Origin of the sequence: Lutimonas vermicola, from assembly GCF_038433205.1 — a bacterium.
GTDB lineage: Bacteria > Bacteroidota > Bacteroidia > Flavobacteriales > Flavobacteriaceae > Lutimonas > Lutimonas vermicola.
The window spans coordinates 1,378,711-1,436,381 of sequence record NZ_JBCDNA010000001.1; the positions used below are offsets into that span (position 1 = coordinate 1,378,711).

The 57,671-nt window shown below is 35.0% G+C and carries 58 protein-coding genes (1 of these 58 running past the window's edge); all 58 read right to left on the reverse strand.

Translation table 11 applies throughout. The features are described from left to right. Positions 1 to 1,392: leucine-rich repeat domain-containing protein (locus AABB81_RS06160; protein ID WP_483099685.1), on the reverse strand; the 1,392-nt coding region annotated here is incomplete at its 3' end. Between the two features lie 272 nt (positions 1,393 to 1,664). After that, complete coding sequence (locus AABB81_RS06165) at positions 1,665 to 4,046, reverse strand: GumC family protein (RefSeq protein WP_342159307.1); 2,382 nt, start codon at positions 4,044 to 4,046, stop codon at positions 1,665 to 1,667. Positions 4,047 to 4,287: 241 nt separating this feature from the next. After that, the gene (locus AABB81_RS06170; RefSeq protein ID WP_342159308.1) at positions 4,288 to 5,784 is read right to left on the reverse strand and encodes a sugar transferase; all 1,497 of its coding nucleotides are present in this window, start codon (positions 5,782 to 5,784) and stop codon (positions 4,288 to 4,290) included. Between the two features lie 306 nt (positions 5,785 to 6,090). Beyond that, positions 6,091 to 6,846, reverse strand: a complete 756-nt coding sequence (locus AABB81_RS06175) for a hypothetical protein (RefSeq protein ID WP_342159309.1) — start codon at positions 6,844 to 6,846, stop codon at positions 6,091 to 6,093. 20 nt (positions 6,847 to 6,866) lie between these two features. Further along, positions 6,867 to 10,118 carry a sialate O-acetylesterase gene (locus AABB81_RS06180; protein WP_342159310.1) on the reverse strand — a complete coding sequence of 1,084 codons (3,252 nt, stop codon included), beginning with the start codon at positions 10,116 to 10,118 and terminating at the stop codon, positions 6,867 to 6,869. Between the two features lie 195 nt (positions 10,119 to 10,313). Next, the gene (locus AABB81_RS06185; RefSeq protein ID WP_342159311.1) at positions 10,314 to 11,489 is read right to left on the reverse strand and encodes a phenylacetate--CoA ligase family protein; all 1,176 of its coding nucleotides are present in this window, start codon (positions 11,487 to 11,489) and stop codon (positions 10,314 to 10,316) included. 194 nt (positions 11,490 to 11,683) lie between these two features. Next, complete coding sequence (locus AABB81_RS06190; protein WP_342159312.1) at positions 11,684 to 12,610, reverse strand: hypothetical protein; 927 nt, start codon at positions 12,608 to 12,610, stop codon at positions 11,684 to 11,686. Between the two features lie 50 nt (positions 12,611 to 12,660). Further along, positions 12,661 to 14,109 carry an MBOAT family O-acyltransferase gene (locus AABB81_RS06195; RefSeq protein ID WP_342159313.1) on the reverse strand — a complete coding sequence of 483 codons (1,449 nt, stop codon included), beginning with the start codon at positions 14,107 to 14,109 and terminating at the stop codon, positions 12,661 to 12,663. Positions 14,110 to 14,116: 7 nt separating this feature from the next. Then, positions 14,117 to 15,304 carry a phenylacetate--CoA ligase family protein gene (locus AABB81_RS06200; RefSeq protein ID WP_342159314.1) on the reverse strand — a complete coding sequence of 396 codons (1,188 nt, stop codon included), beginning with the start codon at positions 15,302 to 15,304 and terminating at the stop codon, positions 14,117 to 14,119. A gap of 188 nt (positions 15,305 to 15,492) precedes the next feature. Then, positions 15,493 to 16,599: a DUF354 domain-containing protein gene (locus tag AABB81_RS06205; protein WP_342159316.1), complete on the reverse strand. Its 1,107-nt coding sequence runs from the start codon at positions 16,597 to 16,599 to the stop codon at positions 15,493 to 15,495. A gap of 19 nt (positions 16,600 to 16,618) precedes the next feature. Then, on the reverse strand, positions 16,619 to 17,788 hold the full coding sequence (locus AABB81_RS06210) for a glycosyltransferase (RefSeq protein ID WP_342159317.1): 1,170 nt from the start codon (positions 17,786 to 17,788) through the stop codon (positions 16,619 to 16,621). Between the two features lie 3 nt (positions 17,789 to 17,791). Further along, entirely contained in the window at positions 17,792 to 18,382 is a 591-nt protein-coding gene (locus AABB81_RS06215) for a sulfotransferase (protein ID WP_342159318.1), read from the reverse strand. A 10-nt stretch (positions 18,383 to 18,392) separates the two neighbouring features. After that, complete coding sequence (locus AABB81_RS06220; RefSeq protein ID WP_342159319.1) at positions 18,393 to 19,262, reverse strand: glycosyltransferase family 2 protein; 870 nt, start codon at positions 19,260 to 19,262, stop codon at positions 18,393 to 18,395. 69 nt (positions 19,263 to 19,331) lie between these two features. Further along, on the reverse strand, positions 19,332 to 20,291 hold the full coding sequence (locus AABB81_RS06225; protein WP_342159320.1) for a glycosyltransferase family 2 protein: 960 nt from the start codon (positions 20,289 to 20,291) through the stop codon (positions 19,332 to 19,334). An 8-nt stretch (positions 20,292 to 20,299) separates the two neighbouring features. After that, a complete protein-coding gene (locus tag AABB81_RS06230) occupies positions 20,300 to 21,655 on the reverse strand; it encodes a hypothetical protein (RefSeq protein WP_342159322.1) in 1,356 nt (451 codons plus the stop codon). After that, the gene (locus AABB81_RS06235; protein WP_342159323.1) at positions 21,656 to 23,137 is read right to left on the reverse strand and encodes an oligosaccharide flippase family protein; all 1,482 of its coding nucleotides are present in this window, start codon (positions 23,135 to 23,137) and stop codon (positions 21,656 to 21,658) included. It abuts the gene before it with no gap. 30 nt (positions 23,138 to 23,167) lie between these two features. Next, a complete protein-coding gene (locus tag AABB81_RS06240) occupies positions 23,168 to 24,463 on the reverse strand; it encodes an NAD(P)H-dependent oxidoreductase (RefSeq protein ID WP_342159324.1) in 1,296 nt (431 codons plus the stop codon). Further along, on the reverse strand, positions 24,460 to 25,002 hold the full coding sequence (rfbC, locus tag AABB81_RS06245; RefSeq protein WP_342159325.1) for a dTDP-4-dehydrorhamnose 3,5-epimerase: 543 nt from the start codon (positions 25,000 to 25,002) through the stop codon (positions 24,460 to 24,462). The genes AABB81_RS06240 and rfbC overlap by 4 nt, the downstream gene beginning before the upstream one ends. Before the next feature lie 2 nt (positions 25,003 to 25,004). Then, positions 25,005 to 26,105 (reverse strand): CDP-glucose 4,6-dehydratase, encoded by a 1,101-nt coding sequence (rfbG, locus tag AABB81_RS06250; RefSeq protein ID WP_342159326.1) that lies wholly within the window; start codon positions 26,103 to 26,105, stop codon positions 25,005 to 25,007. 9 nt (positions 26,106 to 26,114) lie between these two features. Continuing rightward, positions 26,115 to 26,900: a glucose-1-phosphate cytidylyltransferase gene (gene rfbF / locus AABB81_RS06255; protein ID WP_342159328.1), complete on the reverse strand. Its 786-nt coding sequence runs from the start codon at positions 26,898 to 26,900 to the stop codon at positions 26,115 to 26,117. Between the two features lie 34 nt (positions 26,901 to 26,934). Next, positions 26,935 to 27,915, reverse strand: a complete 981-nt coding sequence (locus AABB81_RS06260; protein ID WP_342159329.1) for a Gfo/Idh/MocA family protein — start codon at positions 27,913 to 27,915, stop codon at positions 26,935 to 26,937. A gap of 521 nt (positions 27,916 to 28,436) precedes the next feature. After that, positions 28,437 to 31,016: a T9SS type A sorting domain-containing protein gene (locus AABB81_RS06265; protein ID WP_342159331.1), complete on the reverse strand. Its 2,580-nt coding sequence runs from the start codon at positions 31,014 to 31,016 to the stop codon at positions 28,437 to 28,439. Between the two features lie 229 nt (positions 31,017 to 31,245). Continuing rightward, complete coding sequence (locus tag AABB81_RS06270) at positions 31,246 to 35,745, reverse strand: T9SS type A sorting domain-containing protein (protein WP_342159332.1); 4,500 nt, start codon at positions 35,743 to 35,745, stop codon at positions 31,246 to 31,248. A gap of 360 nt (positions 35,746 to 36,105) precedes the next feature. Then, positions 36,106 to 37,050 carry a citrulline utilization hydrolase CtlX gene (ctlX, locus tag AABB81_RS06275; RefSeq protein WP_342159333.1) on the reverse strand — a complete coding sequence of 315 codons (945 nt, stop codon included), beginning with the start codon at positions 37,048 to 37,050 and terminating at the stop codon, positions 36,106 to 36,108. A gap of 10 nt (positions 37,051 to 37,060) precedes the next feature. After that, complete coding sequence (locus AABB81_RS06280) at positions 37,061 to 37,972, reverse strand: dimethylarginine dimethylaminohydrolase family protein (RefSeq protein ID WP_342159335.1); 912 nt, start codon at positions 37,970 to 37,972, stop codon at positions 37,061 to 37,063. Between the two features lie 122 nt (positions 37,973 to 38,094). After that, positions 38,095 to 39,381 (reverse strand): citrate synthase, encoded by a 1,287-nt coding sequence (locus AABB81_RS06285; protein WP_342159336.1) that lies wholly within the window; start codon positions 39,379 to 39,381, stop codon positions 38,095 to 38,097. A gap of 142 nt (positions 39,382 to 39,523) precedes the next feature. After that, positions 39,524 to 40,813, reverse strand: coding sequence for a phosphopyruvate hydratase (gene eno, locus AABB81_RS06290; RefSeq protein WP_342159338.1), 1,290 nt, complete (start codon positions 40,811 to 40,813; stop codon positions 39,524 to 39,526). Between the two features lie 114 nt (positions 40,814 to 40,927). Further along, on the reverse strand, positions 40,928 to 42,034 hold the full coding sequence (gene carA / locus AABB81_RS06295; RefSeq protein ID WP_342159340.1) for a glutamine-hydrolyzing carbamoyl-phosphate synthase small subunit: 1,107 nt from the start codon (positions 42,032 to 42,034) through the stop codon (positions 40,928 to 40,930). A 124-nt stretch (positions 42,035 to 42,158) separates the two neighbouring features. Continuing rightward, positions 42,159 to 42,668, reverse strand: coding sequence for a 50S ribosomal protein L17 (gene rplQ / locus AABB81_RS06300; RefSeq protein WP_342159341.1), 510 nt, complete (start codon positions 42,666 to 42,668; stop codon positions 42,159 to 42,161). Positions 42,669 to 42,710: 42 nt separating this feature from the next. Beyond that, positions 42,711 to 43,703 (reverse strand): DNA-directed RNA polymerase subunit alpha, encoded by a 993-nt coding sequence (locus AABB81_RS06305; protein ID WP_342159343.1) that lies wholly within the window; start codon positions 43,701 to 43,703, stop codon positions 42,711 to 42,713. 23 nt (positions 43,704 to 43,726) lie between these two features. Continuing rightward, positions 43,727 to 44,332 carry a 30S ribosomal protein S4 gene (gene rpsD, locus AABB81_RS06310; RefSeq protein WP_342159344.1) on the reverse strand — a complete coding sequence of 202 codons (606 nt, stop codon included), beginning with the start codon at positions 44,330 to 44,332 and terminating at the stop codon, positions 43,727 to 43,729. 77 nt (positions 44,333 to 44,409) lie between these two features. Beyond that, positions 44,410 to 44,802 (reverse strand): 30S ribosomal protein S11, encoded by a 393-nt coding sequence (gene rpsK, locus AABB81_RS06315; protein ID WP_290289405.1) that lies wholly within the window; start codon positions 44,800 to 44,802, stop codon positions 44,410 to 44,412. A gap of 11 nt (positions 44,803 to 44,813) precedes the next feature. Continuing rightward, the gene (rpsM, locus tag AABB81_RS06320) at positions 44,814 to 45,188 is read right to left on the reverse strand and encodes a 30S ribosomal protein S13 (protein ID WP_342159346.1); all 375 of its coding nucleotides are present in this window, start codon (positions 45,186 to 45,188) and stop codon (positions 44,814 to 44,816) included. Between the two features lie 2 nt (positions 45,189 to 45,190). Continuing rightward, positions 45,191 to 45,307, reverse strand: coding sequence for a type B 50S ribosomal protein L36 (gene ykgO, locus AABB81_RS06325; RefSeq protein ID WP_114676954.1), 117 nt, complete (start codon positions 45,305 to 45,307; stop codon positions 45,191 to 45,193). Positions 45,308 to 45,320: 13 nt separating this feature from the next. Continuing rightward, on the reverse strand, positions 45,321 to 45,536 hold the full coding sequence (gene infA, locus AABB81_RS06330; protein ID WP_342159349.1) for a translation initiation factor IF-1: 216 nt from the start codon (positions 45,534 to 45,536) through the stop codon (positions 45,321 to 45,323). A gap of 2 nt (positions 45,537 to 45,538) precedes the next feature. Continuing rightward, entirely contained in the window at positions 45,539 to 46,873 is a 1,335-nt protein-coding gene (gene secY / locus AABB81_RS06335) for a preprotein translocase subunit SecY (RefSeq protein WP_342159350.1), read from the reverse strand. Between the two features lie 13 nt (positions 46,874 to 46,886). Then, positions 46,887 to 47,336, reverse strand: a complete 450-nt coding sequence (rplO, locus tag AABB81_RS06340; protein WP_342159351.1) for a 50S ribosomal protein L15 — start codon at positions 47,334 to 47,336, stop codon at positions 46,887 to 46,889. Between the two features lie 12 nt (positions 47,337 to 47,348). Further along, on the reverse strand, positions 47,349 to 47,531 hold the full coding sequence (gene rpmD / locus AABB81_RS06345; protein WP_342159352.1) for a 50S ribosomal protein L30: 183 nt from the start codon (positions 47,529 to 47,531) through the stop codon (positions 47,349 to 47,351). A 9-nt stretch (positions 47,532 to 47,540) separates the two neighbouring features. Next, a complete protein-coding gene (rpsE, locus tag AABB81_RS06350; RefSeq protein ID WP_342159353.1) occupies positions 47,541 to 48,065 on the reverse strand; it encodes a 30S ribosomal protein S5 in 525 nt (174 codons plus the stop codon). A gap of 9 nt (positions 48,066 to 48,074) precedes the next feature. Next, the gene (rplR, locus tag AABB81_RS06355; RefSeq protein ID WP_342159354.1) at positions 48,075 to 48,425 is read right to left on the reverse strand and encodes a 50S ribosomal protein L18; all 351 of its coding nucleotides are present in this window, start codon (positions 48,423 to 48,425) and stop codon (positions 48,075 to 48,077) included. Positions 48,426 to 48,437: 12 nt separating this feature from the next. Next, on the reverse strand, positions 48,438 to 48,980 hold the full coding sequence (rplF, locus tag AABB81_RS06360) for a 50S ribosomal protein L6 (RefSeq protein WP_342159355.1): 543 nt from the start codon (positions 48,978 to 48,980) through the stop codon (positions 48,438 to 48,440). Between the two features lie 12 nt (positions 48,981 to 48,992). Then, on the reverse strand, positions 48,993 to 49,391 hold the full coding sequence (gene rpsH, locus AABB81_RS06365) for a 30S ribosomal protein S8 (RefSeq protein WP_342159356.1): 399 nt from the start codon (positions 49,389 to 49,391) through the stop codon (positions 48,993 to 48,995). A gap of 69 nt (positions 49,392 to 49,460) precedes the next feature. Next, positions 49,461 to 49,730 (reverse strand): 30S ribosomal protein S14, encoded by a 270-nt coding sequence (gene rpsN / locus AABB81_RS06370; RefSeq protein WP_302045033.1) that lies wholly within the window; start codon positions 49,728 to 49,730, stop codon positions 49,461 to 49,463. A gap of 4 nt (positions 49,731 to 49,734) precedes the next feature. Beyond that, positions 49,735 to 50,286: a 50S ribosomal protein L5 gene (gene rplE / locus AABB81_RS06375; RefSeq protein WP_342159359.1), complete on the reverse strand. Its 552-nt coding sequence runs from the start codon at positions 50,284 to 50,286 to the stop codon at positions 49,735 to 49,737. A 2-nt stretch (positions 50,287 to 50,288) separates the two neighbouring features. Beyond that, positions 50,289 to 50,597 (reverse strand): 50S ribosomal protein L24, encoded by a 309-nt coding sequence (gene rplX / locus AABB81_RS06380; protein ID WP_342159360.1) that lies wholly within the window; start codon positions 50,595 to 50,597, stop codon positions 50,289 to 50,291. An 11-nt stretch (positions 50,598 to 50,608) separates the two neighbouring features. Next, the gene (rplN, locus tag AABB81_RS06385) at positions 50,609 to 50,980 is read right to left on the reverse strand and encodes a 50S ribosomal protein L14 (RefSeq protein WP_342159361.1); all 372 of its coding nucleotides are present in this window, start codon (positions 50,978 to 50,980) and stop codon (positions 50,609 to 50,611) included. A gap of 2 nt (positions 50,981 to 50,982) precedes the next feature. After that, positions 50,983 to 51,240 (reverse strand): 30S ribosomal protein S17, encoded by a 258-nt coding sequence (gene rpsQ, locus AABB81_RS06390; protein WP_342159362.1) that lies wholly within the window; start codon positions 51,238 to 51,240, stop codon positions 50,983 to 50,985. A 19-nt stretch (positions 51,241 to 51,259) separates the two neighbouring features. Further along, positions 51,260 to 51,451: a 50S ribosomal protein L29 gene (rpmC, locus tag AABB81_RS06395; RefSeq protein WP_342159364.1), complete on the reverse strand. Its 192-nt coding sequence runs from the start codon at positions 51,449 to 51,451 to the stop codon at positions 51,260 to 51,262. Between the two features lie 64 nt (positions 51,452 to 51,515). Continuing rightward, positions 51,516 to 51,944 carry a 50S ribosomal protein L16 gene (rplP, locus tag AABB81_RS06400; protein WP_342159365.1) on the reverse strand — a complete coding sequence of 143 codons (429 nt, stop codon included), beginning with the start codon at positions 51,942 to 51,944 and terminating at the stop codon, positions 51,516 to 51,518. Between the two features lie 19 nt (positions 51,945 to 51,963). Continuing rightward, positions 51,964 to 52,680, reverse strand: a complete 717-nt coding sequence (rpsC, locus tag AABB81_RS06405; protein ID WP_342159366.1) for a 30S ribosomal protein S3 — start codon at positions 52,678 to 52,680, stop codon at positions 51,964 to 51,966. 7 nt (positions 52,681 to 52,687) lie between these two features. Further along, on the reverse strand, positions 52,688 to 53,092 hold the full coding sequence (rplV, locus tag AABB81_RS06410) for a 50S ribosomal protein L22 (RefSeq protein WP_342159367.1): 405 nt from the start codon (positions 53,090 to 53,092) through the stop codon (positions 52,688 to 52,690). Positions 53,093 to 53,098: 6 nt separating this feature from the next. Beyond that, positions 53,099 to 53,377, reverse strand: coding sequence for a 30S ribosomal protein S19 (gene rpsS / locus AABB81_RS06415; RefSeq protein ID WP_342159368.1), 279 nt, complete (start codon positions 53,375 to 53,377; stop codon positions 53,099 to 53,101). A 13-nt stretch (positions 53,378 to 53,390) separates the two neighbouring features. Next, positions 53,391 to 54,215, reverse strand: a complete 825-nt coding sequence (gene rplB, locus AABB81_RS06420) for a 50S ribosomal protein L2 (protein ID WP_342159369.1) — start codon at positions 54,213 to 54,215, stop codon at positions 53,391 to 53,393. 9 nt (positions 54,216 to 54,224) lie between these two features. Then, positions 54,225 to 54,515, reverse strand: a complete 291-nt coding sequence (gene rplW / locus AABB81_RS06425; protein WP_342159370.1) for a 50S ribosomal protein L23 — start codon at positions 54,513 to 54,515, stop codon at positions 54,225 to 54,227. Between the two features lie 5 nt (positions 54,516 to 54,520). Beyond that, positions 54,521 to 55,150, reverse strand: coding sequence for a 50S ribosomal protein L4 (gene rplD / locus AABB81_RS06430; protein ID WP_342159371.1), 630 nt, complete (start codon positions 55,148 to 55,150; stop codon positions 54,521 to 54,523). Then, entirely contained in the window at positions 55,150 to 55,764 is a 615-nt protein-coding gene (gene rplC / locus AABB81_RS06435; protein ID WP_342159372.1) for a 50S ribosomal protein L3, read from the reverse strand. The genes rplD and rplC overlap by 1 nt, the downstream gene beginning before the upstream one ends. A 155-nt stretch (positions 55,765 to 55,919) precedes the next feature. Then, on the reverse strand, positions 55,920 to 56,225 hold the full coding sequence (rpsJ, locus tag AABB81_RS06440; RefSeq protein WP_342159373.1) for a 30S ribosomal protein S10: 306 nt from the start codon (positions 56,223 to 56,225) through the stop codon (positions 55,920 to 55,922). A 19-nt stretch (positions 56,226 to 56,244) separates the two neighbouring features. After that, positions 56,245 to 57,671 carry the 3' portion of an elongation factor G gene (gene fusA, locus AABB81_RS06445; RefSeq protein ID WP_342159374.1) on the reverse strand. The gene runs 697 nt beyond the window's last position, so the window shows 1,427 of its 2,124 coding nt (coding positions 698-2,124); its start codon lies beyond the right edge, outside the window; it ends in the stop codon at positions 56,245 to 56,247.

A 57,671-nucleotide genomic window follows, 5' to 3' on the forward strand; every position in this document is an offset into this window, starting at 1 on the left:
GGCTGTTTGAGTCAGTGTACCAATAACTGCATTAGTAGCTTCCCAAACAAAGGCATTACCAGTATTTGTAACACTTCTTGGTGACCAGGCATTACTGGTGGAAGTTGTAGTAATTGACATAGTCGCAATAACAGGAGGTCCTGGAGCAGGAACATCAATACTCCATCCGTCATTAATTAGGTTGTCATAACCAGGCTGTGCATTTTCGGTGATTCCCTGATTTCCAGAAACTGTAAGAATCCCTCCGGTTTGACCAAAGGCATCTAGTTGATTAACAATTCCGTCCAAGGTATTCGACGTCAAAAGGTTGGCCGCAATTTCGACTCTTGTTAATAATGGATTATTCGTAATATCCAAATCTGTAAATAAATTAGTTCCAATTCTAAATAAATTCAAATTTGGGAGTGTTGAAATGTCTAAAGATGATAGTTGGTTGTTACCAACATGAATATTTTCTAATAGAGTGGCTTGGGTCAAATCAAGTGAAGTAAGATTAAGAGTATATGCCTGAAATCTGGTAAGTCCTGTAAATCCGTCATTACTTGTAACCGTTATATTGATAGGGCTGCCATCATTTGCACTAAAATCAAATGTTGGAATATTCGCAATTTGAACCTGAGTTCCAATCAATGCATTTGTTGCTTCCCATGTGAATGCATTTCCTGTATTTGTTATACTTCTTGGCGACCAGGCGTTACTTGAACTAGTAGTGGTCATTGTAATTGTCGCAGTAATCGGCGGCCCTGGAACAGGTACGTCAATCGCCCACCCTTTATCAATTAAACTATTGTAATTTGACTCTACAGCCAGGGTCAGACCTTGATTTCCTGAAAGGGTTAGAATACCATCAGTTTCATCAAAGGCATCAACTTGAATAAGTAAAGCATCAAGAACCGGAGAAGTCAATAAATTACTAGCCAACTCTAATCTGGTAAGTAACGGGTTGTTGATTATATTCAGAGACGATAAATTATTGGTTCCAGCTCTTAACAATTGCAAATTAGTCAGAGTACTGATATCTAACGTAGAAATCTGATTGTTGCCTATGTGAATATTTTCAAGTTGTGTTGCATCAGTCAGATCAATTGCAGTCACTTCTAAAGTATACACCTGAAACCTAGTTAATCCTGAAAAACCATCAGCGCTAGTAATTGATATGGAAATCGGGCTTCCATCGTTCGCACTGAAATCAAATACAGGAACATTTGCAGTTTGAGTTAATGTTCCAATAAGGGCATTACTGGCTTCCCATACAAGGTCCGCTCCAGAATTAGCAATACTTCTTGGAGACCAGGTGGCACTTGAAGAAGCTGTGGTCATCGTGATTTCCTGACCAAAAGTAATAGAAGAGGAGAAGACAATTAATAGAATTATGAGTAACTTTTTCATCATATAGAATTAAAATTTAATAATTTCAGAATATTAGACAAATATAAATAAATTAATAACCATTTAAATCAATTTAAATGAATTTAAATGAATTTATTAACACTAATCTAAAGCAATTATTCTAGTTTAAAATATCATAGCAAATATCTTACTGGAAAAATACAAAAAATCTTTTAAACTGCCATTTTTATTGGTTAAGAATAGCAAAAGGAAGCCAGCATTTACCATTTCGCTTCCTTTTTTAGATTCTAATGATTTTTACATATCAATACAAATCAAAATCCCATTTTCGTGGCATATTTTTTAAAGATATTTTTGTTTTTGTTTTTTCCATATCCGTAGCCATATCCATACGCGCCTCTCCTGTGATCGGTACCATTGATCAGCATCGCCATGTTCTCTAGTTTTTTCTCATGAAATAATTTCTCTGGAATGTGTAACATTCTTTTGTCTAAGAAATTAGATTTAACAACATAAATGGTTAAATCGGCATACTTGCTTATTTGCATGGTATCCGTGACCAACCCTACAGGTGCCGTATCAACTATAATATAATCATATTTTTCCTTCGCTTCTTTAAAAAGATGGCTAATTCTTTTACTCATAAGGAGCTCTACTGGATTTGGAGGCACGTCACCAGAATTAATCAAATTTAAGTTGTGTATTGTAGTATACTTTTCCGTGATTTCGTTCAGAGATAAATTTTCATTCTTGATATAATTTGTTACACCCAGTAAATCTTCTAGATCCAAATATTTATTAATTTTTGGAGCTCTCAAATCCATTCCAATTAATAAGGTCTTTTTTCCTGAGATGGCTAAAGAAGAAGCTAAATTAATAGCAGTAAAAGTCTTCCCTTCTTCGCTTTGAGTTGAAGTTACAAAAACAGTTTTACAAGACTCTTTATTATCAAGCATAAAGTTGATATTTGTACGAATATATCGAAAGGCCTCCGCAATATTTGAATTATCAATATCTTTAATAAAATATTCTTTTTTAGCGGATGTTAACGGTATGTCTCCCAAATATGGAATCCCCAATTTAGTTATGTCTTTTTCATCATGGACCTTTGTGTCCAATAGATCTTTAATATAGATAACTCCAACCGGTAAGAATAATCCGAATAATACAGACGCTAGATATAGTATGACTTTCTTAGGATAAACCGGAAGTCCATTGCTATAGGCTCTATCAATAACTTTGGCTTTTTCAACCCGAACGGCATTAGAGAGAATAGATTCCTCTCTTTTCTGCAATAAAAATAGATAAAGTGTATTTTTAGTCTCCTGTTGGCGAACAATGTCCTTATATTCTCTTTCTGTTTTTGGAACAGATGCAATTCTGGAGCTAATTTTTCCACCTTGGGTATTCAGCGCATTAATCCGAATGTCTGATGAAGATTTTAAGGATCTTAAACTGCTATTGAGATTCTTTTTTAAGACTTCAAGCTGAGAATCTATACCAACAATGATAGGATTGCGAACACTGGAACTTTTCAGCACTCTATTGCGTTGCAAAACGAGCTCGTTATATTCTGAAATTAAATTAATAATGCCAACATCCGATAAGCCTATATTTCCAGGCAAAAGTTCACTTCTATCTCGTTTCTCCAACTCTTCAAGCATATACCCGATCAATTGTAGCTGTGTATTCGCAGCCACCAATTCTCTTTCATTCAAGGAAGACGATTCAAGGTAATAGTTAGCCCCTTTCTCAGAATCAAGCATTTGATTCTTAGACTTAAACTGTTCAGCTGTTCCTTCAATAGCGACTAATTCATTTGAAATCAATTCCAATCTCAAATCCAAAAAGTCTGTTGTGGCCTGAGCTACCATATTCTTATCATTCATTCCATCAGCATTATATTGTTCAATTAGATTGTTAATAATGGCGATGCCTTTTTCCTTTATTGATTCTTCTAGGGAAATATTTAATACACGGGATAATTTTTCATTAATTGGCTTAATAGAAATATTAGTCATAAAATAATCTACTGCTCTGTCTACAGGAAACATTTTTACAATTATTGTTTCACCAATAAGTTCACCTTCAAAATTTGGATTTAGATCAATACTTATCCTGCTTTCATTTATAAAATCATCATTGCCTAAATTTGCCTGGAATTTTTCACCAAACAGTTTTCCACTAACAGAATTTCCGTCAAAATCAGTAAACTTCAATTTAGTTGCTGATAAAACCTTGATTTTAAATTCAGTTTTTATCTCATCCTCAGGAAAATTACTTGAACCAATATTTACAAGTATAGGGAAGTTAGGATATTGTTCCTTATCATATGGTGAATCTTCAATGAAATAAAGAACGTTCAACTTTAATTCACGTACTACATTCTGCATTAAATTTCTTGACTTTAAAATTTGAATTTCATTTTCCAAAGTCCTGTCTTCACTGCCAAAGAGGCCTAAATCTTCAAACGAAGATAAATCTGAAATAGATTTTCCCTCCTCAATCTCCTTTATCAAAATTGATGCACTAATATAAAATTTTGGTGTCAAGGTTCGCACCGTAATAAAAGTCACAATACCAAAAAACAAAACACTAAAGATAAACCACTTATAGTGAGACGCATACTTCTCAAGAACTTGTTTAAAGTTTTTGGTATTATCAAAACTTTTATCTGAAAAACGTCCGAAATTCATATATCTAATTTAATTACCCTCCTAACTATGTGTAAATAACGTATAAAATTAATAAAATTGTGATAAGGAGTGCTATTTATGACAATTATTGACGCATTTTTAATAAGATCTTTTTTTTATCATCATTTCAGCATCCAAAAAAAGAATTTCACATAACCATTCTGAAATAAACAAATGACATCCACTGAATAACAAAAAAAAAGAACCCCTTAAGGATTCCTTAATTTTTATATTAATTTCACTAAGCACTTCTTTTATGCTTAAAGACAATGTTAAAGATTGCACTAAAAAAATACCTCATATCAGTTGTATACGGATTTCTGATTTTTTCTTCCAAATACTCTTTTTCAGATTGGAGAACACTCATGACGTTACCATCTCTATTCAGTGCCACATAAGGAGGTATGCAACCAGGAATTTGCGTCAACCTCAATTTCTGCATTTCCCTGGGAATATCTTGAAAATACCTTTCAGAAACGGGTCTTACCCCTACCAGTTTTAATTCACCTTTCAAAACATTATATAACTGTGGAACCTCGTCTAGCCAAAACTTTCTCATAAATTTACCCCATTTAGGGATTCTAAAATCATTAGCCGGTTTACCAGTTTTTGCATAACCGTATGCATTTACCATATAATCCTGCAAATATTCACTATAAGGATGCATGGTTCGGAACTTATAAACTCCGATAATTTTTCCATTTTTACCCAATCGTGGCATTTTGTATACAGGTCCATAACTCGGATTCTCATCAAAATAAGGTTCTCTAACTTTCTTTACGACGAAATATAATAAACCGTCTATAGTTTTATAATCCATGATCCTGAATCCACAACTTACCAAGCGTCCTAAACCTTCTGCTTTAGAAAGCAATCTATCATTCCCTTTGGTAATATCAAAGTAATATTTCTTAGTCAATGACACTTTAGGGAAAATTCGCTTTATCAAAAATTCTGTTGCAAAATAAATACTTCCAAGAACAGGAATTTTGTTTAGAGCTATCCTCTCTCTTCTCGCAGTAAACGTTTCAAAGCAACCAACCATTACTCCTCCATTTTCAATCTTGGAATTAACCTTTTCCAAATATTTATTGATAAATCTTACGTCATTTAATTTTTGCAGACTTACCAAATTGTTGAGCTCATGTACTCTTTCCAAACGTCTACTGTTATGCTTTAAAATAACTAAAGAATCAGCGGAGCAAATATCTACGTAATTCTCGCAATATTTAACCACCTCTAGGCTAGAAACATTAGATATTAATTCTCTGTTTTTTTGATAAACAGGATTATTCAATTTGTGAATAATCGAATTTCTATTTCTTAACAATAAGAAATCTTCACACCAATTTAAAAATGTTTCTTGAGTAATATTTTCTCGCCTGCATATTTCTGCGACACTGGTTTCACCTGACTTTCCTTCAATCACTACGCGAAACTTATGATTCTCCGTTATGCCTTCTGTTTCCTTCTGTTGCTTAACAGCAGGAGCAGACAAAAACTCTTTAGTCCACAAATTAAATGTGCTAACTGCAATTCCTTCATTCCTACACAATTCCTCGATTGGAATAACATTACTCTGCCCATCCATAATGATTCGAATTTTCTCATCTTTAGTGAAAAATTTCTTGGTCTGAGGGCCTCTCATTGATTTTTTAACCGGTCCGAAGAAGTTACTGCGATAGCTTCGGCCATTTAAATCATCAAAAAAAATAGGTTTTTGTAATTTTGTTATCATAGCAATTATTTTAGGGGATTGACATGAAATATTCCTCCTTAAGGACAAATCTTTCCTGTATTAAATTCAAAACTATAACCCCTAAAATAAATTTGGTGAATTGCAATATGAATCGAGAGCCAATTTTCATCATGAGGGGTTGATAAAATTGAATAGATTATTTAATCTCTTTTTCTAGTTGGTAAATATACATTTTTTTTTTAAAAAAAAGAAAATATTTTATTCTTTTCTGCTGATTAATCCCCTATTTTTAACGAATAATTGGATTGATCAATATTAATCGAGGGCTGAAAAAAAATTGCTCTTCTATCTTGAAACAAAGAAGATTCTTTTAACCATATTTTTTGCATTTTGAATAACATATTCCTCTGCCCAATGCCAATTGTTATTATGCCATCGTTGGGGATGGAAATTAAACATGATTTGGTCAGGCAAACCGGACCTGTTTAATGCGGAAATAATATCATCAGTTGAATGAAAACTATGGTCATATTTTGATTTTACTTTATCTCTCACGCTTACTTTATGTCCATCCCACCTTCGTCCTGTATCAGTCAAGTACAAAACTTTGTCAAAATCAATATCATAATAAGGTTCTCCAATAAGATCCAAAGCCTTATAACCATATTTCATCCATAACTCCTTATTATCAAACTTGGATCTTGGGCTACCATGCATGCAGATTGTTGATACGGGAACCAATTTTCTTAGGGCCTCAAGATGTTGTTTAAATTGATCCCAGGCTTTAACCAAATTTCCATCTGCAGTATCCATTGTTTCATAATGATAGCCAACTTCATGACCGAGTGATGCTATTTTTTTAATAATCTTCTCGTTCCAACTTTGAGGAACAGCCCTGAAATAATAAACGCCTTGGATACCCAGGTTATGCTGAATCTTTGCAAATCTTAAAGAATGACTTGGTAAATCATCAACATCATGACGAAGCATAACAACCCTGTCATTTGGGTCTTTCAAGTAGTCGTCAAAAGTTTGAAACGAATATTTTTGCTCTAAAAGAGCTTCAAGTAGCTCCTTGTATTTTTTTACTGTAAAATCCATTGTCGGCCTCTTACTAATTATTAATTAATCACAATTTTTTTAGAAACTCTTTTTCCACCTATTATGTTCATGTTTATGATAAGGATTGATCCTTTTTTCACCTTGCTAATATTGATATTAATTTCTTTTAAATTAGCTTTTCTTTTGATTAAAATATTACCCATAATATCATACACTCGCAGGTCAACAATTGTATTAGTGGCTTTAACTATTAACTGCTCATCCTCCTGCTTAATAGTGATCTTATCTTCAACATGTGAATTATTTTCGAATTCCTTTTTAACTCCAAAATATAACCTAAACCTATCCTTAAATTCCCCTTGTTGATTCTCTTTAAAGTAATAATCCGATTCCTTTAGATCATGAAAAACTTTGAGTTTCCTATCTAAAAGCAATATTTTTTCATCACGAAGCTGACCTTCTAACCTCGAGATTCCAATATGGTATTGACCAACTTGTTTGGCATCAAATCCTATCTTAATATTTTTAGATCCACGCAATTGTCCAAGACTTTGTACAGCATATTTTTCATCACCAATCAAGGAATAGAACGTCAAAGGAATTTCTCGGTTAATCAATTTTCCATCATATCCGGTATCAAGCTCATCTGTTGCCGCTTTTTCAAATCCAATAAGAATTTGTTTCTTAATATTCTTGTCATTGGCTATCTCAAGCCAGATCCTGTCTCTTTCTTTTTCTTTGTCATTTTTAGTCTTTGAATTGGATTTAAAAAAGGTGTCGTTTTGACCACCTTGCATAATATTGTTTTCAAATCTAAAAGTAGAACTACCTTCGTTTGCAAGAATCATAAAACCTTGACCTGAGGCAATATAATAGGGATTTGGAATTTCACTACTATTAGATCCTGCTTTGGTATAGGTTATATAATCGTCTTCATATTCTCCAGAAACATAATTTGAAGCATGGGTCCAAAAATAAAGTGTCCCATCAAATTTTGAAATATTCAAATCGATCAAAGCATCTGCGTCAATCGCAGATGGAAAAGGGTTTCCCAAAAGGTTTGTGAGATCCGAATCGTCAATATATGGGAAAGTGGATATAGATACATCTATGTCTTCAAAGTTTGGTAAACCGGAAAAGTAATATTCAACTGTCTTTGGGTAACCCGCATCATCCGGTCCATCAACTGAGTAGCCCTTACCAGGATTCATTAAACCTGTGGCTTTAAACCAATGTCTATATTTTATTAAATTTGGACCTATATAAATAGGATTCAATTCATCTGGAACATAGTGAAATATTCTATTTGGATCAACACCTTCATTTGCAAAAGCTTCATTAAGTTGTAATCCATTAACCGGAGAAGACCAGTATGTAACGCTAAAATTACTATTGAGCAATGAGGTCTTTTCCTTTTTAGTAAAACTTCCAGTAACAACAACATTAGCATTCGGATCATCAATGATCAAAGATTCGGTATCACCAACTATCATACTACCTTCTACATTTAAATCTCCTTTTAGATTTATGGTCCTTGTTGTATTATTATCAAAATTAAATACAGCACCAGTATTGATTTTTAAATTTTTCGCATTAAAATTAGAATTCACCAAATTAAAATCCCCTGCAATAATAGCATTCATGTTTGAATTTGGATTCCCGTTAGTCCAACTTGGCTCCCATATTGTAATCCCTGAAAAATCAATTGGATATTGATAAAAGGAAAGTAATTCGGGTCCTGCTGAAGAGGTGTTTTTAATTAAATTTGAATTAACACCAGGTAAGGCACCTAAATTTGATATGGTCGCAGATTCCCCTGGGTAATTAGATAAGGTGAGAAAAATACTCTTGTTTGAAATTTTTAAATCCAAAATAGTTGCACCATTCGCATTCTCTAGTTCAAATGTTTTTAAGGCTTCATCTGCATCTGCTACAAATAAATTTTGATCAGTTTCAATGACAAGCGTTACATCATCTTCTAGATAAATTTTTACAATATCTGGAGACTTGAACAAATCAGGTAATAAACTATTATCACCCATATAAAAGTCATATTTGACAAAAGGAAATATTCTGTCGGCAAAATCTTTATATCCATTTATATAGGAAAAATGGCAAAAATTGCCATTATCGTTATATTGAGATAAGCCATCAACATTAATAACTTTAATATTCGTGAAATCATTTGACAACAATCTTTGAGCCTCCTTTGAATACATTATTTTAGGCATATTATCGGGATAATTACACCCATTGATCGTTTGAAAGATATAAATAAATTCAATATTTGGGAAATCACCAGACCCATTACCTATCCAACTATCAACTAAGGATAAAAACTGATTATAATAATTGGATAAGCTACTACTTGTATTTTCGCCCTGTGACCAGAAAATCGCTTTCACATCATTAGACAAACCTGTCTTTTCAAGACGGTATTTTAACCTAAAATAATTATTTGTTACTGGAGTAAGTTCACCTGAACCGCTATTGTTTTCCAAAAAGTATTGTATCGGCTTACCTCCTCTAGCACCATTAAAAACCGCTATTGGAACACCTTGATCTAATCTTATTCTATTTGCTAATCTAGCGCCCCATTGTCCAATATTCCCATTATCCTCTCGACCTCCATCAGCATCTGCCACATACCATTTGTTGTTTGATACTAAGTCATTATCATTATTTGATGTAGTCGCACTCTCTTCATAAAATTGAGTTCCACTGGCATATACTCTAATAAAATTATTTTCTTCTGTTGAGGCTGAACCATCATACAGTCTAGCTTCCGCATTAGATTGTCCCTGGATAATAAAAACATCTCCGGCCACTATATCATTTCCATAACCAACAGGCAGATCAATTGTAGTACTATTGCCTCCTTTAATTAATTCGATTTCAAAATAATGATTCGAAAATTCAGCATCAATTTCCGTCTCAATTGAAAAGGAAGCTGATCCTACAGTATATATCAATGCATCACTATACTCCTTACTATACGATCCATCTTCTAATTTCCTGACAGTGATTTTGATGGTTTGGTACTCTGGACTATTATCAACATATCCTGAGAAGACTACCTTTCCTTTGTTCTTAAGATCTCTGGCAACAAGCTGTTTATCTAAAGGGATTGTATAAAAAGTTATTGGTCCTGATGTAACCTGCGAGAAAGAGATACTTTGAATTAAAAACATTATACCAAAAAGAGCTATCCTAAAAAAATTAGGCACAGCACTACTCTTTATAATAAGATCAATCTTACTAAAAACAGGTTGTATCTGGGTCATTCCTTTTTCTATTATAGCTAGCATCATCTAATTGCTAAGAATTTCCCACCAATAAATTTAAAACAATATAATAGCTTTATATCATTTTATTTTGAGGGGAAAAGTAACTTATGTTTTATTATTTATTCATAAAATCTTGCATGTGAAAATAGAAAATATTTAAACATGGGTAAAACATATTAAGGAGTTGTAACAAGTTAACTTCATTCTTATGTTTATATTCTAATCTGCTTTTTTTACAAAAAATTTTCTTTTACCACTAGGCTCTCGCTCAATATAAGAGACAATATTTATCTTAAAAGAAATATCATCACCAATTTCTTTATGAAAGTATAATTTTATTAATGAGGACATGACTTCACTATACTTGGGTCCTTTTACCAAATCAAGTTCAAATTGATCATCCGCCTTTTGAACAAATCTAAACTGGTATATAGCTCCATCAAACGATTCGTTTAGTGCATCCCGAATAATGAACGGAAATATCGTGGCACTTTTTACGGTACCATCCTGACATTTTATAACATCAGAATTTCTTCCTTTAATTTCCTTAATAATTCTGGAAGTTCTACCACAAGAACAGAAGTCTTGTGAAATTACTAACTGATCTTCATTTCTATAATTAATTAAGGGCATTCTATCGTTATACAACTCAGTAACATAAGCATTGTTGTCCTCATCCACATGAATATACACTATTTCTTCATTGATATGCATTGATCCCTTTTCGCATTCTGCTGCGTAAAACCCGCTTTCAGCGGATCCGTATTCATTGGCCACTTTACAATTGAAAATTTTTTGAATAAACTCCCTTTCTTCTTCCAATAACATCTCAGATGTTACAATGGCAACTTTAAGCGAGTCTGATTCGATTCTTAGATTATTTCTATCTATTAAAGTGGCAAGTTCAAAAAGGCCTGACTTATACCCTCTAATAAATTTTGCATTAAAACCATTGATTTTTTTCACATAATTATGAATGGTCTTATCATTCAGGTTAAAAACATCTATATCAAGCCTGTTTTTAAACATCATTATCAATTTGTTGATAAAAGAGAGGGAGTTATCATCTTTTCCTTTTATCCTCCAGACCAATATATTCTTTTCAAAAAAATGAACACCCCACCATTTATGAAATCTCATTTTTGCCGCAAATCGGAAAGATTCCGCTAATCCCGAAATAACAATTTTCAACGGTGTTCCTGTGGAACCGCTAGTACAATGAATATAATTACTACCATTTTTCTCATTGGTCAAAAAATCACTATTATTAACAATTTGGCATTTTGTCAAAACATGAGAAGAATTATTGAAATCATCTAAACTTTTATAAGTCACGTGATTTCCATTTATCTTATTCTTGTAAAACAAGGTTTGATTCTGTGCTTTTTTTGTCAAAATATTTAGCCTTTCTAATTGATTAGCCTCAATTATTGTCCGATCAAAATATTGACTCCTCTCTAATTTCTTCAAAATAGAAAACGGGTTTACAGGAAGTTTTCTTTTTAAAAATCGAAAAGATAAAAAGATCCTATACAAATGTTGAACAAATATGTCTGAAAGTTTAACCATCTCAATAAATACAAAAACTTCTATTGTGAGAATATTTTATTTTGATTAAGATCTTCAATAAGTAAGTTCGTTCTTCTATCAACTCCTTTTTTAGACAGATGATATATTTGATCAAACATCATGTCGCTTTCCATAGCATATCGGTCTGGATCTCCAAGTATCTGAAGACCAGATGCCTCCAATTCTTTCTTCACCTGACCCACTTGTGCCTTTATTGTTTCAAGAGAATGCATATCACAACCCGGATAGGTTACAAACAAAGAACCTCCAAGCGCCTCAATTACTTTATCAAATGCTTTTATCTCGTTAATAAGCTCGTAATTAAATTGACCGCGGATTGGATGAACTTCCGGAAATCCCCTTGTCTCTAAATTCCAATGAAAATTTGAGTCTCCATATTCATTAAATATATGACGTCCGTAAACGTCCTTTTCTTTTTCGTAAAAATATTGACTGTAAATAAACTTCGATTGAAAATAAATTGGAATTCCTTTGATAAGGTTAGGAATATGCTCCTTTCTCAAAACAGAGAATCCTGAAGGTTGTACATCCATCAATAACCTTAACAAATCATTTCCTCCATACGCTTGTTTCCCAAAATAATGTTGGTATTCGGGCGCAAGAACCACAATATCTCCTTCTTTTAACCTCGGTATGACATCATCCATCATATAAACCAGACCGAAATTTATAGCAAGTGCTGCATTAATAGGGTTTAGCCCTAATTCACTTTTCACTTTTTCACTATCCAATCCAAAAACTAGATTTGAGCCTCCGACAAACACAATTCTCGGAGTAGCAACATGCATCAATAAAGAATCTTTTTCCGTCTTATAAGCGATCATGTTATTCTTTGAAGCAGGCGTCGCAGGCAACATAATTCCAACAAAAAAAAGCAGCCCAAATACAACAAAAAAGATGACTGTTTTAACTATAAATTTTCTCAAATCAGTACTCTATTAATTCTAAATTAAATTCGCTTGTTCGTTTCAAATCACTAAAACTGAAAGTAAATAAACTCTTGCTGGGCACCTCTCATATAAAACATCAAAAGAAGTATTCCATAATAAATTGCCCATCTAATAGGTCGTTTTAAATTTTGACCTAATCGAGCTATTGCGTGTTCCTGATCTCTTCCTAGCCATTCAATGACTATAAAAAAGATCAGTACATAAGTCATATTCATCAGATTCTCCTGACCTTCAAAATTCACACTCATAAAAAAGGAGGAAGAGAACATTTCAGCTAAATAATCAAAGGCATGTCCAATATCTCTAGCTCTAAAAAAGACCCAGGCTATAAGTGTTAAACCAAATGTTGTCAGCATTTTAAAGACATCGTTCAAACCTGGCAGCAATTTGCCCTCGGCTACCACTTCAATATTTTGTCTGTTTTTCTTGGCTAGTAGTAAGGGAAGAAAATAAATAGCATTCAAAACTCCCCATACAACAAAAGTCCAATTCGCTCCATGCCAAAATCCGCTGACAACAAAAATGATAAAAGTGTTACGAACCTTTTTCCAGGTTCCCCCTTTACTTCCGCCCAAGGGGATATATAAATAATCCCTAAACCAAGTTGATAAAGAAATATGCCATCTACGCCAAAACTCGGCAATATCTCTTGAAAAATATGGAAAGGCAAAGTTCTTCATCAAATCGAATCCAAATAGTCTAGATGTACCAATGGCTATATCAGAGTATCCTGAAAAATCGCCATAAATCTGGAACGCAAAGAACAGCGCTCCAATGAAGAGGGTACTTCCTGAATAATCTCCTGAATTATTAAATATTTCATTTGCAATTTGCGCCGAATTATCTGCAATAACCACCTTTTTAAACATACCCCATAAGATTTGTTTTAAGCCATCAACAGCTTTATTATAATTGAAGGTCCTTTTTTTATAAAACTGAGGTAGTAAATTGGTTGCTCTTTCAATAGGACCCGCTACCAATTGTGGAAAGAAACTTACAAAAGCTGCAAAAGCAACAAAATCCTTTGTAGGTTCAAGTTTCTTTTTATAAACATCAATAGTGTAACTCAAGGTTTGAAATGTATAAAAACTTATTCCTACCGGAAGTATTATATTCAAACTACTCATGTTAAACTCGCTTCCGAAAAATCTAAATGCTGTAACAAAATTATCAAGAAAAAAATTGTAATACTTAAAAACACCTAAGAAACCTAAATTTACACAAATACTAATCCAAAGTAAAATAGTTCGTCTCGAACTTCGCGTCTCATCTTTCAATTTCATGCCCACTGTGTAATCCACTAATGTGCTGAAAAGAATTAAAGATAAAAAACGCCAGTCCCACCATCCGTAGAAGACATAACTTGCTACAACGATCAGCAAATTTTGAAGCTTGACATTCTGATTTATCACAAACCAGTATAGTATAAATACTATAGGTAAAAATATGGCAAAATCCAAGGAGTTAAATAACATACTTTATCTATTTTCGAATTCTATTTGATGTTTTTTTAACAAAATACCTGAGTTTCCCATTTGATTCTCGGTCAATCTTATTGACATACTTAAAAAGTACTTTTAATTCACCACAAACTTTAGTATTTACATTTTTTCTTAAAAAACCTTCAATACTCGGTTCATAATTTATGTCCTTGATAATTTCGAAGATTAGTGAATTCCCATTTTGAATAACTTTGAATTGTTTAATAGACTTATTGAATTTAATTTGCAATTCATTGAACATACCAATAAAGATTAGGCTATGCTTTTTTGTCCCGTCATTACAGTCAATATAATCGGCCGTTCTTCCTACTATGTGATCAATAACTTTTAGGGTTCTTCCACATGAACAGCCTTTTTCAGAGAAAATTACTTTATCCTGGTTTTCATAGTTAATCAAAGGCATTTTGTCATTGTACAATTCCGTAAAACATAAATTATTCATGTTATCAGTTGTCATTAAGACTGATTCCTCGTTAACATGCAGGGAACCTTCCGGGCATTCAAAAGCAAATTGCCCGCCATCTGCTGCTCCGTATTCGTTAGCTACTTTAACACCAAATACATCCTGAATAAATCGTCTTTCTTCGATTAAAAGCACCTCAGAAGTAACTATAATTAATTGAATTTTTGAATCCTTTATTTTTAACTTATTATCATACATCAATCTGGCAAATTCTAGAACACCAGATTTATATCCTCTAAGATATTTCGGGCGAAATTTTTCAATTGCTTTCACATACCCATAAATCGTATCAGCATTCAGGTCAAACACATCAATATTCAGTCTGCCATTTAAAAAATATTGAAATTGCTTCAAAAAATTTTTTAAAAATGAAGCCTCCTTCTCTAATGACCTCCATATTAAAACATGTTTATCATAAAAATCAAGACCCCACCAATTGTAGAATCTCATTCTGTTCGCAATTCTATACGATTCTGCCCGGTTCGAAACTTTTACTTGTAAGGGCGTTCCCGTTGAGCCACTTGTTGCATGAACAACAAAACTTTTCATGAAAGGGTTTTCTAAATTTTTAGATTCGTTTACAATTTTTTCCTTGGAAATTTTTGGGAATTGTTGGTTGAAATAATCAAGATCCTGAAAGGGCAACCTTACTTTATCTTTAATACCATAATAGTATGGCACATTTGAGCATGACGTATTTATCAAATCATTTAATTTTGATAATTGAAATTCACGCATTACAGATCTTGTCCAATATTGAGAATCGTTAAGTTCCTTCAATAATTTCCATGGATGTTGATTAACACCTTTAATTGTATTTTTGCAATTAAGATAAAATCTATAAAAAAGTTTTCTCATTTGAAAAACGGATATAGCTTAATCATTAGGAAACGCTAATCTTTTAATTCTTGTGTTTTTGCTTGGATAATGAACTTATTTTGATAATCATCATTATCCTGAAGTTGTTTGATACTTTGTGGGAAATTTTTTACCATCCATTCTAAATAGTCTGTAAACGAAATTTTTTCAGATAGTAGTTTTTTTTGGTTAATGGTATAATCGTGATGACCACGTAATATTTCCACAGCTTTATCAATCGATTTTAATACATCTGATTCTGATTCCTTAAAATTATAGACGATTCCATATCGAGACTCTTCCTCATCTGTATAACTTCTGCCATCATCATCAATATATATTGCGGGAACACCTAAAACAGCACTTTCAGAAGCCATTGTTGCGCTTTCACCATATAACAAACTTGCCGAAGCCATAACGTCATGCATTTGTTCAGGTGGTATACTGATTCTATAAGCATCCAGTTCGTCTGGAAGTTCCTTTTCAGAAGTTATATAGACTTTTCCAAATTTGCTGAACTCTTTTACAGCCTTAACTTTATTGGTTTCACTAATCCCATTGTGACCATAATCATGATTTGCTTGCCAATTAACAAATCGCACGATAGTATACTTTTCTGAAGGGTCAATGTTAAGGATTTCATGCCCATTGTTCTTGTTTTCAAAATATTTTGGATGCAAATAGGCCAGTTCCATATAGCCCTTAAATTTCAAATGTTTTTTACCTAAATCATATTTAAAAACATCTGGTGTAAATATATTTGTTGCAAATGGTTGGTAAAATTTTCTATTTAAAACTTCACTATCGGTATCATCTATAACAATTGATGGAACATTCAGTAATTTTCCTACATGAGTAGTATAAGCACCTGTAAAAGAGATAAAAATATCTGGTCTGAACTTGACAGATTTAAAAAACAAAGCTAAATCTATATAAAACATATAGGAAAGTTTACCTATCACAGAATTTTTTCCCTTTCCTCTATTATAAAATGGAATATCATAAAAATCAAGAAGCTCCTTCACTGGATATCTATCCCTGGCAGAAACAAAAATTTCGTGCCCTTCTTTTTTCATTATTGAAATAAAATTTCTAAAATAATGAACATGAGCCGGATGACCAATGTCAATAAATATTTTCATGTTAAACGTATTTAAAAATTTAGACCCAACCAATCATTCCAAGTTTCTTTTTCGAATTAATCTCAATATCATATTCTTCACTCATAGCCTTGGAATTCTTTCCAAAAGTCCTTGTCAACTCATTGTTGTTACATAAAAATTCAATGCTATCAGCAAGACTAACGGCATCCCTCTCAGGAATGAGCTTACCATTGTAATTGTTTTTACAAATTTCAGGTATACCAGATACTTCTGTGCTAATTATTGGTAAGGAATAATCCAAAGCTTCCATGATAACAACAGGTATTCCATCCTGATCGTTTTTCAATGCTACTGAAGGCATAACAAAGGCATTCAGTTTAGTGAAAAACTCTTCCTTTTGCTCGCTATTAATGGTGCCTACAAACTCAATATAGTCACCAATATTATGAGTATCAATATATGTGTCAAAAGTATTCTTTAAAGGCCCGTCTCCTGCCAGCAACAATTTCATTTTAACAGATTCTCTCTCCGAAATAATTTTAACTGCCTCTAATAAGTATATGATTCCTTTTTTTTCTAAAAACCAACTTAGAAGTCCGATAATAAAACAATCACTATTGGATTCTTTTTTCTCCAACTCTTTTCCTCTTCTGAATACACCAAGTCTCGATAATGCTATTTTATTGCTAACGCCATAATTATCTTTTATATAGCGAATATTGTAGTCAGAAATACTAAATGCCACTTCACTTTCTGAGGTTAGCTTTTTGAACCACTTGTTCTTAAAATAAATGTCGTAGGCATGAAAAGTAAATGACACCTTTGGCTTATTTCCATAAAATTTCTTAATCAAAAGGCCTACCAAAGGGGCCTGCGTGGCAAACTGAGCATGTATATTAGAAGATTCTGAAAATAAAGACATATCCATTTTCAGAAACCACAGGATACTCTTCGTCCCTACTACAAAATTATAATCCCATCCAAATCTGTGTAAATTTCCGAAGAAAAAAAACAGCGTAATCCATATTTTTTTAATTAGGAATTTATTTGAACCAGGCTGTATATAAATGTTTACACCATTATTTTTAAGGGTATTCAAATGTTCATCATAGAAATTCTTTTGACTTCTTAAAAGAATGAGATCATATGTAATAACCCTGGAAAATGCTATTAATTCATCCATCATCCAAGGTGCTAAATTTTTTATGATATATTTCCGCTGCTCCATAGCTCAGGTCTTGTTGAAATGTGGAAATTTATCCGAGATAGATTCTTTACCAAGAAAATCTGCTAATTTTTTAAAACCCATTTTATCTCTAATATTCAATATTATAAAATCTTCGTTGGGTCTATTCCTGAAATAATCAAATACAAAATCTCGATGTGCTTTGAATTCTTTAATCTTATCATCAATATTCGGATAAACACCTGTTTTTTTATACGTCCAATGATACATTGAATTTTTCCAAGATTCTTCATCTCTTTCCAAATAAATAAATTTGCTGCTTGGAAATGTTTTGTCTAAAAGAGGAATCATATCTTCTTTTAGCCATGGAAGATCGTCAAAAGAATCAAATTTAGATGCAATTTTTAAAATATCTTCAATTCTATTATTGGCATATTTCCTCCTCCAAATGACTCTATTAAATGAAAAGTTTCGATATCCTAATTGAACTAATGATTTGCCCAGGCTTGTTGTGCCTGTTTTATTAAAACCAATGCAAAATACTTTTGCTCCATAATCTGATTTTCTAAGTTTTGCTTTAGCAATAACTGATTCGTGTTTAATCTCTAAATAAGTATCTATTATCCTTTTATTCATTGCGATTCTCCTATAAACTCCTGACAAGTGATATTAATATTTTACCGTCCTTCCTTGGCACAAAAGTTTTATACTTTGCTGCCTTATTCCAATATAAAATTGCCTTTTTATAGGCTTTCATTTTAACCAAATAATTTGCTTGTCTTCGGTAATGATTTGAAAAAAATAAATTTTGTTCTTTCTCTGAAATCAGATTCAAATAGGGTTGAATCTTATGTACATAAAATTCTCGTGTTTCGAATGTCTTTTCAGGGCTTGGGTCATTGTGTCCATATACTTTTAGACCTACAATCGAATTAGAGCATGCCATAAAATTCGAAAGGACTCTAACAAGAAATTCCAAATCCTGTTGGCGTTTCATCTCTTCATCCCATAGTCCTGTTGTTTTGATAACAGAACTTTTTATAAAAATATTAGAGCCACTCCCTATCCTGAATCGATCAGTTATTAGCGGTGCCAATATATTACCCTGATAAGACTGATGTTTTTTCTTCCATAATTGATTTTCTTCAAAATAATAATCAGCATGAACCAAACCATAACTATTATTTGACTTCTGAAGAATATCCCTTTGACTTTGAAGATAATCGGGTAACCATTCATCGTCATCATCCAAAAAAGCTAGAAATTTCCCTTTTGAATTAAGAATGCCAAAGTTCCTTGCCCCATTGGCCCCCTTTTTTCTTTCATTCTTGAACAATCTTATCCGGTCATCCTCCAGGCCTTTCAATAATTCTTCAAGATGATTCTCCAAAGGATCATCATCAATAACCAGAATTTCAAATTCTTGACAAGTCTGGCTAAACACACTTTTTAATGCTCTGAGTAATCTGTCTGGTCTCTTAAAAGTTGGAACAATGACACTAATCAAATTATTCATTGACTTTGATTAAAATTTGAAAATACAAGGATTTTTTTAGCGATAATTAGTAGAAAATTAAATTCCAAATTATTTAGGACAAAATCCTGTATTGTGATTTTTCTTTACCATCCATCTGTTAAAGTAAAATACTGCCCTCAATTTGTTATTGGCATAGGCAGTAATATCAACACCTTTAAATAATTTAAGGTATTTAGATTTTATATAAGTTCTCATGACATCGCTGAAAAATATTCTAAGGTAACTTTCAACGAATCTTGCTCTGTTTAGGTGCAAATATCGAATCATTAATTTACTTTGTATGTTCCAAAAAGCAATTTTGGGATTCTTGTTACGCCCCCCTATGGACACACTACCCTTATGCCATAAGATTGCTTTAGGTGTATATATAAGCTTAAATCCCTTCTCCATTGCCCGTAAAGCCCTATCAATATTGACTCCATTAATCCAGAAATACGGTGAATAACCTCCTATTTCTTTATAAATATCGACCGAATGAAGCACAAAAATATCATCAATCATATCACTTTCAACCACCTTATCATATTGACCTTCATCCTTCTCATCCACACCCATCCTTATAAAAGAAAGAGACCTTTTATTTATACATTTAAATCCTACAAATTGTAGGACTTCCGGTTTATCATAGTGATATACTTTTCCTGTAACAAGAGCTTTATCATTAAATTCCTTGCTAGTCTTCACCATTTCTGAAATCGCATACTTATCAATAATTGTATCATTATTCATGATCAAATAGTACTTTGGGTCCAGCTCCAACCCTTTATTTAAACCAAAATTTGACCCTTTTCCGTACCCAATATTGTCGACAATTCGATGATAAAGCAACTTATTATCAACAGGTAGATTTTTCTCCAATTGATCAGCATTTTCTGGCGTAGAACCATTATCGATAAGCATAATCTTAAAATTTTCATATTCAGATTCAAGTAATGATTCAATACATTTTAAAGTATAATCGTTTTGATTGTAATTTAATAACAATACAACAACAAGATCTTTCATCATTTAAATTTTTATTTTATTAAGACATTATTTATTTCTTTAGTATAGAATACTTTTCTTGCACCCAAATACATAGCAAGAAAAACATACCATGATTTATGTCCAGAATGGCTAAACAAAGACAAAGGCAGAAACCAATTCATATATTGAAGTAAATCATATAAATAATATACCAAAAACAATATCAGCATAAAAGTTTCTAATGAATTTGCATCAAATTGATGATTTCTCAAATATTTGACATCCAAAATCATAGTTTTTATCAAAATATAATATATGGGAATAAAGAAAACAAGTCCAAATATACCAGACATTGCTATGGCTGCCAAAAATGGATAATCAGAAGCCTCAAAGCCGGCTTTATCACCTTCACTTGTTCTCCATCTATTGTCGAACCCAGTACCAAACATTGTGTTTTCAATAATTAATTCTTGCATAAAGTCTTTTCCTAATCCCATTCTTGCATCTTTCTTTCCGGCACTTGTCTCGCCATGTTGAATAACATAAAGTGTTTCTTGACCTGCAACAATTCCTGCTTCTAAATATTTAGGAAAAGTCAATTGAATGATCCCAACAATTAGAAGAGCATAGACCATAAGTCCAATAACTCTGGATAAAGAAATAATAGACTTGTGCCGGAGATAATTATAAAACATTAGTGATAAAGCAATTATAATAAATGTCCCAAATATATTTCGTCTGATTATTGACAATAACCAGCAAATAAACATAAGAATAAATCCAATATAGATCAGTTTTTGATATTTGATTCTAAATTTAAATGTCATGCCAACGGCACCCATTGTAATCAATAAAGGCATTAATCCATAATTTACCATTAAGAGTCTTTGAGTATCCACAAAAGACCGGTCCATCACTTTTACGGGTAATATATCCAAACCCATCATATTCGTAACCAGAAAGAGTATTATGACAAAGATTGATAAAGAAATAAAATACTTTAGGAATAATTTATAACTTCTTAAATAAAATTCATAAACCATTATAAAAAGAACAATGTTAATTACACCATGTCTCATCTTAACGAATGATTTAACCAAAGAATAATTAAGATTGTTTTTCAGCGTAGGGACAAAGAAACCAAAGACTACCAGATAATAAATACAAAATATTATAAGCGCATTTCTCAAACCAATAAAGGATTGATCATTGTTCTCTTCTGAATTCTTCTTTATAGCTACATAGCATGCCATAAGAACGATCATGATCAAGTCAGTTACATTGATTCCTCCATCACCGCTATCTTCACCCAAAGCGAAAAGGATCCCTCCTGGATTAGTAAATACTAAAAACGAAATCCAGAATAAATGATCTACTATTTTACTATAATTACCTAATTTCTTCAATTATAATTCATTCTTTCTTTTAAATATTCCCCTTGCCTTTTGCATTATAAAATCCCTTTCTCCCTTTTTTAAGAAAAAATACAAATTTACAATTAAAACAAAACCAACTAATTGCAAATAAATCGGAGTATCTTTTAAAAACAATAAACTAACGGAACAAAAAAAGGCATACAGCATTATTTTCAAATTCTCCAACTGGATTTTCAATTTGATTTCATATCTCCAAAATAAAAAATAGGTAGCTAAAGTCAACAGTGGTATAATTGTGAATTTTGCCATGTAGCCATAAAGACCAATTATTGGAACCAAATAATAAACTAAAAAGAGGCTAATGGAATTAATTACCAGGCCGAAAATCAAATAACTTTTTAACCTTCCAGTAGCGTAAAACAACTGAGATAAAATGGAACTCCAGATAAAAAATATTAAAGAACCAAAATGAAAGGGCAGATATTTTGTGGCATCAATAAATTCCATGCTGTAAAAAAAAGGAATTATCCAGTCTCTTATCGAGATTCCAACAATAATAAAAGGCAGCGCAACAAAAGTGATCAATCTGATCACTCCATTAATAACACCAATTATTTCCTTATCTGTCTTAGATTCGCTGAGCCTGGGATACAAATAAGTATAAACAGATGGCAAAATAAAACCTACAAAAAGGCCCGCCCAACTTGTAATTGGTGTATAAACACCTAATTGATTAATTCCCAATTCGTTTACTACGATTGATCTTGTGGTAATTTCTATAAAAATAAAATAGGTGCCTCCAATTACTCCAACACCCATATATGCCAATAATTGTTTAAAATAGGGTTTGTCGAATATGGCTTTTCTTATGTCTTTAAAAGTGATGCTATATTTTTTCATGACATTTTTTCTCATTAAAGAATACGTCACAAAAAAAGCTGTTACAAATGATAAAGTAACATAAACAACGGCGCCTGGTATTTTAAAAAAATAGATCAAAGGCAAGAAAATTATCAGATTTATGATAATTACAAGTATTTCTGAAATTGCAAAAGATTTAATCTCTTTAAAAGCCTTTAATGGCGCTCTAGCCGTTGTTGTTAAAATAGTTACTGGAAAGGCGATAAAACCAATCTGGAAATATGTTTTATATTGAATATCCCCAAAGACATAAAGTGTTATTTCATCTGAAAAATAATATCCTAAGACCGTCATGACTATGGTTAAAGGAATAACCATAAGAATATAGGTCTTAATTATTTTCGAAATTTTAACTAAATCAAATTCTTTCCCATTCTGCTCCGCAATCAGTTTGACCATTCCATCTGGTAAACTTGATAACGAAATATTTCTTAATTGAGAAATTATGTAATGAAGCTGATCAATAATCCCTGCGCCAACCGTACCCAAAAATACCGCGATAAATTTTGCGCGCAGCACACCAACAGTAAATTTCAATACTTTTGGGCCAGCGAGCATTAAGGTGTTTTTCGCAAGAATTTTTAGTTCCATAAAATCAATGAAATAGCTTACTCATGAATACTATCCTTGCCATTGGAACATTTCCTCTTGCTTTTTCCATAATCTGTAAATCAGGGTGTCTTCATTACATTCTACGTCGTCAAAAGTCAATATCTGGTCTTTCAAGATGTCTCTTTTCACTCTAGCACCATTTGCCAACCCTAATGGAAGCAAATTTTCTTTACGACAAATATCCGAGTTATCACAAACACCAAATGTTTTATACCCTCCAATCTCATCAATATAATCTCCCTTTTTAAGGTTTATTTTTGCCTTTGTAATTACCTCAACCACCGGTCCTGACTTTGCAGAACAGATATCATCCTTCAAATCAATCATCCTGACGATAGATGTTGGGATTTCGAAAAACAAAAGATGGTAAGGAATATAAAAATTATACAACGGACCTTTTCCTAACTTTCCATAGTTCAAGTATTTTATCTTATGAGGATCATCTGTTGTGGCATATACAAATACACCTGGTCCAGGTTTGGCACCAACAATAAAATCAACAACACCCCCAAGTCTTCTCAATTCGTCAATATCATACAAATGAGTTAGATTATCCACATGCTCATTTGACTCAAATCCATACATACCTCTTTTACCTACTTTCATACCGGTTGCATTGGCAATACAGGCTTGTTCAAAAGCGACCTTGGTACCATCCGCAAAGTTTGTGGCCATATAAGGTGACATCCCCCATTGTTGTGCAAAATTTGCCTGTGTGTCTGGATTTCTATAGTGATCAAGCATTCCCTTTATATTACCGCAAACCAAAGGCTCAAAACCCATGTTTTTAACAAACCTGAACAGATTTAAGGTACATCCAGGTTGGTCTCCTTCAGCAATTGAATATTGAACACCTGCTCCAACGGCCATTTTTTTTAGAATAGGGCCAATTGTTGCATCAAGTTCCGCATTGAAGGATAGGATATTCCGCTTATTCATAATGGCATCATAGGTTAATTGGGTTGAAAACTCCATGGAACCGGTCATATCCACCAAAAGATCCAGAGCTTCACAATGAATCAAAAGATCAATATTTTGAGTAATACATGAAATTCCTAAATTCAAGGACTCATTTAATTCGTACAGTGTCTCAACTATTTTAAAATTCTCTATACCGGCTACTCGATAACATTCAAGTACCTTTTCCAAGTTTCGGCTGTAAGTAACAGCAACTTCCATGCCGGGTGTGTGCTTATAAATCTGATTGATCAATCCCTTGCCCATTTCACCTGCACCTACAACTCCAACTTTTATGTGATTATTGGTTTCTTCTCTTTTTCTTAAAAACGTATCTACTAACATCATTTAATATTTTTTAAACTAAATTTTGGATGGTTATTATCCTTATCAGAAATTTCATTTATTTCAATAGGCCATTTTATATTGATATCCGAATCGTTATAATGAATTCCTCCCTCATGCTCAGAACTGTAAAACTGAGTTACCAAATAATAAACCTCTGAATCATCCTCCAATGTTAGAAATCCATGAGCGAAATTTTCGGGTACATAGATCATTTTGTAATTATTGGCCGTCAGTTCCACACCACACCATTGTTTAAAGGTAGGAGAATCAGGTCTTAAATCAACAATAACATCGTAAACAGATCCCCTTGTACATCTAACAAATTTAGTTTCTGCATATTTGCCTTTTTGAAAATGCATACCTCTTAAGGTTCCCTTCTTTTTTGATAAAGACACATTTGACTGTACAATATTCGTCTTTAAATTATGATCTTTAAATTCCTTTTCACACCATAATCTTCCAAAAAATCCTCTTTGGTCTTCTATTTTATTAACTTCAATAACAAAAGCACCCTTTAATTCTAAAGCTGTAAATTTCAAGTCTAATTATTTAAATTTTCAAAAAATGTATCTGAATATCTATCAATTTGTTTATTGGTAACTTCTACTGCCAATTCAGGGTCTTCAGACACCAATTTATACCATGAAATAGTATTTTCTATCGTCTCTTTAAAATTCCAAACTGGACTCCATCCGAGAATTTGTGTTGCCTTATCAATGTTCAAGTTTAAGAGAAAAGCTTCATGAAAAGCATCTTCTTTTATGTAATTCCAATTGCCTTTCCAATGTGTTAAAACTTCATTCACCAAGGCTTCTACAGTCTTATTGGATGCACCATAAGGACCAAAATTAAAGGCGCTGCAAACATTTTCCAGGTTCGACCCATCCTTGACCAATAATGATCTTCCCAATAACAAATAACCTCCTAAAGATTCTAAGACGTGTTGCCAGGGCCTGGTTGATAAGGGGTTTCTAACCTGAATTTCCTTTTCATCCTGTAAGGCTCGGATACAATCTGGAATAATACGGTCTTTGGCCCAGTCTCCTCCACCAATGACATTCCCCGCTCTAGCCGATGACAATTTGACTTTATGCCTGGAATAATCCTTTGGATTGAAGAATGATCGCCTCCATGATGAAACAACAATTTCCGCTGCTCCCTTGCTCGCAGAATAAGGATCATATCCTCCTAATGCATCATTTTCACGATAACCAAAAATCCATTCTTTATTCTCATAACACTTATCCGACGTTATGACAACTATATTAGTCTCAAATCCAAGTTGTCTGACAGCCTCCAAAACATTCATTGTTCCGTTAACATTTGTTTCCCAGGTATAAACCGGATCTAAATATGAATCTCTTACCAAAGGTTGGGCGGCAAGGTGAAAAATTATGTCCGGTTCAGTGGAACGAATATAATCTTTTAAAGCATCGAAATTTCTGATATCATCTATCTTACTACTGATTTTATCTTTTAAACCCAGTTGCTCATGCAAACTAGGGCTTGTTGAAGGCTCAAGGGCATAGCCATAAACATCAGCATTGAGCTTCAATAACCATTGACTCAACCAACTTCCTTTAAATCCAGTATGTCCGGTGACAAGGACTTTTTTATCCTTGTAGCATTCAAAGTTTATCATATATATTTTTTATGACCATTTTTTCCATGGCGGTGAACCTTCCTTCCAAATACTCTCTAATACTGTCCTGTCTCTTAATGAATCCATACTTTGCCAATACCCTTCATGTTTAAAAGCATTCAGTTGATTTTCTTTTGCTAAGTCTTCCATGGGTTCCCTTTCCCACGTAGTGTCATCACCTTCAATATAATCAAATATTTCAGGTTCCAAAACAAAAAAACCACCATTTATCCAGGCTGTATCATGGCCATCTCCTTGTGGTTTCTCTCTGAAGCGCGCTATTTTATTGTTCTTATCTTCTAGATTGAATGCCCCATATCTTCCAGGTTGCTGAACTGCGGTAAGCGTTGCATAAGATTTCTGCTTCTTATGAAATTCCAATAACTCTTCGAAATTAACATCACTGACACCATCTCCATAGGTCAAAAAGAATGTTTCATTTCCGACATAATCTTTAATTCGCTTAATTCTGCCTCCGGTCATACTATTTTCACCTGTATCGATCAAGGTAACTTTCCATGGTTCAATATTATTCTTATGGATCCTCATTTCATTATTTTTGATATCAAACGTCACGTCAGAATGTCTTAAAAAATAATTTGCAAAAAATTCCTTAATCATATATCCTTTATAACCACAACAAATAATGAAATCATTGTGACCATAATGAGAATACATTTTCATGATATGCCATAATATCGGTTTTCCCCCTATCTCAACTAATGGTTTGGGCCTAACTCCGGTCTCTTCGCTTAATCGGGTTCCAAATCCTCCCGCAAGAATTACTGTTTTCATAAACTGTTTATAATTGGTTATCGTATTTATATTTTTAATATGAACTGCTCCCGCTTTTAAAGGGATGATTCGGCAATGGCAGCTTTGCCAGCGGATGATAATCACCTTCCATTGGAGATAATTCAGCTACCCGGATGTCATGAACGATTTCTATGGATTGTCTCGCTTCCTCTAATCCAAATCCTTTCCCGGCAACTATATTTTCATAACTTGCTGTATGAAGGTCAAAAAAACCATCACTAAATTCAATTTCGTCACCATCTACCGTAATTGAACGGTATGTTCTTTGCCCCTTAGCTTTGATCTCTTTCGGCAATACATCATAATTAATTGACAAGAACCACCTGACCCTTGCCTTTTCAAATTCTAATATGCCTGAGGCCCTGTCATGCTTGTGCAAATGTACCTTATTTGATTTAACCCCTCCAAAAACCCATGAAAGCATGTCATAAAAATGGATTCCTATATTAGAAGCAATTCCTCCTGATTTTGTGACATCACCCTTCCACGAAGTATAATACCAGTTTCCTCGAGAAGTCAAGTAAGTAAGGTCAACATCATAAATTTTATCTTTGGGTCCTTTATCAATTTTTTCTTTCAACGCAATAATACTTGGATGAAGGCGTAATTGAAGAATGGTATTTACGGTTTTATCATATTCATTTTCAATGTCTTTCAAGGCATCCAGATTCCATGGATTCAACACCAATGGCTTCTCGCATATTGCATGCGCACCACTTCTTAATGCCATACGGATATGTGAGTCATGCAGATAATTTGGGGTACAAATACTAATGTAATCCAATTGAACATTTTTTCTCCTTAGTTTTTCAACATGCCGATCGAATCTTTCAAATTCAACAAAGAATGAAGCATCAGGGAAATAACTATCCATAATTCCGACGCTGTCAAATTTATCCAGGGCAACCAATAATTGATTATTTGTGTCTTTAATGGCTCGCAGATGTCTAACAGCAACGTAGCCTCCTACTCCGATCAGGGCAAAATTTTTCATGGTTTATAATTTATTCAAATATCGTTATTTTTATTTCTAAAATTCTACGGCTCCGCTATTCTCAGTCACATTTTGATTGTAACAAAGTTCAAAGTTAAAGCCACTCTTAATCTTCTGAAAAAGAGGCTTATATTAACCTAAAATTTCCCTGTAATAATATAAATCGACCCTGAAATTTACCATCTATTTATTTACTAAATAAGTGATAGGCTAAGGTCAATCGAATTCGTGTAGAATCGAAAAACAATGTAATCTCAAAATTTTAAATGCAGTGTTTTTCATAGGGGAAAATATTAAGCTATTTTATATAAGATTGTAACTTACAATATTATTTAATTAATGATATAACGCTTGATTTTTGGGTAAATTGTAACAGATGAAATCATTATTTTACGAATCCAAAAAATCTGCTTAATCCATTAATTAAATCTATACATTTTAACTATTTTACGAAAGAAAAGAATTTATTTTTCCGTTTTTTTTATGACAGAAATTAATGTGTTCTTTAACGTTTAATTTCGCTAGATCAACACTACTTTCTTAACCTCATTTTGAGTTGAATTCATAAACCTAACAAAGTAAATACCTTTTGTATAAATAGAAAGGTCCAATCGTTTTGAAAATCTAGTGTTTTCAGAATTTGTTTTGTCGTTATATAGAATCTGACCATTTGAATTGATTAAATGAATATTTAGGTCAGGATGGGTATTGTTCGACTCAAGTTTTAGGATTCCTGTAGTCGGATTTGGATATACTTGAATTTCTAATGGTTTTGGCTCTTCAACTAAACTAACACCTTCACTGGCATCATCTTTTACCTCACTCCCATCAGAGACTTGTGAATTAACCGTAACCAAAACCTCATCAATATCTTTACAACCGTTTTTATCTACTGTTACTGTATAAGCTGTTGTAGCTTTAGGATCTACGGTAATACTCGATGTGGTCTCTCCATTACTCCATAAATATGTGTCTCCGCCTGTAGCAATTAATGTTACTTCATCTCCCTGGGCAATAGCTACATCCATACCTGCATTTGCTATTACTTCATGAACAGTTACTATTACCTGATCCTTATCCGAGGTATTCCCATCAGATACTATCACTTCAAAAGTTGTTGTTTCAGTTGGACTTACCTCAATAGACTGAGTAGTCTCTCCGTTACTCCACGCATAATGTCCCCCACCGCTTGCTGTAATGGTTACTGTTTCTCCTTTACAGATTGCCCTATCATCTCCTGCGTTGGCGCGAAGTGAACTTGTTGAATTATCGTAATATTCAAAAGCACCTATATCCGAACTTTTCCCTTGTCGTCTTGAATTTCTATAAAAATCTGATTTAACTTGATTAATTCTTTTACCCTTATCTATTAAGGGACTAGACGATTTAAGCCTGAAATCTAATTTAGGCAAATTCTCAAATTCAGGATCCTTAGATAAGTTACCTTCCCCACTCTCGGCTTTATTACTCCAAAAAGATTTATTAATACTATAAAAGTTAGAATATGAAAAATCGAACGTATAAGCATTACTGTTCTTGTGAAATTCACTTTTTATTTCATTCATTATAGAGTTAATTATTGCATTATTCTGACTTTTTTCATTAGCCTCAAAGAGGAACATTGATCCAGCAGCATTAAATATACAATTAGCGATTAGATTATTCTTTGGCACCCTGTTTTGACCGTCTAAATCTTCAATAACTTGTATATTAACCGAATTATCATTGAATATACAGTTTCTAATCAGGTTATTATTACCAGCATCCTTGGCGTCAGGATCTTCTGTGCTCCCTAAAAATTTAATGCCATACGATTTATTTTCGACGAATATTCTTTCAAAAACACTATTTTGAGCGCTTGTGATTTGTATACCCTTGCCATAATTTGATCCTTCGTTTGTAATAAATAAATCTTTGTAAACATTATTTCTACTGCCGCTATGTCTGGCTTCGAGCGACATACCAACATTTCTAATGATTGAATTCTCAACCAAACTATATCCAATCTCTCGTCCTTGCGCCTTCAAACTTATTCCATGGCCTGGATGTGTATCACTTAAATCTCTCAACACTTCGCAATTTCTAATAATATGTTCTCCTATGCCTACATTTCCTCCAACAATGACAATATAATAATCCATGTTTGGCTTCCCTTTAGAAGTTGCATAAACGTTTTCAATTAAATGTCTAGCCCCAGTCATATAAATGCCATTATGAGAGCCATTTGAAACATAAGAATTGATAACTCTATTTTGAACTGATTTATAATATGGAAAGTTATTAATATTCGTTTTCCCACCCCGCACGTACACATTATCAACAATACAGTAGCTCGATTTGGCTATATCAACACTATTATTATAACCCTCAACCTGAAGATTTCTTATAATAATGTACTTTTTGTCAATTGCTCCAAATCCACTCCCATTTTTACTGCTTGTATGGATAAAAGGCATTTCAGTCGATATAAATTCAGTGTTCTGATTTCTGTTCAATGTAGGTCTATCTCCAGGATTTTCTTTATAGCCAATGAATTTAATCGGATTTGAAGCAGTTCCACTATATTTGACAGATATTGTTTCATCTCCATAATCACCTGCCTTTATGTAAACCATATCTCCTGCTGTCGCCTGAGAAGCGGCATAGGCAATAGTTCTCCATGGATTTGAAATATTAGTTCCAGCACTATTATTATTACCATCAGTACTTACAAAATATGTATTCCCCTTTCCTTCAGGTTCAGAAATATTGTTGTCAATATATTCTAAATTAAATTCCATAAGTGGTATTGAATTATCATTTATCAAATCACTACCCCCTTCATACCTAATTGTATTGTTGTCCCAAAAAGTAAAAGGCCTTGAAACTGAAAAATAATGACCCGTTGTTTGACCTGCATTAATTTTTATTCCAATAATCGTATTCCCTGTCAATATAAAACCTGTAACATTTGATCCTATAATTGGTTCGCTACTATCAAAATAAACTCTTGCTCGTTGGTCATCCTCAATCGTGAAATTGGTTATAATTGGCGGAATATTTTGAGCAATACTTTTTAGAGAAAAAAGTGTTAGACATATTACAATTATTTTAATCTTCATAATTTTTTACCAAAATTTTAACATTACTGTTTCATAGCATAAATTCTATGCATTAATTGTTCTTGCTAAACTCAGGGAGATTAACACCAGTTTTTAGAGGGCTTTTATGGTGTTCATTGCATACTAAAACGAAGAATATAAGATAATATTGTAAAACTGCTGTGTGGTCATTATAGAGCAAAAAAAATACCATCATAAATGATGGCATTTTAAGTGCTGGAAAGTATCCTTATACGAATAGTATCTTACTCACTACATTTTGCTCCATATTATGCAATCGAAGCAGGTACATTCCTTTAGGCAATCTAGAAAGGTCTATATCCTTATTTATTTGCTCATAACGGGCATCAATCTTTTCTTTATGAATCAATCTTCCATTCATATCGAAAACTTCCATATCAAGTGTTTTTTCAGCTCCTGTTATATTTAATTTGACTAATCCATTCGAAGGATTAGGATATACAACCAGTTTCAAATCAGTAATTTTATTATACGTTCCAGGACAAGATTCCACATAGACTACAATTGTATCTGTAACTATAATATCTCCTTTTTGAGCTTGTACAGTATAGGTGGTAGTTCTTTTTGGACTTACTTTTACTAAAGAAGACTGATCTCCGGTACTCCATAGAAAAGAGCCTTCCCCGGTTGCATTTAGTGTTGTACTTTGGCCCGAGCATATAGTCACGTCTTCCCCTGCATCAACCTTAGGAATGATTAGATCATCAACCTTAATTTGCTGATTAACTGTTATTTGGACTTTAGATGTGTCATAACATCCATTTCTAAAAGCAGTTACAGTATAGATTTTTGTTTCTGTCGGGCTCATTGTTATTGACTTCGAAGTTTCACCATTACTCCACTTATAATAATCACCTCCACTAGCTGTTAAGGTAATTGAATCTCCGGCATCAATTGTCCTGTTTTCTCCAACATCTGCCTCAACTGTATTCACCGTTACTGTTACTTCGGCCTCATCAGTTGTTACACCATCTGTTACCGTAACCGTATAAGTCGTAGTCTTGTCGGGACTAACGGTGATTGATGAAGTACTCCCTCCTGTATTCCATAAGTATGTGCTTCCACCTGTTGCTGTTAAAACTACCTCTTCACCTGAACAAATACTAATATCTTTACCCGCATCAGCTACAACGGGAATGATGTCAGGATTATTATTTTCAACCCTAACCCTGATTTGATCGGTGTCTTCACACCCATTTGAACCAACGGTCACTTCATATGTTTTTGAAGCCTCAGGACTAACTGTTATGTTGGCGGTGGTTTCACCTGTTGACCATAGGTATATATCTCCTCCCGATGCAGTAAGGGTAACTTCATCTCCCTGATTGATCGTTACATCTTTTCCGGCATTAGCATTAACCTCATTCACTATAACCGTTACTTCGTCCTCATCAATTGTTACACCATCTGTTACCGTAACCGTATAAGTTGTAGTCTTAGTTGGACTAACGGTGATTGATGAAGTACTCCCTCCTGTATTCCATAAATATGTGCTTCCACCTGTTGCTGTTAAAACAACCTCTTCACCTGAACAAATACTAATATCTTTACTAGTATCTGCTACAACAGGTGGTAGCTTATTCTCAACCTTAACTCTAACCCTATCAGTGTCTTCACAACCATTTGAACCAACGGTGACTTCATATGTTTTTGAAGCCTCAGGACTAACTGTTATGTTGGCGGTGGTTTCACCTGTTGACCATAGGTATGTATCTCCTCCCGATGCAGTAAGGATAACTTCATCTCCCTGATTGATCGTTACATCTTTTCCGGCATTGGCATTAACCTCATTCACTGTAACCGTTACTTCATCCTCATCAGTTGTTACACCATCTGTTACCGTAACCGTATAAGTTGTAGTCTTGTCGGGACTAACGGTGATTGATGAAGCACTCCCTCCTGTATTCCATGAATATGTGCTTCCACCTGTTGCTGTTAAAACAACTTCTTCACCTGAACAAATACTAATATCTTTACCGGCATCAGCTACAACAGGTGGTAGCTTATCCTCAACCTTAACTCTAACCCTATCAGTGTCTTCACACCCATTTGAACCAACGGTCACTTCATATGTTTTTGAAGCCTCAGGACTAACTGTTATGTTGGCGGTGGTTTCACCTGTTGACCATAGGTATGTATCTCCTCCCGATGCAGTAAGAGTAACTTCATCTCCCTGATTGATCATTAAATCTTTACCGGCATTGGCATTAACCTCATTCACTGTAACCGTTACTTCATCCTCATCAGTTGTTACACCATCTGTTACCGTAACCGTATAAGTCGTAGTCTTGTCGGGACTAACGGTGATTGATGAAGCACTCCCTCCTGTATTCCATGAATATGTGCTTCCACCTGTTGCTGTTAAAACAACTTCTTCACCTGAACAAATACTAATATCTTTACCGGCATCAGCTACAACAGGTGGTAGCTTATCCTCAACCTTAACTCTAACCCTATCAGTGTCTTCACACCCATTTGAACCAACGGTCACTTCATATGTTTTTGAAGCCTCAGGACTAACTGTTATGTTGGCGGTGGTTTCACCTGTTGACCATAGGTATGTATCTCCTCCCGATGCAGTAAGGGTAACTTCATCTCCCTGATTGATCGTTACATCTTTTCCGGCATTGGCATTAACCTCATTCACTGTAACCGTTACTTCATCCTCATCAGTTGTTACACCATCTGTTACCGTAACCGTATAAGTCGTAGTCTTGTCGGGACTAACGGTGATTGATGAAGTCTTTTGACCAGAGTCCCATAAATATTTATTTCCTCCTGAAGCAGATAATACTACTTCATCTCCTTGACACATTACCAAATCCTCCCCTGCATCTGCCAATATTGTTCTCTTACTGGTATCATGAAATTCAAAGGCTCCGATATCATTACTTTTGCCATTAGGCCTATGGTTTCTATCATAATCAGATCTGATATTATCAAAAGATTTTCCTTTATCGATCAGTGGGCTATTAGATTTCAATCGAAAGTCCCCTTTTGAATAATTTACGAATGATGGATCAAAGACTATATTTCCTAAACCCGACTGTGCCTTTGAACTCCATTTCGAACCCGTTGATGAATAAAAATTAGAATAGATAAAATCAAATCGATCACCACTTCCTCGATTAAATTCATCTGTTATATTAAATAGAATTGAATTGACAATTTGATTATTCTTACCCTTATCATTACTTTCAATTGAATACATGAATAAGGCATTGTCAAATACACTATTTAATATCGTATTATTTCTTGGACTTCTATTCTTTTTACCTAAATCTTCAACGATGTTAATATTGACAGAGTTTTTAGTGAAAATGCAATTCCTAATAAGGTTCCCATTACCTGCATCCTTTGCGTCAATATCCTCAGTGCTTCCAAGAAATTTAATTGCATAAGATTTTTTTTCTACATGAATTCTTTCAAAAATACTGGTTTGAGCACTTGTAATCTGAATCCCAATACCTGATGTGGGCCCATTATTACCAATGAAAATATCCTTATAAACATTGTTCATACTTCCACTATGCCTAGCTTCTAAGGACATTCCCACATTAATAATCCTGGATTTTTCTACAAGACTATAACCAATATCCCTACCTTGAGCCTTCAAACTTATACCATGACCTGGATGTGAGTCATTTAGGTCTCTAACAACTTCACAATTTCTAATTATGTGCTCTCCAATTCCAACATTACCCCCAACAATAACTAAATAATAATCCATGTCTGGCTTTCCTTTAGAACTTGCAAAAACGTTATCTATCAAATGCCTCGAACCTGTCATATAGACACCGTTGTGTGAACCGTTTGAAACAAAACTATTAATAACTCTATTCTGAACTGAAGTAAAATGGGGAAAATTACTAATATTTGTTCTGCCATTTTTTGCGTAACAATTGTCTACAATAGTATAACTTGACTTCCCAATATCTATGGAGTTTTCATATCCTTCAACCTGAATATTTCTTATTATTATATAGCTCTTGTTAAAAGCACTAAACCCGCTACCTCCATTTTTTGAAGAGTGTATATAAGGCATTTGAGATGCTGAAAATGAAGTAGTTTGGGATCGTTTTAGGGTAGGTCTATCACCTGGAGTAGTTTTATACCCTATAAATTTTATCGGATTATTCGCCTTCCCAGAATTCTTGACATCAATGTTCTCATTTCCATAATCACCAGCTTTAATATAGACGATATCTCCAACTTTCGCTTTGTTCGCGGCATGAGATATTGTCCGCCACGACTCTCCTTGACTAGTTCCAGAATTAGAATCTCTTCCACTTGTAGATACATAATATGTATTGCCCCTTCCTTCAGGTTCAGGTATCTTGTTTTCAATGTATTCTAAAGTAAATTCATTTAATAAACCTGAAGAATTGCTTTTTATATTACTTCCACCTTCGTATCTTATGGTATTATTATCCCAAAAATCGAAAGAGCCAGCTATACTTATATAATGACCTGTTTTGCTTCCAGAATTTATTTTAATTCCATTAACCTTTTCGCCAGTTATTTTGAACCCCTTGAAACTCGATCCTGAAATCGGTTCACTGCTATCAAAATAAACTCGATTTTTATTATTATTCTCAATTCTAAAATTTGATAAAACAGGTGGTATATTTTGAGCAAGTCCTTTGAATAAGCCAAATACAACAAAACATAGAATTAATACTAATCGAGAATCTAGGTACTTTTTCATTTTAAATTTTTCCATAGAAAGTCTTAGAGCAATTACTTTACTTTTTCTTTAAATAATCTATTATTGTAAAAACAGGAGGGATCTTTTTATAGGAAATATTGATGGTTAAAAAGTTTAATCAATGATGGTTTACAATTATTTCTGAGGCGAAACTATCCTTTAAATCTAAAGAGATTCTAAAGAATTAAGGGGGAATCTGAAGCTTTAAAAAAGGGATGAAATTTTATTAAAGAATTATTAGCAAGCTGCTAAAATAGGGACCTTAAATAGAAGAATAAGATAATTAAATACACAATAATTTATCGAATCTATAAAAGTTATGAGTTATGAACAAAAATAATAGTTATAAACAGAATAATTTCATTTCAAATCATTTACATTTAGAAACACCTCCGCCATCATACATCTGGCGCTTCCACCCCCACAGGTTTCAATCGTACTGAGGTCACTTGATAAAAGTGTTGCCTCATTTTCTAAGATCCTCAGTTGATCCGGACTGAGACTGTCAAAGGCAGCCTGACTCATTACAGTTAATGGTTTGTTATTACCATCCAGTACCTGAAGCATATTTCCGGCAAAATGTTCAACCTGTTCTTCGGTGATCTCTAAAATTTTTTTACCACTGTTGATGACGTGATCGATAAAATTTTTCTTCTCTTTTTTGTCATCGATACAATCCAGGCATACAATAAGATTCTTTTGTGTAATTGCCATCATGACATTGGTATGATAGATCAGTTTTCTTTTGCCATTTACGGTTTGATACGCATGGAAAATAACAGGTGTGTATTCAAAATCCTCACAAAACTCAATAAAGAGATCTTCGTCGGCTCTTGCAGATAAGGCACAATAAGCGATCCTGTTCTCACGATCCAAAACAATGCTTCCGGTTGCTTCCAAAAAGACACCCTCTTCCTCTGCCGAAGAGTAATCTATGATCTGTTCTATGATAAAACCTTTTTCCTCGAGCAAATCTAATATATCCTCTCTTCTTTCCAGCCTTCTGTTTTCTGCAAACATAGGATACACGCCTACTTTACCATCATAGTGAAAAGAAATCCAGTTATTCGGGAAAATTGAATCAGGCGTATTCGTCTCAGGCCTGTCTTCGACAACGATAACATTGACGCCGTGTTCCCTAAGTTTTGATACAAAATCATCGAATTCCTTTAAAGCCTTGTTTTGAATCTCCTGAGCAGACAAATGCTCAGGGTCTTGCTGATAATAATTGTTAACCGCTGTTTCTTCATTCATTCTGAAGGAGACGGGTCTTATCATCAATATCGTATTGGTAAGTTCTTTCATAACATGTTTTTTATTCTCTGATCAAAGGTAGGGTTGAACATCTTAGTAAACCCTCTTGTTTACCAATTTCAGCATAGGGAATTTCTTCCACAGTAAAGCCCTGTTTCCTTAACCAAGAATTTAATCTTTTAAAACCTACCTCTGACACAACCACACTTTCAGAAATAGAAAAAATGTTTGAATTCATATCGTACATTTCATCTTTTGAAATTTCAAATATATTTTCAACACCAAAGTAATCCACTAAAAATTGATATTCCTCTTCAACAAGAAAACCGTTTTTATGTAAAATCGCTTTGTTTTTGCCCACAGGCTGAAAACAGCAATCGAGGTGCAAGGCATTTTCCCTGGGATTGGTATTCGATTTTCTGAGTTCAAAAGACTTAACTCGCTTATCGGGAAAAAGTTTCGTTAAAAAGTGGACCGCTTCCATATTGGTTCGAGCCGTAATAAAGTCTGCATAATCTTTACCGGAATACACACCGACAAATATATAATCATTCCAAGGCATAACATCACCACCTTCAATATGTACTGATGCCGGGGGGATAATCCTTTTCCCAGGATCTATCTGTTCGTAAACGTGGTTAATGGCATCCAATTCATTGATTCGGTTAGGAAGTATATTGGATCTGATAAATTTATCCTCGATTACAAATCCGATATCCCTGGCAAAGATCTGGTTAACATCCTTCATAACCTTTGGCCGAAACACCTGAACATCATATTTTTTTAAAACCCGGTCAAAACCATCCATTTCCTTAATCATATCATCTTCTAGCGGATAAGTGCCTGCGAGAATGTTTTCAATTGATTTAGGGTCGTAGCAATCCTCTATTTTAGGAACAGGACCATTTGACTCGGCCGTACCGAGAACCACTGCCTTTAACCTTGATGTTTCATTGCGAATGTGAAGCTCCATAAACAGATTATTTTCAAACAAAAATAGATAAAAAAATCGCGCCAAAAATAAGATTATTCCTGTGCGCGATTATTTATTTTTTTCAACTATGTAAAGAGCTGTTTTTACACTCCTGCCATGCTCTATCTTTCCTCGAATGATTTAAATTTTCTCAAGGCATAACCAGTGTACAATTGCCGTGGTCTGCCAATAGGCTCTCCGTTAAGCCTCATCTCTTTCCATTGGGCAATCCATCCAGGTAATCTGCCGATAGCAAACATAACCGTCATCATTTCCCTTGGAAAACCAAGGGCGCGATAAATTATACCTGAATAGAAATCAACATTGGGGTATAATTTCCTTTCAGCAAAATATTCATCATTCAAAGCAACTTCTTCCAGGTGCTTGGCAATTTCTAATACAGGATCATTGGTCCCTAAGTCAGCAAATAATTCATCTGCTGCTTTTTTAATGATTCTCGCTCTTGGATCAAAATTCTTATATACCCTGTGACCAAATCCCATTAACCTAAAAGGATCTTCTTTATCTTTAGCTTTATTAATGTATTTCTCTACATCTCCACCGTCTTTCTGAATATTTTCCAGCATTTCCAAAACAGCCTGATTAGCACCACCATGAAGTCTTCCCCAAAGTGCCGAGACTCCTGACGATACAGACGCAAATAATCCAGCCTCAGAAGAGCCAACAATTCTTACTGTCGATGTTGAACAGTTCTGCTCATGGTCTTCATGCAAGATCAGTAATTCATCCAGTGCCCTTACAGCAATCGGGTTCATTACATATTTCTCTGTAGGTATCCTAAACATCATCTGCATAATATTCGCAATATAGTCCAACGAATTATCTGCATAATTTAAAGGAGTTCCTAAATTCTTGCTATGCGCCCAGGCAGCGATTACAGGAAACTTACCCATAAGCTTTGTTATTGCTCCATAGATCTGTTCTTCTTTTGTGATATCAACTGTTGCAGGATTAAAAGCGGTCAAAGCAGATGTTAAAGATGACAACATACCCATTGGATGTGCCTTCTTTGGAAAGCCATCTATAATATTTTTCATTTCCTCGTTGAGCAAAGAATGATGCTTAATGTCCTTTTCCCATTTCACATATTGTTCTTTTGTAGGAAGTTCTCCAAAAATAATCAAATAAGCCACTTCAAGAAAACTGGCTTTTTTTGTCAACTCCTCGATGGCATAACCTCTATGCCTTAAAATCCCCTTTTCACCATCTAAAAAAGTGATTTTACTTTCACATGAACCCGTATTTTTAAATCCGGGGTCAATAGTAATGATTCCATTGGTTATAGCTCTTAATGACTTTATGTCAATGGCCACTTCATTTTCTGTTCCTACAACTACTGGAAATTCATATTCTTGTCCTTTAACAATCAATTTTGCAACTTCTGACATCTAATAATGTATTAAATTTTTAATATTTATTCTTTGAGCGAATTTACAAAATAACTGCCAATTTTCCTCGGAAATTAGTCTATTTTACACAGCAAAAAAGCCGGATATTCATCCGGCTTTTTAAATTGTATCTGAAAAGACTTTACCCTACTTTGAATGCTTTTAGCTGAGGATAGTAAGCAGTGCTATGCAGCTCTTCCTCAATTCTCAACAACTGATTGTATTTTGCCATACGATCACTTCTTGAAGCAGATCCGGTTTTAATCTGACCCGTATTTAGAGCTACCGCAAGGTCAGCAATGGTGTTGTCTTCAGTTTCACCTGAACGGTGCGACATGACAGAAGTATATCCTGCATTATGCGCCATATTAACCGCTGCTATTGTTTCGGTTAACGTACCTATTTGATTCACTTTGATAAGGATTGAATTGGCAATTCCATTATCTATACCTTTTGACAAACGTTCAACGTTGGTTACAAAAAGATCGTCACCGACCAACTGTACCTTGTCTCCAATTTTTTCGGTTAGATACTTCCAACCGTCCCAGTCGTTTTCATCCATTCCATCCTCTATAGAAATGATAGGATATTTACTGGCTAGTTCGGCAATATAATCGGCCTGCTCTTCACTTGATCTTACAACTCCTTTGTCACCTTCAAAAATGGTATAGTCGTACTTCCCGTCTTTATAAAATTCTGCTGCGGCACAATCTAAAGCCAACATAACGTCATCACCGGCCTTATAACCGGCTTTAGAAATCGCGCTGATAATGGTATCAAGGGCATCCTCGGTTCCATCAAAAGTAGGTGCAAACCCTCCTTCATCTCCAACAGCAGTATTCAGACCCCTGTCGTGCAATAATTTCTTGAGGTTGTGGAAGATCTCACTACCCATTTTAATGGCTTCGGTAAAATTCTTGGCTTTTACAGGCATTACCATAAATTCCTGAAAGGCAATCGGCGCATCAGAATGCGATCCACCGTTTACAATATTCATCATCGGAACCGGCAAAGTATTGGCACTTACACCTCCAACGTATCTGTACAAAGGCTGGTTTAATTCATTAGCTGCTGCTTTAGCTGCTGCCAATGATACTCCTAAAATGGCATTTGCTCCCAATTTCGCTTTATTCGGAGTTCCATCAAGCTCGATCATGATCTGATCAATCGTATTTTGTTCAAACACCGAATATCCTATCACTTCCTTTGCGATAATTTCATTGACATTTTCTACTGCCTTTAAAACACCTTTACCCATATAATCATCTCCCCCATCTCTTAATTCAACCGCTTCATGTTCACCAGTAGAAGCTCCTGAAGGAACTGCTGCTCTTCCCATTACACCGTTTTCGGTGATTACATCAACCTCTACAGTAGGATTTCCTCTGGAGTCAAAAATTTGTCTTGCATGAATGTCTAATATAATGCTCATTTTATTAAAATTTTAATTGTTTTATCTGTTGTAAATTTACAAATTATTAAAGGTTTTCGAGCCCTAATACGTATTTAAGTACGATATCGTTTTCGATGAAAAATACTTTGTTCTTTAATCATTTGATTCCTTTATCATGTCGATAAACTGATCGAACAAATAGGAAGAGTCATGGGGCCCGGGACTGGCTTCGGGATGGTATTGAACCGAGAAACAGTTTTTGTCCTTTATCTTCATTCCTGCCAGGGTTTGATCATTTAGATGTTCATGGGTTATCTGCAACTCACTATGCGATTCCACAGCTTTTTTATCAACTACAAATCCGTGGTTTTGAGAAGTAATCTCTCCCTTGCCCGTTAACAAATTTTTTACCGGGTGGTTAATTCCTCTGTGGCCATTGTGCATTTTATACGTAGGAATGCCTTTAGAAAGAGCAATTACCTGGTGACCCAGACAGATTCCAAATAGCGGTAAATTTCGATCAATAATCTCTGATGCCAGTTTCTGGGCATTTTTAAGCGGTGTCGGATCTCCAGGTCCGTTAGACAAAAAGTACCCGTCCGGTTCGAAAGAACTTAAATCCTCAAAAGAGGCATCATAGGGAAAGACCTTTACCAAACAGCCTCTCTCATTCAGATTTCTTATAATATTTCTCTTAATTCCAATATCAAGGGCAGATATTTTATACTTTGCGTTTTCGTCACCAACTGTATAAGGTTTTGAAGTTGATACTTTTGAAGCTAACTCCAAGCCATCCATGGAAGGGACAGCTTCAAGCTGCTTTTTGAGTCCATCGATGTCCGTGTCGGTCGATATAATAGCATTCATCGCACCTTTATCGCGAATATATCGCACCAAAGCACGCGTATCAACATCCGAAATGGCTACAAAATTCTGTTTTCTAAAATACTCGAGCAACGAATCCTGCGAATTCGGCCTGGAGTAATCAAAACTAAAATTACGGCAAACTAAACCTGATATTTTAATTCCCTCCGATTCTTCCTCATCATTATTGACACCATAATTCCCAATATGGGCATTTGTCGTTACCATGAGCTGTCCGAAATACGAAGGATCAGTAAAGATTTCCTGGTATCCTGTCATTCCGGTATTAAAACAAATCTCTCCAACGGCAGTTCCATCAATTCCAACCGATTTACCTTCAAACATGGTTCCATCCTTTAAGATTAAAATTGCCTTTTTGTGTGCTTCGTACTTCATACCTTATGATAAATTATTTTAACGGGTTAATTTTGTGAAAAATATACATTTTCTTTTATCCAAAAAAAAAGGATAAGCTAAAAATTAGCCCATCCTTTTATGGTTTTAAAAACAAAAATCGAATTTATGCTTCATCTTTATTTTCAGCATCTTGTGATTTTGGTTCTTCAATTTTCTCCTCTACTGCAGTTTCAGAAGCCACAGTTGCTTCAGCGGATTTTTTACCACCTCTTCTTCTTGTTGCCTTTTTCTTCTTAGCCTTAGGATTGTAAATCTCGTTGTAATCAACCAGTTCCACCATTGCCATAGAAGCATTATCTCCCTGACGATTTCCCAATTTGATGATTCTGACATAACCACCTGGCCTGTCTCCAACTTTTACAGCTACATCCCTGAACAATTCAGATACTGCATACTTATCTTTCAAATTACTAAAAACGATTCTCCTGTTATGCGTGGTATCATTTTTTGATTTAGTAATTAGCGGTTCAACATATTGACGCAAGGCTTTTGCTTTAGCAACAGTTGTATTGATACGCTTGTGTTCAATTAATGAACAAGCCATATTTGCCAACATAGCTTTTCTATGCGCCGTTTTTCTACTTAAATGATTAATTTTCTTTCCGTGTCTCATCTTTCACTTGACTATTTAAAATTTGTTATCTAAATAACAAATTTACTCCTTATCTAATTTGTATTTTGTTAAATCCATACCAAAGGTCAATCCTTTGTTGTTTACCAGTTCATCCAACTCCGTTAGTGACTTTTTACCGAAGTTTCTAAACTTCATCAAATCACTTTTGTTAAAAGAAACCAGGTCTCCTAAAGTATCAACCTCAGCAGCTTTCAAACAATTCAATGCTCTTACTGAAAGATCCATATCGATCAATCGCGTTTTGAGCAATTGTCTCATATGAAGAGATTCTTCATCATAGGTTTCAGTTTTAGCAATTTCATCTGCCTCAAGGGTAATTCTTTCATCAGAGAACAACATAAAGTGGTGAATCAATATTTTCGCCGCTTCAGTCAAAGCATCCTTAGGTGTAATTGAACCATCGGTGATGATATCAAAAACCAATTTTTCATAATCGGTCTTTTGCTCAACACGGAAGTTTTCAACCGCATATTTTACATTTTTAATCGGAGTATAAATTGAATCGATAAAAATCGTTCCTAAAGGAGCCGATACTTTTTTATTCTCCTCAGCCAGGACAAATCCTCTACCTTTTTCAATAGCAATTTCCAAATCTATTTTAACTTTAGGCTCCATTCGGCAAATAACCAATTCTGGATTTAATACCTGAAAACCTGAAATATAGTTTTGAAAATCTCCGGCAGTCAATTGTTCCTTGCCTGTAACAGATAACATAACCGTTTCATTGTCGGTTTCTTCAATCTGTTGTTTGAAACGCATTTGTTTCAAATTAAGAATGATTTCCGTTACATCCTCTACAACTCCTTCTATTGTTGAAAATTCATGCTCAACTCCTTCAATTCTCAATGAAGTAATTGCATATCCGTCTAAAGAAGATAACAACACTCTTCTCAAGGCGTTACCAACTGTTAATCCGTAACCAGGCTCTAAAGGTTTAAATTCAAATCTACCATTGAAATCTGTAGATTCAATCATCAATACTTTATCCGGTTTCTGAAAATTTAATATAGCCATAAGTTTGTTACTATCTTTAAAGATTATTTAGAGTATAATTCAACGATAAACTGTTCGTTAATGTTTTCTGGAATTTGAATTCTTTCAGGAACAGTAACAAATCTTCCTTCCATGGTCTCCTGATTCCAGGATAACCACTCATACACATTCGATTTATTTGCTAAAGAACTTTCGATGGTTGTTAAAGACTTTGATTTTTCTCTCACACCCACTGAATCTCCTTCTTTTAAAGAGAAAGAAGGGATATTCACGATCTCGCCATTAACAGTAATGTGCCTGTGTGACACCAACTGGCGCGCTCCGCTTCTAGACGGTGCTATACCCAATCTGTATACCACATTATCCAAACGTGATTCACATAATTGTAGCAGCACTTCACCAGTAATACCTTTGCTTCTCTGCGATCTTTCAAAAAGATTTCTGAACTGACGTTCCAAAATACCATAAGTATATTTTGCTTTTTGCTTCTCTTTCAACTGAACAGCATATTCAGATTGTTTCCCTCTTCTTTTATTGGCTCCGTGTTGCCCTGGAGGGTAATTTCTTTTTTCTAACGCTTTGTCATCCCCGAAGATTGGTTCTCCAAACTTACGAGCGATTTTTGATTTTGGTCCTGTATATCTTGCCATCTTTTGTTTTTATATAAGGGATTATGAATTAAGGCAGTCCTTCGATAATCTTTATCCTCAGTTATTAAAAAAATTTATTAAACTCTTCTTCTTTTCGGAGGTCTGCATCCGTTGTGGGCGATTGGCGTTACATCTATGATCTCAGTAACTTCGATCCCATTATTGTGTAAGGTTCTGATGGCAGATTCTCTACCATTACCAGGTCCTTTAACATATACTTTTACTTTTCTTAATCCTGCTTCATGTGCAACTTTCGCACAATCTTCAGATGCAGTCTGAGCAGCATATGGAGTATTCTTTTTAGACCCTCTGAAACCCTGCTTACCTGCACTTGACCAGGAAATAACATCACCTTTCTTGTTTGTCAAAGAGATAATGATATTGTTGAAAGATGCAGTGATATGCGCTTCTCCAACAGCGTCCACGATAACTTTACGCTTCTTTACGTTTTTTGAACTTGACTTTGCCATGTTGTTAACTATTATTTAGTTGCTTTCTTTTTACCTGCTACAGTTTTTCTCTTTCCTTTACGGGTTCTTGAATTATTCTTAGTTCTTTGCCCTCTTAATGGAAGACCAGATCTGTGTCTGATCCCTCTGTAACATCCAATATCCATTAAACGCTTGATGCTTATTTGCACTTCAGATCTCAATTCACCTTCAATAGTCAATTTTCCAACTTCACCACGAATATTGGCGATTTGATCATCAGTCCAATCCTGAACTTTGATGTTCTCATCAACTTCTGCGTTTGCTAAAATTTCTTTAGACTTACTTCTTCCGATTCCAAAGATGTAGGTTAATGCGATAACGCCTCTTTTATTCTTTGGGATGTCAATACCTGCTATTCTTGCCATAATTATCCTTGTCTTTGTTTAAATCTAGGATTCTTTTTGTTGATTACATATAATCTGCCCTTTCTGCGAACTATGACGCAGTCGGCACTTCTTTTCTTTACTGATGCTCTTACTTTCATCTCGTGTTATTCTTTAATATCTATAAGTAATTCTTGCCTTCGTTAAATCGTAAGGACTCATTTCTAATTTCACCTTATCTCCCGGTAGCAATTTAATATAATGCATTCTCATTTTTCCAGATATATGAGCGGTTACAATATGTCCGTTTTCCAATTCCACACGGAACATAGCATTTGATAATGCCTCTATTATTCTACCGTCTTGTTCAATCGCTGGTTGTTTTGCCATAATTAATAAGCTACTTTTCTTTTTGACCCTGATTTCATCAAACCATCGTAATGACGATTTAACAAATGGGCATTAATCTGTTGTAAGGTATCAATTGCAACTCCCACCATGATCAATAGTGATGTACCTCCGTAAAATATAGCCCATCCCGGTTGTACTCCAGCTTTCGTAATGATTGCAGGAAGTATGGCCAGCAAGGCTAAAAATAAAGAGCCCGGAAGGGTAACACGAGATAAAATCGTATCCAGGTAATCCGCAGTTTCCTTTCCGGGTCTGATCCCGGGAACAAAACCACCACCTCTCTTAAGATCGTCAGCCATTTTATTTGTCGGTATTGTAATTGCAGTGTAAAAATAACTAAATATAATGATCAAAACTGCAAATAAAATATTATACCATAATCCGAAAATATCTGTAAACGCCACTCCTATAGATTTGATTACCGAGTTCTCAGAACTCGCCATCAAGCCAGGAACAAACATCAACGCCTGAGCAAAGATGATTGGCATTACTCCGGATGAATTTAACTTCAAAGGAATATATTGTCTGGCACCCGCTACATCTTGAATATTTCCAGCTACCGTTCTTCTCGCGTATTGAACCTGGATTTTGCGTACCGCAGTGACTAATAGGACACTTGCAAAGATTACAACAAACCAGATGACAATCTCAATCAAGATCATGATCAAACCTCCGTTTGACTGATTGATTCTCGAAGTAGCCTCTTGCATAAATGATGCAGGGAAACGAGCTATAATTCCAATCATGATCAGTAATGAAATACCGTTACCTATTCCTTTATCGGTAATTTTTTCACCTAACCACATGGCAAATACTGTACCTGTGGTAAGTAAAAGAATGGAAGAAAAATAAAACAACGGACCAGTTCCTAATAAAAATGCACTTTCCGGTATACCCAAACTCGGCAAACTTATCAAATACGTTGGTGCCTGAATAATCAAAATAGCGATGGTCAACCAACGCGTAATCTGATTTATTTTCTTCCGTCCGCTTTCACCTTCTTTTTGTAACTTCTGTAAATAAGGAACCGCGATTCCCATCAACTGAACAACAATCGAAGCAGAAATATAAGGCATGATCCCTAAAGCCATCACCGAGGCCTTTGCAAAAGCTCCTCCGGTAAATGCGTTTAACAAGCCCAGCAAACCATCTGAAGTATTATTGGCCAATCCGGTCAACTGCGTTGGATCGATGCCTGGAAGAGGCACCTGCGCAGCCAAACGGTAAACAACCATTAAACTTAATGTCAGAAGGATTTTACTTCTTAGTTCTTCGATTTTCCAAATATCCTGGACAGTACTAATAAACTTTTTCATTTAATTTTTCTCATTAAATAGTTACAGCTTCACCTCCCGCTTTTTCAATAGCTGTTTTAGCCGAAGCAGTAAATTTATGTACAGTGATATTCAATTTAGCTTTTAACTCTCCTCTTCCCAATATTTTTACCAGGTCATTCTTGCCTACCAGGCCATTTGCCATCAATATTTCTAAAGACACTGTATCTTTGATTTTTCCATCATCAACCAATTGTTGCAGGGTATCTAAATTTACACCCTTAAACTCCTTGCGGTTGATATTTTTAAAACCGAATTTAGGCACACGTCTTTGAAGAGGCATTTGACCACCTTCAAACCCGATCTTTCTGGAATATCCAGAACGAGATTTTTGTCCTTTATGACCTCTAGTAGCAGTACCGCCTTTTCCAGACCCTTCACCTCTACCGATTCGTTTACCCGTTTTTACGGATCCCTTTGCAGGTTTTAAGTTATTTAATTCCATAACCTTTCTATCTTAATTGATTTCCTCTACAGAAATTAAATGATTAACTGTTTTTACCATTCCCAGAATCGTCGGTGTTGCATCGTGCTCCACTACCTGATTCATTTTGCGCAATCCTAAAGCTTCCAGCGTTAACTTTTGATTTTTAGGACGTCTGATTTGACTGCGTACTTGTTTTACTCTAATTCTTTTCATCGCTAAAAATTAACCGTTAAACACTTTTGATACTGAAATGCCTCTTTGTTTGGCAACAGTATATGCATCTCTAAGATTCAATAAGGCATCAAATGTTGCCTTTACCACATTGTGAGGATTTGAAGACCCTTGAGATTTAGAAAGTACATCGTGTACACCAACCGATTCCAATACCGCTCTTACAGCACCACCGGCAATTACACCGGTACCGTGAGAAGCTGGCTTCAAAAATACTTTGGCACCACCGTATTTCCCTTTTTGCTCATGTGGCAAAGTCTGGTTGATAATAGGTATTCTTACCAAATTCTTTTTAGCATCCTCGATAGCTTTTGCAATAGCTGAAGCTACATCCTGAGATTTACCCAATCCATGACCAACTACTCCATCACCATTTCCAACAACCACAATGGCTGAAAAACTAAAAGTCCTTCCCCCTTTGGTTACTTTGGTAACTCTTTGAACTCCTACCAAGTGATCCTTAAGCTCAAGTCCGCTTGGTTTTACTCTTTCTACGTTATTATATTTTTTGTACATGGAATAATCTTAAAATTTTAAACCTCCTTCTCTAGCACCATCTGCTAGGGCTTTTACTCTACCATGGTATAAATAACCATTTCTATCAAAAGCTGCGTTTTCAATTCCAGCCTTAGCTGCTTTTTCAGCCAATGCTTTACCTACTGCTGCTGCAACCTCAATCTTGGTTCCCTTAGCATCTTTCAATGCTGCAGATGAAGTAGCTACTAAGGTAATTCCTGCAACGTCATCAATTAATTGAGCGGAAATTCCTTTATTGCTTCTAAAAACTGATAATCTAGGTTTTGCCGCAGTTCCTGAAACAACCTTTCTGATTCTATTCTTGATACGGTGTCTTCTTTGAAGTTTTGTTAATGCCATAACCTTTATATATTATGCAGTTTTACCCGCTTTTCTTCTTAATTGTTCTCCTACATACTTAACTCCTTTTCCTTTATAAGGCTCTGGTGCACGGAACGAACGAATTTTCGCTGCTACCTGACCAACCAATTGCTTGTCATAAGAAGTTAATTTAATTATTGGATTTTTTCCTTTTTCAGACACTGTCTCTACTTTAACTTCCTGAGCAACATCTAATACAATATTATGAGAAAATCCTAAAGCCAGATCCAGTTTCTGTCCTTGGTTTGAAGCTCTGTAACCAACTCCAACCAATTCCAATTCCTTGGTCCATCCCTCAGAAACTCCAAGAATCATATTGTTGATTAAAGCTCTGTACAGCCCGTGCTTAGATTTGTGATTATTTGTCTCAGATGGTCTGTCCAATGTAATGGTACCATCCTCAATATGTATCGCAATATCTTGTATTTCCTGTGTTAACTCACCTAGTTTACCTTTGGCAGTAACAACATTGTCCTTTATTTCAACAGTAACTCCTTCCGGAATCGATATTGGGTTTTTTCCTATTCTTGACATCTTACCTATCTTTTAATAAACGAAACATAAAACCTCTCCACCAACATTCTCCTGACGCGCTTTCTTGTTCGTCATCACACCTTTTGAAGTAGAAACGATGGCAATTCCCAATCCGTTCAATATTCTTGGCATTTCATCAGAACCGGCATATTTTCTTAAACCAGGTGTACTCACTCTTTGAATGTTCTTGATCACGGGTTGCTTAGTATCTTTGTCATACTTTAAAGCAATCTTAATAATGTCCTGAACTTTGTTATCAATGAACTTATAACTTAAGATATAACCTTGATCAAACAAGATCTTGGTCATTTCCTTTTTTAAGTTCGATGCCGGAATTTCCACAACTCTGTGGCCAGCACTTGCAGCATTTCTAATTCTTGTTAGATAATCTGCGATTGGATCTGTATACATATATAAATATTTACGGTTTTGGTTTTCGATTGTTTATTGTTCAATCAAACCTGAAACCAATTAATGATTCTACCAACTAGCTTTTTTTACACCAGGGATCAATCCTTGATTCGCCATTTCGCGAAAAGTAACACGTGAAATTCCAAATTGACGCATATATCCTTTTGGACGCCCAGTCAATTTACATCTGTTGTGCATGCGGATAGGCGAAGCGTTCTTTGGTAATTTTTGCAAAGCGTCATAATCACCAGCCTCCTTAAGAGCCTTTCTTTTTTCAGCGTATTTTGCAACAGTTTTAGCTCTTTTCACTTCACGAGCTTTCATTGATTCTTTTGCCATCTTATTAATTCTTTTTAAATGGTACCCCTAATTCGTGTAATAATGATTTTGCCTCTTTATCAGTACTGGCAGTTGTTACAAAAGTGATATCCATACCACCAATTTTGTTTACTTTGTCAATATTGATTTCCGGAAAAATAATTTGTTCGGTAATACCCAAATTATAATTTCCTCTTCCGTCAAAACCAGTGGCTTTTACTCCTTTAAAATCTCTTACCCGAGGTAAAGAAGCGGTAACCAGCCTGTCTAAAAATTCATACATCCTGTTCTTGCGTAAAGTTACTTTGGCACCAATTGGCATCCCTTTACGCAACTTGAATGTTGCAATATCCTTTTTTGAAATTGTTGATACAGCTCTCTGACCGGTAATCTGAGTCAATTCATCCACTGCATATTCAATCAATTTTTTATCTGCTATAGCAGCACCAACGCCCTTACTGATCACTATTTTCTCCAATTTTGGAACCTGCATTACATTTTTGTAACCAAATTCTTCAGTCAATGCAGAAATAATTCTGTCGTTGTAGTCCTTTTTAAGTCTTGGCATATTTTCCATAACTATAATACTTCTTTAGATTTTTTTGAAAACCTAACTTTTTTATCTCCTTCCATACGGTATCCAACTTTTGTAGTTGTTCCATTTTCAACCAACATAAGGTTTGAAATATGTAAAGAAGCTTCTTTTTTTACAATACCCCCCTGAGGGTTCTCAGCACTTGGTTTGGCGTGTTTTGAAATCATATTCACACCTTCTACGATTGCGCGATTCTTATCTCTGAAAATCTTCACAACTTTTCCTTCTTCTCCTTTATGATCACCGGCCATTACCTTTACGGTGTCTCCTGTTTTAATTTTTAGCTTTGTCATATTTCTATAAATTAAAGCACTTCAGGTGCCAATGATACAATTTTCATGAATTGCTTTTCACGAAGTTCTCTCGCAACAGGACCAAATACACGGGTTCCTCTCATTTCTCCGGAAGTAGAGTCTAATAACACACAGGCATTATCATCAAAACGGATATAAGATCCATCCTTACGTCTGACTTCTTTCTTAGTTCTGATAACAACCGCTTTAGATACCTGACCTTTTTTAGCTGTTCCGTTTGGAGTTGCTTGTTTAACCGCAACTACAATTTTATCCCCTACTGAAGCGTAACGTTTCTTTGTTCCACCTAGCACTCGAATAACTAGAGCTTCTTTAGCTCCGGTATTATCCGCTACTGTTAATCTTGATTCTTGCTGTAACATAATTATTTAGCTCTTTCTAAGATTTCTACTAATCTCCAACGTTTTGATTTACTCAAAGGACGTGTCTCCATGATTCTCACTTTATCCCCTTCGTTACAATCGTTGTTCTCATCATGCGCCACATACTTTTTGGTGTTCAATACGAACTTACCATACATCGGATGCTTTACTCGTTTCACTTCAGATACAACTATGGATTTCTCCATTTTGCTACTTGAAACTACTCCTATTCTTTCTTTTCTAAGATTTCTTTTTTCCATCTCTTCAAATCAATTACAATTATTGTAATTCTCTATTAGTTAATTCTGTGGCAATTCTTGCAACCGTTCTACGCACATTTCTTAATTGCAATGGCGTTTCCAAAGGAGAAATGGCATGAGCAAGTTTTAAATCAGTATAATTCTTTTTGAATATGGCTAACTTTTCCTGCAGCTCTTCTACTGATAATTCTTTAATTTCTGATTGTTTCATGTGTTCTTTGTTTAATTTAATTCAATGCCATCCTCCTGTTTAAAGGATTTCATATGATTAAAAATTAAGCGTTGTCAAAATCTCTTGCTACCACAAATTTCGTTTTTACAGGTAACTTCTGAGCTGCAAGGCGTAATGCCTCTCTGGCAACTTCAATCGGTACACCTCCTACTTCAAACATAATTCTTCCTGGTTTCACCACTGCTACAAAATATTCAGGGGCTCCTTTACCTTTACCCATACGAACCTCAAGTGGTTTTTTGGTAATCGGCTTGTCCGGAAAAATCTTAATCCATAAACTCCCCTGTCTTTTCATATATCTTGTCGCGGCAACCCTTGCTGCTTCGATTTGACGAGAGGTAAGTAAATTCTGCTCTAATGATTTAATACCGAACATACCATTTGAAAGCTGGTGGCCTCTTTGGGAATTCCCCTTCATGTTCCCCTTGGCTTTCTGTACTTTACGATATTTTACTCTTTTTGGTTGTAACATTTTCTACGTCTTAAAAAATTTATCTACGAGATTTATTCCTACCTGGCCCTTTACCACCACCACCGGTTTTACCTTTCTTAGAAAGTCCAACTAATGGAGATAATTCTCTCCTTCCAAAAACCTCACCTTTCATAATCCAAACTTTCACACCTATCTTTCCATAAGTAGTACTCGCTTCTTCCAAGGCATAATCTATATCTGCTCTAAAAGTAGAAAGTGGAATTCTTCCTTCTTTATAAGACTCAGATCTAGCCATTTCAGCACCGTTTAAACGACCTGAAATTTGTACTTTAATACCTTCGGCATTCATACGCATAGTTGCCGCAATACCCATTTTAATGGCACGTCTGTAAGAGATTCTGTTCTCTATCTGACGGGCAATACTGGCTGCTACCAACTTCGCATCTAGTTCCGGACGCTTAATTTCAAAGATATTAATCTGTACTTCCTTCCCGGTGATCTTTTTGAGTTCCTCTTTTAACTTGTCTACCTCTTGTCCACCTTTCCCAATAATGATACCAGGCCTTGCAGTAGTGATAGTAACGGTTACAAGTTTAAGCGTACGCTCAATAATCACACGTGAAACACTTGCTTTAAATAATCTAGCATGGATATATTTACGGATCTTGCTGTCTTCAGCAATTTTGTCTCCATAGTCATTTCCACCGTACCAGTTAGATTCCCATCCTCTGATGATTCCTAAACGATTTCCTATTGGATTTGTCTTCTGTCCCATGCTTAAATTAGTTGCTTAAATTATTAGTTCCTAAAACCATGGTTACATGGTTTGAACGTTTTCTGATCCTGTGCGCTCTACCCTGAGGTGCAGTACGCAGCCTTTTCAACATCGATGCACTGTCAACATAAATCTCCTTCACAAAAAGGCCGGCATCTTCAATGCTTTCCTCTTCATTCTTAGCCTGCCAGTTGGCGATTGCTGATAACATTAACTTTTCAAGATTGATTGATGCCTCTTTTGGATTGAATTTTAAGATTTGAAGTGCTTTTTCAACTTCAACTCCTCTAATCAAATCTGCAACCAAACGCATCTTTCTTGGAGATGTAGGACAACCATTAAGCTTAGCAACGTAAGTGCTCTTTCGCGCTTCTTTGAGTTGATTGGCTCTTAACTTTTTTCGAACTCCCATAACCTACTATTTTTTACCTTTATTTCTTGCTCCTGCATGTCCTCTAAAGGAACGTGTTGGAGAAAATTCACCTAATTTATGACCTACCATATTTTCAGTAATGTATACCGGTACAAATTGACGGCCATTATGCACACCAATGGTCTGACCCACAAAATCCGGTGTGATCATAGATGCTCTTGACCAAGTTTTAATTACTGATTTCTTTCCTGCGTCTATATTTTTTTGCACTTTTTTCTCTAAAGCGTGAAAAACATAGGGTCCTTTTTTTAACGAACGTGCCATACTTTCTAACTAATTATTTTTTTCTACGTTCAACGATTTGCTTATTACTAGCCTTAGTCTTAGAACGTGTTTTAAATCCTTTTGCAGGAATACCATTCTTAGATCTTGGATGTCCACCTGAAGCTCTACCTTCACCACCACCCATTGGGTGATCGACAGGGTTCATCGCTACAGGACGTGTTCTTGGACGTCTTCCTAACCATCTGCTTCTACCAGCCTTTCCGGATACGGTCAACTGATGATCAGAATTAGATACTACACCGATAGTAGCCTTACATGTAAGAAGAATCATTCTGATTTCCCCTGAAGGCAATTTGATCGTTGCATATTTTCCTTCTCTCGCCATTAACTGTGCAAATGTACCTGCACTTCTCGCGATCACAGCTCCTTGTCCCGGACGTAATTCAATACATGAAATAACAGTTCCAAGGGGTATATTGCTCAAAAGCATCGTGTTTCCAATTTCCGGAGTCACTTTTTCACCAGACATTACTTCCTGTCCTACTTTTAAACCGTTTTGAGCAACGACATATCTCTTTTCTCCATCTACATAATTCAACAAAGCGATATATGCCGTCCTGTTCGGATCGTATTCAATGCTCTTTACGGTTGCAGGAACACCATCTTTATTTCTTTTGAAATCTATAACACGGTATCTTCTTTTATGACCACCTCCTAAGAATCGCATGGTCATTTTTCCTTCACTGTTTCTACCTCCGGATCTTTTGATCGGTGCCAAAAGACTTTTTTCAGGTTTATCTGTCGTTACAACATCAAAATCCGTAACAACTTTAAATCGTTGTCCTGGAGTTATCGGTTTTAATTTTCTTAATCCCATCTTCTTATCTTAGATATTGCTATAAAAATCAATGTTCTCACCTTCTGCTAACTGCACGACGGCTTTTTTATATGCACCTTTCACACTTGAAACCAATCCTTTTTTCGTGTACTTCGTACTTCGCTTTACAGGATAATTCAAGGTTCTTACATTTTCCACAGTAACGCCATAAGTATTTTCTACAGCTTCCTTAACTTCTATCTTATTAGCCGTTTTTCTCACAACAAAACTAAAGCAGTTATTCAACTCGCTCAGGTCGGTTGCCTTTTCCGTAATAATAGGTTTTATCAATATACTCATGACCCTTATTTGCTAAAATTAGATTCAATTTCTTCCAAACACGCTTCAGAAATAATTACTTTATTTGCGTTTAGCACTGTGTAAGTACTTAATTCTGAACCATTTACGACATTCACTCTTTTTAAATTTCGTGATGACAAATATACATTATTATTTGACCTGTCCAACACAAACAAAGATTTTTTGTTTTCCAACTCAAGGGCTTTTAAAATATCTGTAAAAGCTTTTGTCTTTGGTGCTTCGAAATCAAATTTTTCAATAACAAGGATATTATCCTCTTTTGCCTTAACTGAAAGCGCTGATTGACGTGCTAATTTTTTCAAACCTTTATTCAATTTAAACGAATAACTTCTGGGTCTTGGACCAAAAGCTCTTCCTCCTCCTCTGAATAATGGAGATTTAATACTACCAGCCCTTGCAGTACCGGTTCCCTTTTGTTTTTTGATCTTTCGGGTACTTCCAACAATATCAGCTCTTTCTTTCGCTTTGTGTGTACCCTGGCGCCTATTTGCTAAATGCTGCTTAACATCTAAATAAATCGCGTGGTCATTTGGTTCAATACCAAAAACAGCCTCCGAAAGCTCAACATTTCTTCCGGTCTTTTTCCCGTTGATATCTATAACAGCTACTTTCATTATTTCTGAATAATTACATATGAATTTTTATGACCAGGAACAGCACCTTTTACTACTAAAAGATTTTTATCCTTTACCACTTTTAAAACTCTCAGGTTTTGAACTTTCACTTTATCTCCACCCATTCTTCCAGCCATTTTCATGCCTTTAAAAATTCTGGCAGGATAAGACGCCGCACCAACAGAACCAGGAGCTCTGTTCATACTTTGCTGACCGTGAGTTCTTTCGGAACCTGCAAAACCATGACGTTTTACCACCCCTTGAAAACCCTTTCCTTTGGATGTACCTGATACATCTACAAATTCACCTTCTTCAAAGTGATCAACTAAAACCTGATCACCCAATTTTAAATCTTGCTCAAATCCTTGAAATTCAACGACACGTCTTTTAGCAGTTGTACCGGCCTTTTTAAAATGACCATTAAGCGCCTTGTTAGACTGCTTTTCTGCTTTGTCATCGAAACCAAGTTGCAAGGCTTCGTACCCGTCAACCTCTTTGGTTCTGACTTGGGTAACTACACAAGGACCAGCTTGGATAACGGTACATGGAATATTCTTTCCATTCTCGTCATAAATACTGGTCATTCCAATTTTTTTTCCTATTAACCCAGACATTTTCTATTATTTAATTATTATTTCTCTTATCTAAAAAAACAGGGTCAAAATATCTTCAACCCTGAATCTATTTTTTCCGTTTTTCCCTCGTCAATCGCTCAGGACAAGTAACTGAAAGATCCCCTTTCAGTTTTGGATCATACTGATCCTTTTAATTATACTTTGATCTCTACTTCCACACCACTTGGCAACTCAAGTTTCATCAAAGCATCAATTGTTTTTGATGAAGAACTGTAGATGTCCAAAATTCTTTTGAAAGCACTCAATTGAAACTGCTCTCTTGACTTTTTGTTTACGTGTGGAGAACGCAATACTGTAAAAATCTTTTTACGTGTTGGTAAAGGAATCGGGCCATTGACAACAGCTCCGGTATTCTTTACTGTTTTTACAATCTTCTCAGCAGATTTATCTACTAAATTGTGATCGTAAGACTTTAATTTTATTCTAATTTTCTGACTCATTTTATCTCGTTTTAGTAGCTTAACCTTGTGCTTTTTTGATCACCTCTTCTGATACATTGGCCGGAGTTTTCTCATAATGAGAAAATTCCATTGTAGATGTAGCCCTACCTGATGATAACGTTCTTAATGTGGTAACATAACCGAACATTTCTGATAAAGGAACATGTGCTTTTACAACTTTTGCTCCAGCTCTGTCATCCATGGCATTAACCTGGCCTCTTCTTCTGTTTAAATCACCAACGATATCACCCATATTTTCTTCAGGGGTAACAACCTCTAATTTCATGATAGGCTCAAGGATAACCGCTCCGGCAGCCTTTGCCGCAGACTTGTATCCCATCTTTGCTGCCAATTCAAAAGAAAGTGCATCAGAATCCACTGGGTGGAAAGATCCATCTTTTAAAGTGATCTTCATGGTATCCATTTCATAACCGGCCAAAGGACCGTTCTTCATCGCCATTTCAAATCCTTTTTGAACAGAAGGCACATACTCTTTAGGAATATTACCACCTTTGATCACATTATTGAATTGCAATCCGGTTCCTTCGAAATCTTCATCTGCTGGTCCCATCTCAAAAATAATATCAGCAAACTTACCACGACCACCTGACTGTTTCTTATAAACTTCCCTGTGTTCAGCAGATTTAGTAATCGCTTCTTTGTATTCTACCTGAGGCTCACCTTCATTCACCTCAACTTTGAATTCTCTCTTCAAACGATCGATCAAAATCTCAAGGTGTAATTCACCCATACCTGATATGATCGTTTGTCCCGATGATTCATCAGTTCTAACCTGGAACGTTGGATCTTCTTCAGCCAATTTGGCCAGCCCCATTCCTAATTTATCAACATCAGCTTTAGTTTTAGGCTCGACAGCAACACCGATTACAGGATCTGGGAAATCCATGCTTTCCAGTACTATAGGCGCATCTAGCGCAGACATTGTGTCACCGGTCTTGATATCCTTAAATCCAACTGCCGCACCAATATCACCTGCTTCAATAAAATCAACTGAATTCTGTTTATTGGAATGCATCTGATAGATACGTGAAATCCTTTCTTTTTTACCTGATCTGTTATTCAAAATATAAGATCCCGCGTCTAAACGACCCGAATAGGTTCTGAAAAAAGCCAATCTACCTACAAATGGATCGGTAGCAATTTTAAAGGCAAGTGCAGCAAACGGCTCATTTACAGAAGGTTTTCTTGACACCTCTTTCTCAGTAACAGGATTGATACCAATAATCGCTTCTTTATCCATTGGTGAAGGCAAGTATCTGCAAACACCATCCAATAAAAACTGAACACCTTTATTTTTAAAAGCAGAACCACAAATCATTGGGATGATCGCCATATCCATGACGGCAGCTCTTAAAGCATTGTGTACTTCTTCCTCAGTAATTGAATCTTCATCCTCCATGAATTTCTCCAAAAGGTTTTCATCAT

Bases quoted from the DNA above. Each gene is read 5' to 3' on its own strand.
- AABB81_RS06270 (WP_342159332.1), bottom strand. From the start codon at position 35,745: ATGAAAAAGTACCTAGATTCTCGATTAGTATTAATTCTATGTTTTGTT.
- AABB81_RS06195 (WP_342159313.1), bottom strand. From the start codon at position 14,109: ATGTTATTTAACTCCTTGGATTTTGCCATATTTTTACCTATAGTATTT.
- carA (WP_342159340.1), bottom strand. From the start codon at position 42,034: ATGAAGTACGAAGCACACAAAAAGGCAATTTTAATCTTAAAGGATGGA.
- rplX (WP_342159360.1), bottom strand. From the start codon at position 50,597: ATGACAAAGCTAAAAATTAAAACAGGAGACACCGTAAAGGTAATGGCC.
- rpsS (WP_342159368.1), bottom strand. From the start codon at position 53,377: ATGGCACGTTCGTTAAAAAAAGGACCCTATGTTTTTCACGCTTTAGAG.
- AABB81_RS06215 (WP_342159318.1), bottom strand. From the start codon at position 18,382: ATGAATAAAAGGATAATAGATACTTATTTAGAGATTAAACACGAATCA.
- rpsD (WP_342159344.1), bottom strand. From the start codon at position 44,332: ATGGCAAGATATACAGGACCAAAATCAAAAATCGCTCGTAAGTTTGGA.
- rplE (WP_342159359.1), bottom strand. From the start codon at position 50,286: ATGGAAAATATGCCAAGACTTAAAAAGGACTACAACGACAGAATTATT.
- rplR (WP_342159354.1), bottom strand. From the start codon at position 48,425: ATGGCATTAACAAAACTTCAAAGAAGACACCGTATCAAGAATAGAATC.
- AABB81_RS06165 (WP_342159307.1), bottom strand. From the start codon at position 4,046: ATGAATTTCGGACGTTTTTCAGATAAAAGTTTTGATAATACCAAAAAC.
- AABB81_RS06170 (WP_342159308.1), bottom strand. From the start codon at position 5,784: ATGATAACAAAATTACAAAAACCTATTTTTTTTGATGATTTAAATGGC.
- AABB81_RS06260 (WP_342159329.1), bottom strand. From the start codon at position 27,915: ATGAAAAATTTTGCCCTGATCGGAGTAGGAGGCTACGTTGCTGTTAGA.
- rplC (WP_342159372.1), bottom strand. From the start codon at position 55,764: ATGTCTGGGTTAATAGGAAAAAAAATTGGAATGACCAGTATTTATGAC.
- rpsC (WP_342159366.1), bottom strand. From the start codon at position 52,680: ATGGGACAGAAGACAAATCCAATAGGAAATCGTTTAGGAATCATCAGA.
- rplW (WP_342159370.1), bottom strand. From the start codon at position 54,515: ATGAGTATATTGATAAAACCTATTATTACGGAAAAGGCAACCGACCTG.
- rplD (WP_342159371.1), bottom strand. From the start codon at position 55,150: ATGAAAGTAGCTGTTATAGATATCAACGGGAAAAAGACCGGAAGAAAT.
- rpsQ (WP_342159362.1), bottom strand. From the start codon at position 51,240: ATGGAAAAAAGAAATCTTAGAAAAGAAAGAATAGGAGTAGTTTCAAGT.
- rplN (WP_342159361.1), bottom strand. From the start codon at position 50,980: ATGTTACAGCAAGAATCAAGATTAACAGTAGCGGATAATACCGGAGCT.
- AABB81_RS06205 (WP_342159316.1), bottom strand. From the start codon at position 16,599: ATGAAAATATTTATTGACATTGGTCATCCGGCTCATGTTCATTATTTT.
- eno (WP_342159338.1), bottom strand. From the start codon at position 40,813: ATGAGCATTATATTAGACATTCATGCAAGACAAATTTTTGACTCCAGA.
- rplP (WP_342159365.1), bottom strand. From the start codon at position 51,944: ATGTTACAACCAAAAAGAGTAAAATATCGTAAAGTACAGAAAGCCAAG.
- rfbF (WP_342159328.1), bottom strand. From the start codon at position 26,900: ATGAAAACAGTAATTCTTGCGGGAGGATTTGGAACCCGATTAAGCGAA.
- ykgO (WP_114676954.1), bottom strand. From the start codon at position 45,307: ATGAAAGTAAGAGCATCAGTAAAGAAAAGAAGTGCCGACTGCGTCATA.
- rplV (WP_342159367.1), bottom strand. From the start codon at position 53,092: ATGGGAGTTCGAAAAAAGTTAAGAGCCAATCAACTCAAAGAAGCGCGA.
- AABB81_RS06305 (WP_342159343.1), bottom strand. From the start codon at position 43,703: ATGGCTATATTAAATTTTCAGAAACCGGATAAAGTATTGATGATTGAA.
- rpsE (WP_342159353.1), bottom strand. From the start codon at position 48,065: ATGTACAAAAAATATAATAACGTAGAAAGAGTAAAACCAAGCGGACTT.
- AABB81_RS06235 (WP_342159323.1), bottom strand. From the start codon at position 23,137: ATGGAACTAAAAATTCTTGCGAAAAACACCTTAATGCTCGCTGGCCCA.
- AABB81_RS06280 (WP_342159335.1), bottom strand. From the start codon at position 37,972: ATGGAGCTTCACATTCGCAATGAAACATCAAGGTTAAAGGCAGTGGTT.
- secY (WP_342159350.1), bottom strand. From the start codon at position 46,873: ATGAAAAAGTTTATTAGTACTGTCCAGGATATTTGGAAAATCGAAGAA.
- ctlX (WP_342159333.1), bottom strand. From the start codon at position 37,050: ATGAAAGAACTTACCAATACGATATTGATGATAAGACCCGTCTCCTTC.
- rpsM (WP_342159346.1), bottom strand. From the start codon at position 45,188: ATGGCAAGAATAGCAGGTATTGACATCCCAAAGAATAAAAGAGGCGTT.
- AABB81_RS06220 (WP_342159319.1), bottom strand. From the start codon at position 19,262: ATGAATAATTTGATTAGTGTCATTGTTCCAACTTTTAAGAGACCAGAC.
- rpsN (WP_302045033.1), bottom strand. From the start codon at position 49,730: ATGGCAAAAGAATCAATGAAAGCTCGTGAAGTGAAAAGAGCTAAAACT.
- infA (WP_342159349.1), bottom strand. From the start codon at position 45,536: ATGGCAAAACAACCAGCGATTGAACAAGACGGTAGAATAATAGAGGCA.
- rpmC (WP_342159364.1), bottom strand. From the start codon at position 51,451: ATGAAACAATCAGAAATTAAAGAATTATCAGTAGAAGAGCTGCAGGAA.
- AABB81_RS06285 (WP_342159336.1), bottom strand. From the start codon at position 39,381: ATGTCAGAAGTTGCAAAATTGATTGTTAAAGGACAAGAATATGAATTT.
- rpsJ (WP_342159373.1), bottom strand. From the start codon at position 56,225: ATGAGTCAGAAAATTAGAATAAAATTAAAGTCTTACGATCACAATTTA.
- AABB81_RS06265 (WP_342159331.1), bottom strand. From the start codon at position 31,016: ATGAAGATTAAAATAATTGTAATATGTCTAACACTTTTTTCTCTAAAA.
- rplO (WP_342159351.1), bottom strand. From the start codon at position 47,336: ATGGAATTAAATAACTTAAAACCTGCAAAGGGATCCGTAAAAACGGGT.
- AABB81_RS06175 (WP_342159309.1), bottom strand. From the start codon at position 6,846: ATGGATTTTACAGTAAAAAAATACAAGGAGCTACTTGAAGCTCTTTTA.
- AABB81_RS06240 (WP_342159324.1), bottom strand. From the start codon at position 24,463: ATGATGTTAGTAGATACGTTTTTAAGAAAAAGAGAAGAAACCAATAAT.
- AABB81_RS06210 (WP_342159317.1), bottom strand. From the start codon at position 17,788: ATGGAGCAGCGGAAATATATCATAAAAAATTTAGCACCTTGGATGATG.
- rplF (WP_342159355.1), bottom strand. From the start codon at position 48,980: ATGTCAAGAATAGGAAAAAACCCAATATCGATTCCGGAAGGAGTTACT.
- AABB81_RS06225 (WP_342159320.1), bottom strand. From the start codon at position 20,291: ATGATGAAAGATCTTGTTGTTGTATTGTTATTAAATTACAATCAAAAC.
- rpsH (WP_342159356.1), bottom strand. From the start codon at position 49,391: ATGTATACAGATCCAATCGCAGATTATCTAACAAGAATTAGAAATGCT.
- rpsK (WP_290289405.1), bottom strand. From the start codon at position 44,802: ATGGCAAAGTCAAGTTCAAAAAACGTAAAGAAGCGTAAAGTTATCGTG.
- rpmD (WP_342159352.1), bottom strand. From the start codon at position 47,531: ATGAAAAGAATTAGAGTAAAACAAGTACGCAGTCAAATCAGACGTCCT.
- rfbG (WP_342159326.1), bottom strand. From the start codon at position 26,105: ATGATAAACTTTGAATGCTACAAGGATAAAAAAGTCCTTGTCACCGGA.
- rplQ (WP_342159341.1), bottom strand. From the start codon at position 42,668: ATGAGACACGGAAAGAAAATTAATCATTTAAGTAGAAAAACGGCGCAT.
- rplB (WP_342159369.1), bottom strand. From the start codon at position 54,215: ATGGGATTAAGAAAATTAAAACCGATAACTCCAGGACAACGATTTAAA.
- AABB81_RS06180 (WP_342159310.1), bottom strand. From the start codon at position 10,118: ATGATGCTAGCTATAATAGAAAAAGGAATGACCCAGATACAACCTGTT.